Source organism: Cupriavidus consociatus, assembly GCF_017814975.1.
GTDB lineage: Bacteria > Pseudomonadota > Gammaproteobacteria > Burkholderiales > Burkholderiaceae > Cupriavidus > Cupriavidus consociatus.
Genome location: NZ_JAGIQA010000022.1, coordinates 1 through 57,430 on the forward strand (window position 1 = coordinate 1; position 57,430 = coordinate 57,430).

General features: G+C 58.9%; 49 protein-coding genes and 3 pseudogenes. 18 read left to right on the forward strand and 34 right to left on the reverse strand.

Translation table 11 applies throughout. The features are described from left to right. Nucleotides 1-188 precede the first annotated feature (188 nt). From J8I82_RS25865 to J8I82_RS25885, 5 genes are all read right to left on the reverse strand, one after another. Complete coding sequence (locus tag J8I82_RS25865; protein WP_209761697.1) at nucleotides 189-1,193, reverse strand: Bug family tripartite tricarboxylate transporter substrate binding protein; 1,005 nt, start codon at nucleotides 1,191-1,193, stop codon at nucleotides 189-191. 66 nt (nucleotides 1,194-1,259) lie between these two features. After that, on the reverse strand, nucleotides 1,260-2,276 hold the full coding sequence (locus J8I82_RS25870) for an Ldh family oxidoreductase (protein WP_209761698.1): 1,017 nt from the start codon (nucleotides 2,274-2,276) through the stop codon (nucleotides 1,260-1,262). Beyond that, on the reverse strand, nucleotides 2,273-3,208 hold the full coding sequence (locus J8I82_RS25875; RefSeq protein ID WP_209761797.1) for a hydroxyacid dehydrogenase: 936 nt from the start codon (nucleotides 3,206-3,208) through the stop codon (nucleotides 2,273-2,275). Before J8I82_RS25875 ends, J8I82_RS25870 begins: the two co-directional genes overlap by 4 nt. Further along, nucleotides 3,208-4,383: a UxaA family hydrolase gene (locus tag J8I82_RS25880; protein ID WP_209761699.1), complete on the reverse strand. Its 1,176-nt coding sequence runs from the start codon at nucleotides 4,381-4,383 to the stop codon at nucleotides 3,208-3,210. Before J8I82_RS25880 ends, J8I82_RS25875 begins: the two co-directional genes overlap by 1 nt. Before the next feature lie 49 nt (nucleotides 4,384-4,432). Continuing rightward, the gene (locus J8I82_RS25885) at nucleotides 4,433-4,714 is read right to left on the reverse strand and encodes a UxaA family hydrolase (RefSeq protein ID WP_209761700.1); all 282 of its coding nucleotides are present in this window, start codon (nucleotides 4,712-4,714) and stop codon (nucleotides 4,433-4,435) included. 415 nt (nucleotides 4,715-5,129) lie between these two features. Between J8I82_RS25885 and J8I82_RS25890 the strand changes: the two genes are divergently transcribed. The 8 genes and pseudogenes from J8I82_RS25890 to J8I82_RS25925 all read left to right on the forward strand — a co-directional run bounded on the left by J8I82_RS25890 (nucleotide 5,130) and on the right by J8I82_RS25925 (nucleotide 11,818). Then, nucleotides 5,130-5,909 (forward strand): SDR family NAD(P)-dependent oxidoreductase, encoded by a 780-nt coding sequence (locus J8I82_RS25890; RefSeq protein ID WP_209761701.1) that lies wholly within the window; start codon nucleotides 5,130-5,132, stop codon nucleotides 5,907-5,909. Nucleotides 5,910-6,080: 171 nt separating this feature from the next. After that, nucleotides 6,081-6,488: an OsmC family protein gene (locus tag J8I82_RS25895; protein WP_245180126.1), complete on the forward strand. Its 408-nt coding sequence runs from the start codon at nucleotides 6,081-6,083 to the stop codon at nucleotides 6,486-6,488. Nucleotides 6,489-6,619: 131 nt separating this feature from the next. Further along, nucleotides 6,620-7,237, forward strand: a complete 618-nt coding sequence (locus tag J8I82_RS25900; RefSeq protein WP_209761702.1) for a TetR/AcrR family transcriptional regulator — start codon at nucleotides 6,620-6,622, stop codon at nucleotides 7,235-7,237. A gap of 489 nt (nucleotides 7,238-7,726) precedes the next feature. Next, nucleotides 7,727-8,584, forward strand: coding sequence for a thiol:disulfide interchange protein DsbG (gene dsbG, locus J8I82_RS25905; RefSeq protein ID WP_209761703.1), 858 nt, complete (start codon nucleotides 7,727-7,729; stop codon nucleotides 8,582-8,584). Between the two features lie 459 nt (nucleotides 8,585-9,043). Then, nucleotides 9,044-10,371: pseudogene (gene soxC, locus J8I82_RS39665) on the forward strand (sulfite dehydrogenase). Beyond that, on the forward strand, nucleotides 10,358-10,939 hold the full coding sequence (locus J8I82_RS25915; RefSeq protein ID WP_209761704.1) for a c-type cytochrome: 582 nt from the start codon (nucleotides 10,358-10,360) through the stop codon (nucleotides 10,937-10,939). The pseudogene soxC and the gene J8I82_RS25915 overlap by 14 nt, the downstream one beginning before the upstream one ends. A gap of 45 nt (nucleotides 10,940-10,984) precedes the next feature. Next, a complete protein-coding gene (gene azu / locus J8I82_RS25920) occupies nucleotides 10,985-11,434 on the forward strand; it encodes an azurin (RefSeq protein ID WP_209761705.1) in 450 nt (149 codons plus the stop codon). A gap of 51 nt (nucleotides 11,435-11,485) precedes the next feature. Further along, nucleotides 11,486-11,818, forward strand: a complete 333-nt coding sequence (locus J8I82_RS25925) for a thioredoxin family protein (RefSeq protein WP_209761706.1) — start codon at nucleotides 11,486-11,488, stop codon at nucleotides 11,816-11,818. 40 nt (nucleotides 11,819-11,858) lie between these two features. On the opposite strand, the gene gorA is transcribed toward J8I82_RS25925, so the two are convergent. From gorA to J8I82_RS25940, 3 genes and pseudogenes are all read right to left on the reverse strand, one after another. Next, entirely contained in the window at nucleotides 11,859-13,208 is a 1,350-nt protein-coding gene (gene gorA / locus J8I82_RS25930) for a glutathione-disulfide reductase (protein WP_209761707.1), read from the reverse strand. Nucleotides 13,209-13,419: 211 nt separating this feature from the next. Next, nucleotides 13,420-14,357, reverse strand: a pseudogene (locus J8I82_RS25935) (alcohol dehydrogenase catalytic domain-containing protein). Between the two features lie 255 nt (nucleotides 14,358-14,612). Further along, nucleotides 14,613-14,894 carry a hypothetical protein gene (locus tag J8I82_RS25940; protein WP_209761798.1) on the reverse strand — a complete coding sequence of 94 codons (282 nt, stop codon included), beginning with the start codon at nucleotides 14,892-14,894 and terminating at the stop codon, nucleotides 14,613-14,615. An 842-nt stretch (nucleotides 14,895-15,736) separates the two neighbouring features. Here J8I82_RS25940 and J8I82_RS25945 point away from each other — a divergent pair. Then, nucleotides 15,737-16,420 (forward strand): GntR family transcriptional regulator, encoded by a 684-nt coding sequence (locus J8I82_RS25945; protein ID WP_209761708.1) that lies wholly within the window; start codon nucleotides 15,737-15,739, stop codon nucleotides 16,418-16,420. Nucleotides 16,421-16,532: 112 nt separating this feature from the next. Here the strand turns inward: J8I82_RS25945 and J8I82_RS25950 are convergent, their stop codons facing one another. After that, nucleotides 16,533-17,510: a tripartite tricarboxylate transporter substrate binding protein gene (locus tag J8I82_RS25950; RefSeq protein WP_209761709.1), complete on the reverse strand. Its 978-nt coding sequence runs from the start codon at nucleotides 17,508-17,510 to the stop codon at nucleotides 16,533-16,535. A 162-nt stretch (nucleotides 17,511-17,672) separates the two neighbouring features. On the opposite strand from J8I82_RS25950, the gene J8I82_RS25955 reads away from it, so the two are divergent. Further along, nucleotides 17,673-18,869 carry a mandelate racemase/muconate lactonizing enzyme family protein gene (locus J8I82_RS25955; protein ID WP_209761710.1) on the forward strand — a complete coding sequence of 399 codons (1,197 nt, stop codon included), beginning with the start codon at nucleotides 17,673-17,675 and terminating at the stop codon, nucleotides 18,867-18,869. A 12-nt stretch (nucleotides 18,870-18,881) separates the two neighbouring features. After that, nucleotides 18,882-19,865 (forward strand): D-2-hydroxyacid dehydrogenase, encoded by a 984-nt coding sequence (locus J8I82_RS25960; RefSeq protein WP_209761711.1) that lies wholly within the window; start codon nucleotides 18,882-18,884, stop codon nucleotides 19,863-19,865. A gap of 604 nt (nucleotides 19,866-20,469) precedes the next feature. Here the strand turns inward: J8I82_RS25960 and J8I82_RS25965 are convergent. From J8I82_RS25965 to J8I82_RS25975, 3 genes are all read right to left on the reverse strand, one after another. Continuing rightward, nucleotides 20,470-20,724 carry a heavy-metal-associated domain-containing protein gene (locus J8I82_RS25965; protein ID WP_209761712.1) on the reverse strand — a complete coding sequence of 85 codons (255 nt, stop codon included), beginning with the start codon at nucleotides 20,722-20,724 and terminating at the stop codon, nucleotides 20,470-20,472. Between the two features lie 67 nt (nucleotides 20,725-20,791). Beyond that, entirely contained in the window at nucleotides 20,792-21,211 is a 420-nt protein-coding gene (locus tag J8I82_RS25970) for a copper-binding protein (RefSeq protein ID WP_209761713.1), read from the reverse strand. A 78-nt stretch (nucleotides 21,212-21,289) separates the two neighbouring features. Then, nucleotides 21,290-21,487 carry a hypothetical protein gene (locus J8I82_RS25975; protein WP_209761714.1) on the reverse strand — a complete coding sequence of 66 codons (198 nt, stop codon included), beginning with the start codon at nucleotides 21,485-21,487 and terminating at the stop codon, nucleotides 21,290-21,292. 536 nt (nucleotides 21,488-22,023) lie between these two features. Here J8I82_RS25975 and J8I82_RS39670 point away from each other — a divergent pair. From J8I82_RS39670 to J8I82_RS25995, 4 genes and pseudogenes are all read left to right on the forward strand, one after another. Continuing rightward, nucleotides 22,024-22,416: a heavy-metal-associated domain-containing protein gene (locus J8I82_RS39670; protein ID WP_209761715.1), complete on the forward strand. Its 393-nt coding sequence runs from the start codon at nucleotides 22,024-22,026 to the stop codon at nucleotides 22,414-22,416. An 895-nt stretch (nucleotides 22,417-23,311) separates the two neighbouring features. Then, nucleotides 23,312-23,491: a DUF3311 domain-containing protein gene (locus J8I82_RS25985; RefSeq protein WP_209761716.1), complete on the forward strand. Its 180-nt coding sequence runs from the start codon at nucleotides 23,312-23,314 to the stop codon at nucleotides 23,489-23,491. Continuing rightward, nucleotides 23,491-24,996, forward strand: a complete 1,506-nt coding sequence (mctP, locus tag J8I82_RS25990; RefSeq protein ID WP_209761717.1) for a monocarboxylate uptake permease MctP — start codon at nucleotides 23,491-23,493, stop codon at nucleotides 24,994-24,996. Before J8I82_RS25985 ends, mctP begins: the two co-directional genes overlap by 1 nt. A gap of 192 nt (nucleotides 24,997-25,188) precedes the next feature. Beyond that, a pseudogene (locus J8I82_RS25995) lies at nucleotides 25,189-26,006 on the forward strand (IS110 family RNA-guided transposase); the annotation flags it as partial. A gap of 591 nt (nucleotides 26,007-26,597) precedes the next feature. Here the strand turns inward: J8I82_RS25995 and J8I82_RS26000 are convergent. The 3 genes from J8I82_RS26000 to J8I82_RS26010 are packed head-to-tail and all read right to left on the reverse strand — an operon-like array spanning nucleotide 26,598 to nucleotide 30,050. Next, nucleotides 26,598-27,566 (reverse strand): tripartite tricarboxylate transporter substrate binding protein, encoded by a 969-nt coding sequence (locus tag J8I82_RS26000; RefSeq protein WP_209761718.1) that lies wholly within the window; start codon nucleotides 27,564-27,566, stop codon nucleotides 26,598-26,600. Nucleotides 27,567-27,598: 32 nt separating this feature from the next. Further along, nucleotides 27,599-28,789, reverse strand: coding sequence for a mandelate racemase/muconate lactonizing enzyme family protein (locus J8I82_RS26005; RefSeq protein ID WP_209761719.1), 1,191 nt, complete (start codon nucleotides 28,787-28,789; stop codon nucleotides 27,599-27,601). Between the two features lie 31 nt (nucleotides 28,790-28,820). Then, nucleotides 28,821-30,050, reverse strand: coding sequence for an MFS transporter (locus J8I82_RS26010; protein ID WP_209761720.1), 1,230 nt, complete (start codon nucleotides 30,048-30,050; stop codon nucleotides 28,821-28,823). Between the two features lie 166 nt (nucleotides 30,051-30,216). Between J8I82_RS26010 and J8I82_RS26015 the strand changes: the two genes are divergently transcribed. Next, the gene (locus J8I82_RS26015) at nucleotides 30,217-31,053 is read left to right on the forward strand and encodes an AraC family transcriptional regulator (RefSeq protein WP_209761721.1); all 837 of its coding nucleotides are present in this window, start codon (nucleotides 30,217-30,219) and stop codon (nucleotides 31,051-31,053) included. Nucleotides 31,054-31,593: 540 nt separating this feature from the next. On the opposite strand, the gene J8I82_RS26020 is transcribed toward J8I82_RS26015, so the two are convergent. The 3 genes from J8I82_RS26020 to J8I82_RS26030 all read right to left on the reverse strand — a co-directional run bounded on the left by J8I82_RS26020 (nucleotide 31,594) and on the right by J8I82_RS26030 (nucleotide 34,931). After that, complete coding sequence (locus J8I82_RS26020; RefSeq protein ID WP_209761722.1) at nucleotides 31,594-32,346, reverse strand: TSUP family transporter; 753 nt, start codon at nucleotides 32,344-32,346, stop codon at nucleotides 31,594-31,596. A 306-nt stretch (nucleotides 32,347-32,652) separates the two neighbouring features. After that, the gene (locus J8I82_RS26025) at nucleotides 32,653-33,852 is read right to left on the reverse strand and encodes a mandelate racemase/muconate lactonizing enzyme family protein (protein WP_209761723.1); all 1,200 of its coding nucleotides are present in this window, start codon (nucleotides 33,850-33,852) and stop codon (nucleotides 32,653-32,655) included. 107 nt (nucleotides 33,853-33,959) lie between these two features. Next, nucleotides 33,960-34,931, reverse strand: a complete 972-nt coding sequence (locus J8I82_RS26030) for a Bug family tripartite tricarboxylate transporter substrate binding protein (protein WP_209761724.1) — start codon at nucleotides 34,929-34,931, stop codon at nucleotides 33,960-33,962. Between the two features lie 298 nt (nucleotides 34,932-35,229). Here J8I82_RS26030 and J8I82_RS26035 point away from each other — a divergent pair, with 298 nt between their 5' ends. Beyond that, nucleotides 35,230-35,520, forward strand: coding sequence for an antibiotic biosynthesis monooxygenase family protein (locus J8I82_RS26035; RefSeq protein ID WP_209761725.1), 291 nt, complete (start codon nucleotides 35,230-35,232; stop codon nucleotides 35,518-35,520). A 104-nt stretch (nucleotides 35,521-35,624) separates the two neighbouring features. Here the strand turns inward: J8I82_RS26035 and J8I82_RS26040 are convergent, their stop codons facing one another. The 16 genes from J8I82_RS26040 to J8I82_RS26110 all read right to left on the reverse strand — a co-directional run bounded on the left by J8I82_RS26040 (nucleotide 35,625) and on the right by J8I82_RS26110 (nucleotide 55,705). After that, entirely contained in the window at nucleotides 35,625-36,506 is an 882-nt protein-coding gene (locus J8I82_RS26040; protein WP_209761726.1) for a LysR family transcriptional regulator, read from the reverse strand. A gap of 289 nt (nucleotides 36,507-36,795) precedes the next feature. After that, nucleotides 36,796-37,815: a Bug family tripartite tricarboxylate transporter substrate binding protein gene (locus tag J8I82_RS26045; protein ID WP_209761727.1), complete on the reverse strand. Its 1,020-nt coding sequence runs from the start codon at nucleotides 37,813-37,815 to the stop codon at nucleotides 36,796-36,798. 101 nt (nucleotides 37,816-37,916) lie between these two features. Then, the gene (locus J8I82_RS26050; protein WP_209761728.1) at nucleotides 37,917-38,840 is read right to left on the reverse strand and encodes a hydroxyacid dehydrogenase; all 924 of its coding nucleotides are present in this window, start codon (nucleotides 38,838-38,840) and stop codon (nucleotides 37,917-37,919) included. A gap of 433 nt (nucleotides 38,841-39,273) precedes the next feature. Next, complete coding sequence (locus J8I82_RS26055) at nucleotides 39,274-40,515, reverse strand: MFS transporter (RefSeq protein ID WP_209761729.1); 1,242 nt, start codon at nucleotides 40,513-40,515, stop codon at nucleotides 39,274-39,276. A 157-nt stretch (nucleotides 40,516-40,672) separates the two neighbouring features. Continuing rightward, on the reverse strand, nucleotides 40,673-41,995 hold the full coding sequence (locus tag J8I82_RS26060; RefSeq protein ID WP_209761730.1) for a tetratricopeptide repeat protein: 1,323 nt from the start codon (nucleotides 41,993-41,995) through the stop codon (nucleotides 40,673-40,675). Between the two features lie 244 nt (nucleotides 41,996-42,239). Beyond that, entirely contained in the window at nucleotides 42,240-43,382 is a 1,143-nt protein-coding gene (locus tag J8I82_RS26065) for a flavin monoamine oxidase family protein (RefSeq protein WP_209761731.1), read from the reverse strand. A 2-nt stretch (nucleotides 43,383-43,384) separates the two neighbouring features. Continuing rightward, nucleotides 43,385-44,053 carry a cupin domain-containing protein gene (locus J8I82_RS26070; RefSeq protein WP_209761732.1) on the reverse strand — a complete coding sequence of 223 codons (669 nt, stop codon included), beginning with the start codon at nucleotides 44,051-44,053 and terminating at the stop codon, nucleotides 43,385-43,387. A gap of 58 nt (nucleotides 44,054-44,111) precedes the next feature. Further along, on the reverse strand, nucleotides 44,112-45,305 hold the full coding sequence (locus J8I82_RS26075) for an MFS transporter (RefSeq protein ID WP_209761733.1): 1,194 nt from the start codon (nucleotides 45,303-45,305) through the stop codon (nucleotides 44,112-44,114). A gap of 491 nt (nucleotides 45,306-45,796) precedes the next feature. After that, on the reverse strand, nucleotides 45,797-45,931 hold the full coding sequence (locus J8I82_RS39135) for a hypothetical protein (RefSeq protein ID WP_280908199.1): 135 nt from the start codon (nucleotides 45,929-45,931) through the stop codon (nucleotides 45,797-45,799). Between the two features lie 87 nt (nucleotides 45,932-46,018). Further along, a complete protein-coding gene (locus J8I82_RS26080) occupies nucleotides 46,019-48,316 on the reverse strand; it encodes a molybdopterin guanine dinucleotide-containing S/N-oxide reductase (RefSeq protein ID WP_209761799.1) in 2,298 nt (765 codons plus the stop codon). Nucleotides 48,317-48,724: 408 nt separating this feature from the next. Continuing rightward, nucleotides 48,725-49,918, reverse strand: coding sequence for a mandelate racemase/muconate lactonizing enzyme family protein (locus J8I82_RS26085; RefSeq protein ID WP_209761734.1), 1,194 nt, complete (start codon nucleotides 49,916-49,918; stop codon nucleotides 48,725-48,727). Between the two features lie 172 nt (nucleotides 49,919-50,090). Beyond that, nucleotides 50,091-50,834, reverse strand: a complete 744-nt coding sequence (locus tag J8I82_RS26090; RefSeq protein ID WP_280908201.1) for an amino acid ABC transporter ATP-binding protein — start codon at nucleotides 50,832-50,834, stop codon at nucleotides 50,091-50,093. Nucleotides 50,835-50,839: 5 nt separating this feature from the next. Beyond that, on the reverse strand, nucleotides 50,840-51,955 hold the full coding sequence (locus tag J8I82_RS26095; RefSeq protein ID WP_209761735.1) for an amino acid ABC transporter permease: 1,116 nt from the start codon (nucleotides 51,953-51,955) through the stop codon (nucleotides 50,840-50,842). Nucleotide 51,956: 1 nt separating this feature from the next. Continuing rightward, entirely contained in the window at nucleotides 51,957-53,132 is a 1,176-nt protein-coding gene (locus J8I82_RS26100) for an amino acid ABC transporter permease (protein ID WP_284183159.1), read from the reverse strand. A gap of 32 nt (nucleotides 53,133-53,164) precedes the next feature. Next, nucleotides 53,165-54,190: an amino acid ABC transporter substrate-binding protein gene (locus J8I82_RS26105; protein ID WP_209761736.1), complete on the reverse strand. Its 1,026-nt coding sequence runs from the start codon at nucleotides 54,188-54,190 to the stop codon at nucleotides 53,165-53,167. A 555-nt stretch (nucleotides 54,191-54,745) separates the two neighbouring features. Further along, nucleotides 54,746-55,705, reverse strand: a complete 960-nt coding sequence (locus J8I82_RS26110; RefSeq protein ID WP_209761737.1) for a LysR family transcriptional regulator — start codon at nucleotides 55,703-55,705, stop codon at nucleotides 54,746-54,748. A gap of 230 nt (nucleotides 55,706-55,935) precedes the next feature. Here J8I82_RS26110 and J8I82_RS26115 point away from each other — a divergent pair, with 230 nt between their 5' ends. Continuing rightward, nucleotides 55,936-57,120, forward strand: coding sequence for a MalY/PatB family protein (locus J8I82_RS26115; protein ID WP_209761738.1), 1,185 nt, complete (start codon nucleotides 55,936-55,938; stop codon nucleotides 57,118-57,120). Nucleotides 57,121-57,430 lie beyond the last annotated feature (310 nt).

Sequence of the window (57,430 nt, forward strand, 5' to 3'; positions counted from 1 at the left end):
CTTGGCGGCCTCGGCTCATCCCGCCATGATATCCGAGGCGATTAATTATTCAACCTATTTACGGGATGTTGTACTAGGAATCGGAGTGCATCGCGGCTTCCGGTCGTCGAGCCAATTACCGCTCGCAATGACAGAGAGGGTTCACGCATGGCACTCGCGGCTGCGTGTTGCCCGCCCCAGAGCATGAATTACTCGACCCGAATCTGCTTCTCGTCGATCAGCCGTGACCATCGCGTGACCTCGGCCTTGAAGTACTCGGCAAAGGGTGCGCTCGATGGCGGCGTCGGGGTGAAGCCTGCCGCGACGATGCGCTCCCGCATCTCGTTGGTTTGCAGCGTCCGAGCGAGGGAGGCCGCAACCTTGTCGACGATGGGCCGGGGCGTAGCGGCCGGCATCATCAGGCCGGTCCAGTTCTCCACGATCAGGTCCGGGAATCCCGCTTCGACGACCGTCGGCACGTCCGGAAGCAGCGGATTTCGCTCGCGCGTTGTCACGGCCAACGCACGCAGCTTTCCGCCCTTGACATAGGCCAGGGATTCGGGAAGGTTGGAGAAAACCACGTCGATCTGCCCGCCAATGAGGTCGGTCATCGACGGTGTACCGCCCTTGTAGGGGACATGCGTCAGGCTGGCCCCTGTCTGGCTTTCGAACAGGGCAAGGGTCAGATGCGGGGCGGTGCCATTGCCACTGGAGCCCGCACTCAGCTTGCCCCGGCGCGCAGCCTGAGCCAACTCCTTCATTGATCGGATTGGGGAGTTGGCGGGCACCACCACAGTCATCGGCGATGACGCAATGCGTGCGACCGGCACGAGGTCCTTCTGCAGGTTAAAGGGCAGCTTCGGGAACAGCGTAACGTTCGAGGCATGAGTCAGCGTAACGGCCAGCCACGTGTAGCCATCGGCCGGGGCCTTGGCCACCAGGTCGCCGCCAATGTTTGCGTTGCCCCCAGGCCTGTTGTCGACGACGATGGGCTTCTTCCATTCCTTCGCAAGCTGCTGGCCGACCAGTCTGGCCAGGTTGTCCGTCAGTCCGCCTGCGGCGAACGGCACCACGTAGCGAATGGCCTTGCTGGGAAAATCGGCGGCATTTTGCGGAGCAGGTTGCGCGCCCGCGGATACGGGCAATACGCCAGACAGCGCGAATGACCAGACGGTCATATGCCTGAGCATGGTCCGGACAAAGGGTCGATGCATGGTGTGTCTCCTGTAAGTCTTCGCCGGCCCGTACTTTGCGGGCCGGCTGTTCGTAGTGCGGTGGGTTTAGCGGTCGACCACCTCCCCGGCTAGAGCCCGCAGTTCCGCCAGCAGGGCATCCGGCACATCGATGCCCTTCGCCTCTGCCTCCTCATGGGCCGCATTGCGCCGCTCTCCCGGCAGCCGCGTACCCTCGTCGGCGAGCATCGCCGCGAGCAGCGCTTCCACGCGTTCGCCGTACGTATCGGTTCCGGCAAAGGCCCCCGGATCCAGCACTAGGAACAGTTGCCCAAGACGTGGACGATTGCCGGTATCCTCGAAGAACGAATCCGCCTCGGCTCCGAACTGTGCGCCGGTGAGCGTCGTGACCAACATCTCCACCATCAAGGCCAGCATGGCACCTTTGACGCCGCCGGCCGGCAGCATCGAGCCTCGCAGCGCTGCCTTGGCATCCGTCGTCGGCTGACCGGCCTCATCCAGCGCCCAACCCAGTGGGATCGGTTTATCCTGCTTTGCGGCGATCATGATCTTCCCGCGCGCCACCTCCGATAGCGACAAGTCGATCACCACCGGCGCCGCGCCGCGGCGCGGGAACACGGCCGCGATCGGATTGGTGCCGAAGAGCGGCTTGCGTCCGCCCCAGGCCGGCATCGCCGCAGGCGAGTTCCCCATCGCAACACCCACCATTCCGGCGCGCGCCACCACATCTAGGGACAGTGCGGCAGCGCCGAAGTGGTGGCTGTTCGTCACCAGCCCCACGCCCACGCCGACCTCCTTGGCCCGCCGCATCGCCTCGGCAATGGCCAGGTCGCACGCCGGGAACGCAAAGCCGCATGCGGCGTCAACTAGCACCGTCCCGGCGCGCTGGGCACGCACGACGGGCGTCGCCTGCCCATCGACACGGTCCTCGCGCATATGCCCGATATACATGGGCACGCGCGACACACCATGCGAGGGCAACCCCTGCGCATCGGCGCGCACCAGCGCCGACGCCGTAGCGTCCGCCTGCAGCGCGCTGGCACCCGCCCGCCGCAACGCGTCGTTGGCGAGCTTCTGGAGTTGTTCCAAAGACATTCTGGTCATGCCTGCTCCTCCAGCGCCTGCCGCACCTGCCGGGCGATCAGCATAGAGACGCGAGCGTTGGCCTCGCGGGTTACGCCACCGATATGCGGCGTCAGCAACAGGTTGGGCACCCCTGCCAGCGGCGAACCGGCCGACAGCGGCTCCGCTTCGAAGACATCGAGCGCGGCACCCGCAAGGTGGCCGGCACGCAGGGCATCAGCCAGGGCGCTTTCGTCGACCACCCCGCCGCGCGCGGTATTGATCAGCACCGCGCCGGACTTCATCGCCGCAAGGCGACCCACCTCGATGAGGTGACGCGTGGCTGCCACGAGTGGCACGTGCAAGCTCACCGCATCGGATTGCTCCAGCAACGTTTCGAGCGAGACACACGTGGCGCCCGTGCTCGCCCAGACCGGATCGTCGGGCGACAGCATCGGATCGTAAGCCACCACCTGCATACCGAAGGCCTGTGCAAGTGCCGCCGTCTGCCTGCCAATATCGCCGTAGCCGATTAGGCCCAACGTCTTGCCAAGCGCTTCCCGCCCCTCCGACAGTCGCGCACGCGGCCACGCTCCCGCGGCGACCTGCTCACTGGCGAGATAGGCGCCGCGCAACAGCATCGCAGCCGTGGTTACCACATACTCGGCCACCGAGCGCGCATTTGCGCCTACCGCCGGTATGACCTGGATGCCTCGTTCGCGGCAAGCCCCGACGTCGATGTTGTCCAGCCCCACGCCAAGCCGGCCCACCACGCGCAGTGCGGGTGACCGCTCAAGCAGCGCTGCGTCGACCTGGGTGCGGTTGCGCACGATCAGCGCATCGGCCTCGGGCAGCGCGTCCAGCAATGCGGGGCGTTGGTCCACCCAGCCCGGCTCGTAGCGCACGTCGAAGCCGGGCGTGAGCGCCTGCACCGCGGCTGGGTCCATGAACTCACTGATGCAGATGCGCTTCATCATGCGGACTCGTGGATGCGGGTCAGTACGAACTCACGGTGGCCCAGTGCCTCCGCAGCCGTCCAGCGACCGTTGACCGTGGCGAGCATGCACTCCAGCAGCTTGTCGCCGGTCTGGTCCAGCGTCTGTTCGCGTTGCAGCAGGCCCGAACAGTCGACGTCCATGTGCTCGCTCATGAGACGGACCGTACGCGGGTTCGCGCAGAGCTTGATCACCGGGACGATCGGGTTGCCGATCACGTTGCCCTGGCCGGTCGGGAAGAAGTGCACGACGTAGCCCGCGGCGGCGCACAGCGTGACCATTTCCGCCGCAGCCGACGAAGAATCCATGAACCACAGGCCCGGGTGGGTCGGTTCCTCGGCCTTGTCCAGCACACCATCAACCGTGCACTTCTTGCCGATCTTCTGGATATTGCCCAGCGCCTTCTCTTCGATGGTGGTGAGACCGCCAGCGATATTGCCCTTGGTCGGCTGCGACTCTGACAGGTCCGAAGTCTTCCAGCGGTCGATCATGCCCTGGTAGCGCTCGAACATCGCCATGAACTGGTGGCGCACGTCGTCGTTCGCGCAGCGCGCGGCCACGATATGTTCGCCGCCCGTCAGTTCGGAGGTCTCGCCGAAGACCAGCGTGGTGCCAAGCGGATGCAGCTTGTCGAACGCATTGCCGACCGTCGGATTGGCCCCGCAGCCGGACGTGGTATCGGACTCGCCACACTTGGTCGACACCCACAGGTCGCTGATCGGGCATTCGACACGATGCAGCGCCGTCGCGTACTGCACGAACTCCTTCGCTGCCTTGGAGGCACGCATGATGGTGTCATGGTCACCGTGCCCCTCGATGCCGAAGCCGACCACCGGCTTGCCGGTCTTCGCGATGCCATCGACGACGCGCTTGGTCCAGCCGTCCTCGATACCGATCACCACCACCGCAGCGACGTTGGGATTGCTGCCGGCCCCAATCAGCGTGCGGAAGTGCAGGTCGAGGTCCGGACCAAACTGCAGGCGACCGTACGGGTGCGGGATCGCCATCGTGCCTTTGATGGCAACCGCGACGGCTTCGGCAGCGGCGTTGGACAGGTCGTCCAGCGGCAGGATAACGACATGGTTGCGCACACCCACGCGACCATTGTCGCGGCGGTAGCCCCAGAAGGTGGTGTTTTGATCAATGACGGACATAGCGTTGGCCTCTGAATATGGTGGGGAAGATCAGGTGAATGACGGCGGCTTACCAGCGCTTGGTCTTGATGTTGTGGACGTGGGCATGCTCCCCCGCCTTGATCGGCGCAATCACCTTGCCAATATCGATGCCGTACTTGTAGACGGTCTCGTTGACCGCCATGTCCCGCAGCGCCACCTTATGCCCGATGGGAATCGGCTGCAGCGCAGTCACCGAGATGGTGCGGTCCTCGTCCATGATCCAGGCGTTGAGCTGAGTGCCAGCCTCAATTCCCTCCACCACCGCCACCGCTACGGTGTCCTTGGCGTCGTGCAGTACTACGTGAATCATCGTTTGTCTCCTCGCTGTAGGGTCATCGGTAGACCAAGCAAATTGTTCGTGTCAACCATATCATATATATGAGTTGGTTGAATTTACGAAAGCAACGCCAAGTTCGTTCGAGGAGGCATTCCACACGGCCCGACTCTCCTGCCTTGGCCGGCACGACACTCGTCAAAGGTCCAAGCGGATAAAGACCTTAGAAATAGATAAACAATTTCTGCCCACTTGCGCTCAGCCACTCGTGAGGTAGAATGCCGACCTACCGATAGGTTTGTTTTAACAACAAACCAGTAGGGTCAGTCTTCCGAACACGCCTTCGTAATGTGATCCAAGACTGGTTTTTTACATGGTAGCGGCTTTGTCTGCCGCTTTCTTTTTGAGTCAATACCCTACCTATTAGTAGGTTTGTAATCAGGAGATTGAGATGAGCAACGCATTCGAAGGAAAGAAGCTTCTTGTGGTCGGCGGCACCAGCGGTATGGGACTGGAGGCAGGCCGCATGGTTCTCGAACAAGGCGGCAAGGCCGTTGTTGTGGGCCACCGTGCCGACAAGGCCGAGGAGGCCCGTCAAGCCTTGGCCGCGCTAGGTGAGGTTCAGGCCCTGACCGCCGACCTGAGCAGCGACGCTGGCGTGCAGGCTTTGATCCAGCGGCTGGACGCCGAGCATAAGGACATCGACCTGCTGGTCAACGCCGCGGGCGTATTTCTTCCAAAGTCGTTCCTCGAGCACACGCCCGCCGACTATGACATGTACCTGAACCTGAACCGCGCCACCTTCTTCGTCACGCAAAAGGTCGCCCAAAACATGGTTGCTGCTGGCCGCAAGGGCGCCATCGTGAATATCGGTTCGATGTGGGCCAAGCAAGCCATTCAGGCTACCCCCTCCTCTGCCTACTCCATGGCAAAGGCAGGCCTGCACTCCCTGACCCAGCACTTGGCGATGGAACTGGCCCAATACGGCATCCGCGTCAATGCGGTCTCACCGGCCGTTGTCCAGACGCCGATCTATGAAGGCTTCATCCCGAAGGACCAAGTGCACAGTGCGCTCCAAGGCTTCAACAGCTTCCATCCGATTGGTCGTGTCGGCACGCCGCGCGATGTAGCCGAGGCCATCACTTTCCTGCTTTCGGACAAGGCTGGTTGGGTCACCGGCGCAGTGTGGGATGTAGATGGCGGTGTGATGGCGGGTCGCAACCAAGCCTAACTTTCAACAGGACGATGCGATGAGCACCAAGCAAACCATAAACGGCGTCGACGTGGCCGCAATAGAGGCCATTGCGGCCGCGGTGGGCGCAGATGCCTCCCAAGCCGATGCCGGTTTCGCAGTTCACACTAAGTGGCTGGGGGCACGCGTAGCCGCGGCCAGACCCAAGCCATGAGCCTGGGCGGCAAAACCATTGAGCGCGGTTTCTCGATTGAAGCAGACGAGCCGCCGGGGTTGCTTGGCGGCGACCACGCCGCAAATCCACAGGAGCTGCTTCTGGCAGCGCTGAACGCCTGCATGACCGTGGGCTACGTGGCCAATGCGGCGGCTCGCGGCATCACGCTGGATAGCCTTCAGATCTGCAGCCGTGGTCGCCTGGATCTGCGTGGCTTCCTCGACCTCGATGCCGCCGTGCCCCCCTCATACGAGACGGTGGAAGTGGAGGTACTCGTGCGCTCCAGGGCTGACCCCGCCGCCCTGCATGAACTGCACGCTCATGTGCTCAAGACATCGCCCAATTTCAACAATTTCGCTCGCCCTATCGTCATGAAAGCAACACTGCACACGCAGAGCGCCTGATAGGAAAGAGACCTTGTCCACCATAACCGAGGACGCAGACGGGCGGGACCGACCATGGGCCTGGCCCCTCTGCTTAATGACATGAATCTCTACGGTAGAATCCTACCAACAGGTTGGTATCCAAGTAAATCATGAAGCACTTTGCCGAGCTAACTCCCGCCGCCGAACGCATCGTCGATAGCGCCGAAGCGCTGCTGCAACACGTGGGATTTAACGGCTTTTCGTATGAGGACATTGCTCGGCAGGTGGGCATCAAGAAGCCCAGCGTGCACCATCATTTCCCCACCAAGATTGAGTTGGTACTCGTCGTGACGCAACGCTACACGCATCGTTTCCGCGAGCAACTCCTCCATATCGAAGGTGTGCACCCGCATGCGGTTGAACGACTCAAAGCCTATGCTCAACTCTTTGCCGCCACGTTCGCCCAAGACCGCCGGATTTGCATTTGTGGCATGTTAGGTGCTGAGTCCGATGGACTTCCCGAGGAAGTTCGCGCTCAGGTGCGCCGCTTCTTCCGCGTCAACTTGGATTGGCTTGAAACAGTGATTGCCGAAGGCCAGGCGAGTGGCGAACTGATCGAAACGCCGCCGGCCGCCAGTCTCGCCGCGTTGTGGCTGTCTGCGTTGGAAGGGGCAATGTTGGTAGGCCGCGGCTGGACGGAGGCCCACGGCCCTGCCGCGGTAGCTCAAGCGCTATTGCAGAGCTGGACGGAGCCGCCAACTTTCAAGTCCCGCAGTTCGCTCCACTGACGACAGAAGTTTCGGCACCAGCGGCATTCCTGCCCTGCCCGCTACAGTGATGTTATCCGGCCAACTAGCTGGCGCCCAGTCTCAAGGATAGCCCGACCAACGGGGTCCGCGAACCTTGACACTGCTCGACGCGGTAATTGACGCGGTCAACAAGCATCTTCAGTATTCGCTGCGCCCTCGATCTGCGGCGTTCCTAGATCCGGCTCCGCTGCGACGTGCGCGAATCGCAAGCATCCGCTCTCCCCTTACGCCGACAGCATATCCGCTCCCAGGCAGCGCCACAGCCGCGCTGCGGAGCACTCGTGCGTGTCTCACGAATATTGATTGATACGCCGACTGCACGAAGTTTTTCTATGGGTTCTGAATAGCAAAACTTCCTTGCTTCTATTTCTGTTCAATTCATCATGATCGCCTGATGCGGAGCCGTCGCGGCCAACATGGAACGGCGACCCTCCCTCCCTTTGCCTCCGATACAACAACAGTGCGTTTATGTCGAATACGAACGTGAGATCAGGCACTTTGGCCCGTGTAGCGCAGATTTCTATTGCAGCCGTGGCTTTGGCAATATGTCTCCCACCGGCCTACAGCGCCGCCGCTGGGCGATCCGACTATCCCGAGGCTATAGAAGCTGCGCTCAAGAGCGGCGTGAAGGTCATCAAGACCTTTCCGGCAGTATCCGGTCTGACCGGATGGGCGCTGGAAAAGGACGGCCAGCAATCCATTGTCTACACAACGAGCGACAACCAGACATTGCTGGTCGGCAATTTGGTTGGAGAAGGTGGCGAGAATATTTCTGCTCGCTACGAGCAGCAATTTCTTCCCAAACCTGACTTCTCCAGCACCTTCGCCGAAGTCGAGAAATCCTCATATGTCGTAGAGGGTACGGTCAAGGCCCCGAAGCGGATCCTCTATGTATTCACAGATGCGGAATGCCCGTACTGCCACCTCGCATGGAAGGCGCTGCAGCCCTATGAAGCGGCAGGTCTCCAGGTTCGCTGGGTATTGGTTGCTGTGATCAAGCCGTCAAGCTTGCCGAAGGCGATAGAGATTCTAGCGGCCGACGACAGGACAGGTACGTTCCGCGCGCTCGAGCAAAGTCAAGGGAAGCCGTGGAGACCGTCTCACGGTATCGACGACCGGACGCGGCAGTCGATCGTCGCCAACCTTCAAAGGAACCAGGCCCTTATGGAGCGCTTGCAGTTTGGCGGCACGCCGGGCTTCGTGTGGAAGGACGAGAAAGGTGAAATCAGACGTCAACCCGGACTTCCGCGCCTGGCTGAACTGCCGTCCATCACGGGTCTGCCAAAACAGCAACACAATGACCCAGAGCTGACGCGCCTGCAATAGCAGAAAGCAACGGGGACTTTTTCGAGCGTTGGCCCAACACACCTCGGGCCAAAACTTACACGGCAGCTTCCCCTTAGAAGCAGATACGAAAGCCGGCCATTGGCGTCGTCGGCGAATGTCGCTGCGCAGGCTATCCGTTGAGCCGACCCCGGGCACAACCGCCCCTGGTCCGCCGACGCTGAGGGTTACGTCACAGCACGATGTTCGGACTCGGCAAGCGGCGGACCGTACACCGCCATATATGACGCGATTCAGCGCAAGAAGGCCCGGCCGTCCTTTTACCGTTCGCTCTTATTAAACCATAAAGTTTTTCTATTCAACCGCATACAAAATCTTTCTTGGGCTGAAAGGCTGCAAGGCCTCAGACTATTGATTAGCGCTCGCGATTATCTATCCAGGGACCGGCGCCGAAACTACCGTCTTGAAAGACCGGCGGTGGATTGACGAAAAGGAGGGACAATGGCAACACAAGACGACCAATCTAAGCCACTCCGTGGCGACGTGGGAAATGGTGAAAACAGCCGTCGTAGATTTCTGACAAAGGGCACTGTCGTTGCAACCTCGCTAGCGACGATGGGGTTAGCCGAACGGGCGTTGGCACAAACGACCGCAGCCAGCGAAGCGGCTGTCGCCTCGCCAAAATCTAAGAACCTTCCGCCTAACGTACCGGAATGGGAGAAGGCGCTTGGCTCGCCCACCGCCTCGCCGTATGGCACACCGTCGAAGTTCGAAGCCGATGTGATCCGGAAACTGTACCCCGGCTTGACCGAACCCATGTCGGCCTTCAGCACCAGTCCGTTGCAGGACCTCGACGGCATTATCACGCCCAACGGCTTGTTCTATGAAAGGCACCATGCAGGTGTGCCCCAGATCGATCCAGCCCAGCATCGATTGATGATTCACGGCCTGGTGAAACGGCCACTGATCTTCCAAGTCGACGAACTTAGGCAGCTTCCTTCCGAATCCCACATCTATTTCCTTGAGTGCTCGGGAAATCCGAACTTCCGCCCCCCCTACGGAAAAACTGCAGCCGACGTCGCGGGACTGGTTAGCTGTGCGGAATGGACGGGTGTTCCCCTGAAGGCACTGCTCAAGCAGGCAGGCGTAGAAACGGCGGCCAAATGGGTTATTGCTGAAGGCGCGGACGGCGCTTCGATGACTCGGAGCATCCCCCTCCAGAAGTGCCTGGATGACGTGCTGGTGGTCTACAGCCAGAACGGTGAACGGCTTCGCCCTGAGCAGGGTTACCCGCTACGGCTCATTGTCCCCGGCTTCGAAGGAAACATGAACGTAAAGTGGCTGCGCCGCCTTCACGTTACGGACAAGCCAGTCCACTCGCGGGAGGAGACAGGCAGGTACACCGATCTGATGCCCGACGGCCGTTCACGCGAGTTCACGTTCATGAGGAATGCAAATCGCTCATTACTAGCCCTTCCGGCACACAGCGCCTCACCCCCAAAGGCATGCACGAAATTCGGGGCATCGCCTGGAGCGGCCGTGGAAAGATCAAAGCGGTGGACATTTCGATCGACGGCGGCGATACGTGGCGGCCCGCCACGCTCCAGCAGCCGGTGCTCAACAAGGCTCTGACAGCATTTCGCGCACCCTTCGAGTGGCATGGTGAAGAGCGGGTCATCATGAGTCGAGCCGTCGACGAGACGGGCTATGTGCAACCAACCTTCGAGCAATTGGTTGCGGTGCGCGGACGAAACTCGCAGTACCACAACAATGGGATCCAACCATGGCGAATCGACACGAGCGGGGAGGTCACCAATGCGCGCAAGTAGATACTATGTAACCGTGGCCTGCCTAAGTGCCGCCTTTGCCCTGCCCCCGGCGTATGCGGAGCTCGGCCGCACGGCTACGCCAGAAGAGATTTCCGGGTGGAACATTGATATTTCCCCCTCTGGCATCGGCCTGCCTAAAACCCACGGGACCGTAGCCGAGGGCGAGAAGATCTATCAGAACGCCTGCATGTCGTGCCATGGCGTCAATCTCGAAGGAGGACTGGGCCCGGCACTGGTCGGCGGCAAGGATACTCTTGCTTCGAGTAAGCCCTTGAAGACCGTGGGCAGCTATTGGCCATACGCCACGACGCTGTTCGACTACATTCGTCGCGCGATGCCGTTTCAGGCGCCGCAAACGCTATCTAACGAGGACGTTTATAGCGTGACCGGCTTCATCCTCCACAAGAATGGATTGATGCCGGCAACTGCGACGGTCGATGGCACAACACTGACCAATTTGTCGATGCCCAACCGTAACTCGTTCTATGTCGACGACCGGCCGGATGTGAAGAACGAGCGTTGCATGAAAAACTGTCTGAGGACGACTGCGTCGAAAGCCACGAAGTAGCACCCTGCAGTTCTTACAACTCGCTAACTCTCTATAGGCAAACGGATGCGTATTGCAAACGCCCTGGTCATTGTTGCTTTCGCCGCCCTCACGGGACAGGCGCACGCCGCAGAATGTTCCACATCAATATCCGGCAGCGATCAAATGCAGTTCGACAAAAAGGAACTTGTCATTCCGAAGGGTTGCTCATCGTACTCGGTGACGTTGACGCACACTGGAAAGTTGGCCCGCAATGTGATGGGTCACAATTGGGTGCTTTCCTCAAGTGCGGATATGCAGGGAATCGTCACCGACGGAATGGCGGCGGGTCCTGACAAGGACTACCTCAAACCCGGCGACCAACGGATTCTTGGTGCTACCAAGCTGATTGGAGGAGGACAAAGCGATGCGGTCAAGTTGGACACGACCAGATTAAAGGCCGGTCAGGACTACAGCTACTATTGCACGTTCCCCGGTCATTCCTCACTGATGAAGGGCAAGCTCACAGTTCAGTGAGGACAGAGGGCATCGGGCACTCGCCAGATGCCCTTTGCGCATCCAACGTCAATGGCCGCTAAGCTCATCGCACTGACCGTCGACAATCTTCCACGCCTGGTCACACCGAGCCAAGGCGCTCTCGTCGTCATGTTCTCCGCGTCCTGGTGTCTGCCGTGCAGGAAGATGACACCTGTCTTCCTGCAACTTGTCGATGCCTTACCCGATCTGGCCCTTTACGGCGCCGTGGATATGGCCGTGTCGCCGACCATCGCTCAGCGCTGCGGTATCCGCGCAGTGCCGTCCATTGAGGTCTTTCGAAAAGATGTGCTTGCGACAGTCATTGCTGGCCAGGTTTCCCTGGATGACCTCAAAGCTCGCGTGCTCCAAGCCATCGCAAACTAGCCTTCACGCATGCCATCGACCTGGGCGGATCCATTCTCCGCTATCTCATGGTCACAAATTCCTCCGCTGCCGTCGGATGAATCGCTACCGTGTTGTCAAAGTCCTGCTTAGTAGCGCCCATCTTCAGCGCCACCGCAAAGCCTTGCAGCATTTCGTCCATCCCCAATCCAATGCCGTGGATGCCGACGATCGCTTCGTCGGGACCCGCGCACACGAGCTTGAAACGGGCGGGTTGCGGGCGGTGCGTCACTGCCGAGTACATGGGCGTGAATCCGGATTTGTACACCTTTACGGCAGCGTCGCCAAAATGCGCTCTCGCTTCCGGTTCGGTCATGCCTACCGTGCCGATGGGGGGGTGGCTGAACACCACGGTGGGGATGTACCTGTAGCTGAGATGCTCATCGGGCTTGCCATTGAATAGGCGCTCCGACAGGCGTCGTCCGGCGCCCACTGCCACGGGCGTCAGCTCCACCAGTCCGGTGATGTCACCCACCGCATAGATACCACGCACGCTTGTGTTCTGATACCTGTCGACCGCCACATAACCGCTGTCATCCACGACAACGCCTGCCGCCTGCAAGCCTAGATCCGCCGTGTAAGGCTCGCGGCCTATCGCCCAGACAATGCAGTCCACCGTGTGGCTTTCGCCATTCTCAAGTCGGAGCATCAGACTGCCATCCGCATTCTTCTGTACGGATTCCGCAACGGCGTGAGTATGCAGAGCGGGTCCCTCCGCTTTCATCACCTCCACCAAGGTCTCACTCAGCAGGGGATCCAGATGGCGCAGCGGCGCGTGCTTGCGCACAAAGAGGTGCGTTTCGGAACCCAATGCGTTGAGCACCCCAGCGATTTCAACCGCGATATAGCCTCCCCCGACCACGGCCGTGCGCCTGGGCATTTCGGGCAAGGCGAAGAATCCATCCGAATCGATCCCAAACTCTGCTCCTGGGATGTTCGGACGAGCGGGACGGCATCCAACGGCAATGAGGATGTGGTCGGCCGTGAGCCGCTCATGACCGACCTCAATGGTCCTCGCGTCCACGAATCGGCCGTAACCGCCGATGACGTCGACCTGGTTTCTATCCAGTCCCGTCTCGTAGGAGGTATGGATGCGCTGAATATAGGCGCTCCGATTCCTTACCAGAGCGGCCCAGTCAAAGTGGTTCACCATGGCATCAAACCCATAGTCGGGTCCATAGTGACGGATGGCCTCTGCAATCTGGGCGGCATGCCACATGATCTTTTTAGGAACGCAGCCGACGTTGACGCAGGTGCCGCCAATCTGCTCCGCCTCAATCAGCGCGCATTTTTTTCCGTGCATGGCCGCCCGGTTCACAGAGGCGATGCCACCGCTGCCCCCTCCAATTACGATGTAGTCGTAGTGCTTCATTGTTGATTGCCATCCCTCTCAAGATTCGGCATTTCCGTCGTCCGGCCGACAATGTGCCTAACGCCGGCCATTCAATCGCGGCCCGCCGCGCCTGACTGTTATCGCTTCACCCGGCATGGGAATGCCGAGGTACGCACGTAGGACCGCCAAGACCACACCACAGGTTGTGGCGCTCATGGCAGAACCCGTTGTCAGTACTGTCTCTTCATGGTCAAAACCTTACGAAAAACTTCACATCACCAGACTTCATCCTGCGATACGCATCGTTGGCCTTCTCCAACGGCAAAGTCTCGATCATCGACCTCACGCCGGCAAGGACACTGAAGCCCAGCGTCTTCTCGTTCTCGTACGGCGAGCCCGTGATCGCCCCAAGCACGCGTCGCTCCCCGACAACCAGATGACCCGTCGAAAGCGGCAACCGTTCTTTCCCGGCCCCTAGCAGAAGCAGGCGTCCCCGGGGAGCCAAACCGTCCATGATCTTTGACACGGCGTCGGCTTGCCCAATCTCGCTTCAGCATGGCAGCGGCATCCTCTTGGTTTGCGTCAATGTAGATGTGCGCACCCAGTGCACTACCCCTCCCGACCGCAACGACGTTGAACCCCATGCGGCGCGCGTACTGCAACGCCATGTGTCAAGGCCGCCGACGCCCAGGATCACCACGATATCGCCAGCTTGGGCGCCGCACTTCTTGAGCGCATTGAAGGTCACGATACCGGCGCACAGTATCGGCGCCGCTTCTTCGGCGTTGAGTTCGTCCGGGATTGACACCAGTCCGGTGCTGCTGGCCAGAATCATCTCGGCATAGCCGCCGTCATACGTAGCACCAACAAACGGTTGATTCTGGCAAAGCTGGAAGTTGCCCTGGCGGCATTGCGTACATTTGCTGCAGTAGCCGCCAAGACGGCCTACACCGACGCGTGTCCCACCTTCCATGTCGAGGCAGTACCGGTGCCTAGAGCGACGATGCGGCCAACGACCTCATGGACCGGTACGCGCGGTGGGCGCACGCTCGGATCGGCTCCTTCGATATCGCTGGCATCCGCGCCGCAGACGCCGCAGGCCTCGACCTCAATCAACGCTTCCCCGACACCCGGCGTCGGCGCCGATCTTTGCACTAACTCAAGAGTGCCGGCTTGGGTAATTTGCATCGCACTTTCATGATCATCACTCTAAATTCGTGGAAGGCATTACGAAGAAATTGCAGCAAAGGCAGATGGCCACGCCGCGATAAGACGCAGTATGGCCAGTTTTCCAGTTGAGTCAGTCGTGCAGCGCTCACCCCAGCTTTACATTAGCCACCGTCAAAGACTATCCTTGCTACGCGTATGTAACGCGACAGTCCGGCTGGATCGATCTGACCGAGGCAAAAGATGCACAGAGCGCGCCGTAGACCCCTGCGACCATCAGACGACCTGATAGATCCTTACTTCCGGAGCCGCGTCCAGTAGCGGCTTCAAGGCATCGACCACGTCAGCGTTGAACAGATCGCTCTCCAGGTAGCCGTGTGCGTTCTGTTCCGTGTCGAAGCCGTGCAGGACCTGAACATCCTCATCGCGAACCAACAGTTCCTTGGATTTGGCGCCAGCGATCGTGTTGAGGAACGGTGCCTTGTAGCGTTCGTATACGCCAATGGCAGCCGGACGGTTGGCAACTGCGATCTTCAGGGTAATTTGCAGATATACCATCATTCTCTCCGAGATATAAAGACTCAAAATACGACAGCGAGTGAAGCGCAAAAGGAGGACGTTGGTCAGCGTATTCATAGCGCCATCAAACCGAACCCGTGGGCTTTACCTAAGAGAAAAGCGATTGAAATGAAAAATAACGTTCCACGCTCGTTTTCGCCCTTAACCTATAGACACCAAGGATGCAATCCACCAGCTTCACTGGAGGTCGTATGGAGTATTATTGGGGCCAATGGAGCGTGCAGCAAATGTGATAATCTTTAGTACATATAAAGAGAATCTTTGCCGCAGCCCCCGCGCGCGGTGGAACTGCATCGCCTATGAAAGCCGCGCAGAAGATCACTTGACGTCCAGACGAGGTAGTGTTGGACATGGCGTCGGAACCTCTGCGCGGCATCGGATCTCACGACTTACTGCCGCTACCACTCTGCACCTCAGGTGCAGAGATCGTGGCAGCCGGCTTTCGGTGAGCGGGCCCGATCAGTGCGTTACGTCCAGAAACCGACCGCTCTTCGACGCCCATAAGCCCACCCACCGCCCCTGCGAGGCGACTGCATATCCCGGCCCATGCTCAACCGCCACACCCCGGGGAGACTTGACGAGATCTATCACACGAAGTACGCCAACCGGCAAACTGGCACCCCTCCTCTGCCAGCAAGCAAAAGTTGCTTGAGCCAGTTTGGGCACCGCTTTCCTAAATCTAGGCAAACCTACGCACTGACCCAGGCGCGCGGTAATCACCCCGGGGCAGAACTTCGCCAAGACACCTCACCAATCACGTACGAGGCATGAACAGGACGCGCAAATCCGTGTTGCTCGGACCTTACTATATAATGTGAGGTATGCAACCCGCCGCCTCCCCACTCAACCACTTCTCACGGCGCTCCACTGCTGAGAGCGCCGCTGATTACATTCGGCAGGCCATTATTTGTGGCGATCTGCCTATGGGGGCATCGCTTTCAGAAGCGGCTATTGCCGAAAAGTTGAACATCAGTCGCACACCCGTGCGTGAGGCCATCAGGCAGCTCGCCATGGAAGGGCTAGTTCAGTTACGACCCTTTGCGGGAGCGAGCGTCTTTCGTGTCAACAGAGCGGAACTACGGCATCTGGCAGCATTTAGGGAGATGTTGGAAGTCACTGCCATTGCGGAGGCCATACGCCTACATAAAGATCCCTTAGTGGCAGCGTTAGATGGCGTCGTAGCTCAAATGCGAGACGCTGTCGAAAGCGAAGCCGCGCACCGTTTTCTGATGCTCGATTCGGAATTTCACGAAACGATCCTGAAGTTCGCTGACAACCCCTTGCTTTGTGAAGCGTATCAGCTCGTTGCCTCCAGATTCAAGGCTCTTCGCACTTTCATAGCCAGCGATCCCGGGAAGCTCACACGCAGTCTTGCGAGCCACGCAGAGCTGGTTACGCTAATAGCAAGCGGGGACTTGGCACTTGCGCAAGCTGCATTGGTCGCGCATATGCGAAATTGGGAAAAGAACTTTGCCGCGGATTCTGCGCTGCACCTTGGAGATTAACTTTTCAAGGCGCAATGCTATTCGCGGTTTAACTGTCGCCGCAGCTATTAGACTGTATTGAGGCCCGATGACTGCGACGACTACGAGGCACGCTGCGTGATGGGGCGATTGGTTACTTGAGGTCTGCTCGCAGCAGGCCTAGTCGCACAAGCAGGAGCTTGTCCTCTTTCTGAGCGCGCGCAAGATCCTGGGTCCACTCTTTGGATCCCATATAAGCAGGAACCATCAGGACATCGTCCATCACACGCTGAACCTCAGGGTCAGCCAATGCGGCGCGGAACGCATCATGCAGCTTTGCTGCAATCTTGGGGTCCATTCCCTTTGGGCCAGCGATTCCAATAGGTGATTGAACGACCAATGGATAGCCTAGCTCTTTCAATGTAGGTACGTCAGGCCAACGGGGAGAGCGCTTTTCCGTGAATATCGCAAGCAGCCGCGCCTTTCCACTTTCAATCAAAGGCCTGAAGCCGGAACCATCGACCTGTAGGTCCGTCTGGCCGCCGAGTAGTGCGATGGTGCTTTCCGGAGTGCTCTTGAACGGCACGTGCAGCAGGTTAATACCAGCGAGCCCCGTGATCTGCTCCATACCGAGGTGGGGGTTACTATAAAGGCCCGGCGACGCGTAAGTGACCTTGCCTGGGTTCTTCTTTGCGTATTCGACGACATCGCCCCATGACTTATATGGGGACTGTGCGGTCGTCAGCACGCCAAAAGTAATCCCCATCAAGCGGACGATGTACGTAAAGTCCTTCTCCGGATCATACGCTGTCTTCTGAATGAGAGGCATGCGGAACTGGGCGGTCCCGATCTGCGCGATGGTGTATCCGTCCGGCTTTGCTGTCGCGGCCATCGACGCAGGGCCCAGCGTCCCCGCGACCCCTGGCCTATTGTCGATCAAGATTGGCTGCCCAAGCCTCTTACTAGCGCCCTGCGCAACTGCACGCATCGCTGCATCAATGGGGCCGCCAGCCTGCCACGGAACGATGAACGTAATCGGTCTGCTCGGATACTCATCGGCATGACCCAGCGTCGGGGCAAGGAACAGGGCTGCAACCACGGTCAAAGCACGAAATTCACCATAACGCTTCATGGAGTGTCTCCTGGGATGGTCCGTGAAACATCGCGCTGTTACATTCGGTACGCAATGGACAATGCACTATACACTGCACACAATGCTCGGTACACTTCTTATAGCGCGCGCAATGTGTTCGGCACGACCCCGGCATCCTTGACGGGACAAAGGAGCAAGCCCATGAAAGTCACTGAAATCGAGGTGTTGGATACGGATTTGTCAGGCCGCGATGGCATGCAGTCGTGGCGCATCGTGTTGGCCAGAGTCCATACGGATGAGGGAATCACCGGGCTTGGCGAAGCCGCAATGGCTTATGGCACCGGAGCTCCCGCTGTTGGCCCCATGATCCTTTCGCTCGGCGAGCGGTTTGTGCTGGGCGCTGATCCCTTCCATACGGACTCGATCTGGGAAACCATGCTGCGGCGCTCGTTGTGGGCCGAAGCTGGGGGCTCGGTTATTTTTGCAGCGATGAGTGCCATCGAAACCGCTCTGTGGGATATCAAAGGCCGCGCGCTGGGACAGCCCGTCCATCGGCTACTTGGCAGTGCGACACCCGCTCCGCTGCGCTGCTATGCCAGCCAGCTCGACCTAGGTTGGGGCGAGAACGGTAGAAGTCTGGGATCTGCAGAGCAGTACCTGGACGTCGCGACCCGAGTACGAGCCGCGGGATACGACTGTGTGAAGGTCAATCCGATCAAATCCGACGAGGAAGGCAAACGGGCGACAGGGCGTCACGGCCTGTTCACGCCGAAGCAACGCGACTTCATCCGCAAACGCATGGAAGCGGTTCGCGAAGGACTTGGATCCGGCGCTGACATCATTGTTGAACTCAATTCCATGACGTCCACGGCTGCCGCACTTCAGGTCGCCGAACTGGTCCAGGATCTAGGTGTCATCTTCATCGAGGAGCCGACGCATCCGACCAGTGATCACGCGCATCTGAAAATGTCGCGCCGGTCGCCAGTTCCACTCGCGACCGGCGAGCGCCTTTACACGCGCTGGGGCTTCCTGCCCTACCTTGAGGCCGGTGCTGTCGACATGATTCAGCCGGACGTTTGCATTACGGGTGGGATCGGCGAGGCCTATCGCATTGCTCATCTAGCGCATACCTTTGATGTTGGCGTACAGGCGCACGTGTGCGGATCTCCACTTGCCACAGCCATTGCCCTGCAATTTGAGGCGTCGATTCCGAACTTTGTCATCCACGAACACCACGCAATGGCGCTTCGTCCAGCGAACCGCGAATTGTTCGAGGAAGAATTGCAACCCACTGCAGGCAAGTTCGAAGTTCCTACGAAGCCGGGCTTCGGAATGACATTGCGCCGCGAAGCCGAAGCTGCCATGAGCAAGGTCAGCGTCAAGCTGAGCGACAAATAAGGAGAGTTGGAGATGAAATTCGTGTTCTATGGCGCCTTCGGTCGAGACGTCGTTGGCCCGGCCATTGCTGCCGCCCCGGGCGTCGTGCTGCAGTACGCCGATACAGCGGAAACGCTGGCTGAGTACCTAGCCGATGCCGATGCATTTGTCACGGTCGGACCAGCCTATACCCCCGCGGTGGCCAACGCGGTGGCGTCCGCAAGCAAACTTCAGTGGATCCAAACCCTTTCAGCGGGATTCGAGACGCTAGAACGCCTGGGTGTGCCGGCACATATCACCGTAACCAATGCCGGTGACTCGTGGTCAATTGCCGTGGCCGAGCATGCCATGGCCTTGCTGCTGGCCCTGGCAAAGCAAATTCCCGATGCCGTGCGACAACAAGGCAGCCACGCGTGGGACCGACGTGTGATGCCGAGAATGTCGAACCTCCAGGGGCGGACGATGGTGATCGCCGGCTTCGGCTCCATCGGCCAAGCCGTTGCCCAACGAGCCAAAGCATTCGGTATGCGCATTGTTGCGGTGACGCGTAACATTAAGCCCTCCGACCTAGCCGATGCAGTATTTCCCCCTGAAGAACTGCACGAGGCCTTACAACAAGCCGATGCCTTGGTGATCGCCGTTCCGGGGCAAGCTGACACGGTGCGTATGTTCAATCAAGCGGTCTTCCTGGCCTGCAAGAAGGGCTGTGTGGTGATTAACGTTTCACGCGGCAATGTGGTGGAGCAGAAGGCACTGGCGGATGCACTTAAGTCTGGGCACTTGGGAGGCGCAGGCTTGGACGTAACCGAGATCGAACCGCTTCCCGAAGCCGATGCCTTCTGGGACATGCCGAACCTTCTCATTACCCCGCACGTCGCTGGAGGTGGCGAACTGGTGAAGGAGAAGCTCGCCGCGCTCATTATTGACAACATCAACCGGAAGAAGCGCGGGGACAACTTGCGCTTCGTGGTGATGCGCGGAAGAGGAATAGACGGAGGCCGGGACTCCAGCGCGTGACCAAAGCTAAAGCTTGCCGCATTCTTTGAATACTGGCGCACGACAACAAGATGTGCTCGACCGATTGCGAAAGGAGTGAACAGCCATTGACACAATATCATTCGAGCCGGATCAATTGGACGGAGGCGCTGAAAAACTAGGATGGCTCAGTATCTTCAGCGCAACCCGTGTACTCCAGATGAAGGCAATTGCCACGTCCTGAACTGGAGGGATGCCGCTGGTCATGGACCGTTGGAAGCTTAAAGCGGGGCACTCCAGATTGCCACCAGGTTCATCGCTGATAGGCTTTGTCCGCGTCGTGTATTCATGTTCTGCAGCATCCTACAGCACTGTCCGGGTTGGCGTTCGCTGCAAGAGCCAGGCTCTATACCCGGCAGCAGTGCTATTCGGGTTGACAGGGCTCAGCGCTGGAGGCTGTTATGGTCCAGGCCTGCAGTTGCTTGTGGCCAACTCTGCATCTCGGCAACGCGGAATGGCCACGGGCGCATTGTGCCGCCAGTTCTTTAGCAGTGCGGACGGCCGTAAGGCGCGTCTTGTCGCACAATCAGTAGGTCTGGGAGGCTGGGTGATCAATGCGAACGTGCTGCACCCAAAGCGAAGGAATTCAGTGCTTGCTGTCGCAACACGATTTAGCCTCAGCAGACGCTTTGACCATGCCATGCTCTACCCGCACGGCGTGTAGCCAGCTCGTACTGACATCCTGAAGCACCTTCGGATCGGCATCGGTCGACTCGATCATGATCAGTTGCCTGGCTTGATCGATGGTGAAGTCGGCGTTGTCGTCCACGAACTTCAGAGCTCTGGTAATCGTGCTGACGCAGTGGCCGCAGGTGATGCCTTTCACTTCAAAGGTAATCATTAAATTTCTGCTATTGGTTTGGTGATGAGACGCTGAAACTGTCACCAGCCTTCCCATCGCTGGAATGTCAAGGGGTACCTGGCGAGTTCAGGTATGCAGCACGCCTGCCTCTCTTATCCGACACTATGCGGTCAGTGGACAGGTTGGATCTCCGTGACAACGAACTTGCGGCCAGGTTTTTAGCGCGAAAGCGCACCTTGTCACCAGCCTCCGCATTTTCGAGCAACGCTTCGTTGCGGACCTGATAGATCATGGTCATACTCGGCATGTCGAGGCTCTTGATCGCGCCGTGCTTGATCGTGAGCTTGCCTGCGACCTTGTCAACCTTGCGGATCTCGCCATCAATGAGATCAGAATTGGTTGGCACGGTGGCGTCTTGCCCTACGGACACACCAGCGGGCTGGGCATTGACGACGCCAGACCAAGTCACGAAAGACAGACTCAGCCCGGCGCTGAGCGTCATGGCATAGATAACTTTGAGTTTCATTTGGAACTCCTTATGCAAAGGGCAGGGGTTTAGCACGCGAAAGGCAAGCCGCAGCCTCGACAACAGCCGTGCTAAGGATCAGGCGCCATCCGTAAAGCTGTCGAACGATTTGGCAGTGTTGCTGCCATCGCCGAACGGATCACGCGCACCCGTTGCATGAGCGCCATCCGTGAAGGAATCGCGCGGCGAGATCACGCCGGCATTGGCCATGCCGGACACACCGCTGAGGGTTGCTGCAGCCAGGGCGACAAGCATCATCTTCTTGAACATGTTCATACGCATCGTGCTTCTCCTTTTCAATAGCTGGCTCCAAGAGCCTGCCAACACAGTGTTGAATTTGAGGTAAACCGCTCGGTGCAGGTTTCATCGGCATGCAACCAAGAGTCAACTACCATTTGTCGACCTCGGTTTGAGGTGTCAGTGAGACCACTTTCGGTCTTCCCACCGTGGGAGGGTCAAGCTTCTTTTTGGGTCCGCCCGATAAAATTCCTACCGGAATTCCCTTGACCTTCCAACGATGGTAAGGAACACGCTGTTTCCGTATCGGACAACCAACGGGACAGAGCCCCTCATGAACACCCTCCTCGCACCACCGCACCGCTGGAGTTCAAGCTCCCATTGAAGGCATGAGGTGCGCGAGCTGTGTCTCACTCACGCGTAGAGAAGGCTGCCCGGCGTCGAAAGCACCGCAGTGTACCTTGCGACCGAGGAAGCGACCGTCAAGGTGTCTGCCGGCGTCGAGTGCTTGCCGAGGCTGTCCGCAAGGCGGCTATGACATTCGCTCGTAGCAGATCGAGGTTGCGATCGAAGGGATGACTTGTGCCTCTTGCGTAGGCCGCGTAGAAAAGGCACTCTTGTCGGCCCCAGGCGTATCGGCCGCAGCAGTGAACCTCGCGACGGAAAAGGCCACCGTCACGGCGCTTACCGTGTGTCGTTCGCAACGGTGGCGGCGGCCATCGACCAGGCGGGAGATGTCGCCAAGCCGGTCGAGACCAGATCCGCATCGCCGGGCCCGAACGGGCTTCCGCCAATGGTGGCCAGTGTTTGTCAGCACCTTGCTGACGCTACTACTCCTACTACCGATGCTGTTGCAGGTGTTCGGCATTCACTGGATGCCGCCGGGTATTGCTTTTGCCGGATCATGCGCCTGGATACCCTCCTTGAGGCTATTCACGAGAGATGACACCGAGACCTTGGGCGGATAGTCCCTTTGGCGGCTTTGCGCATGCTGAGTCCTATCATTGCCGGCGCTTCGCTGGCCTTTAGCAGCGTGAGCGTGGTCATCAATGCCTTGCTGTTGCGCCGCTGGCATGGCGCGGCTACCGCCGGAAACGGCCCCGACCGATCGTCTCAAAGAGCTTGATATGAACACAAACTGCGTCCGCCTGAGGCACCTTTGAAGATGACCCGGCACTATGAAAGCTTCGGACTATTGCCTCAGCGGGCAGCACAAGCAGATGCTCACTCCAACAACTAGATACGCAGGCGAATCCGGAAAGTTCGTTGCAACAAACTATTTATTTCAGCAATGTAAATTTAATATTTCTTGCTAGCTAAGGAATGTCAGCCCAAAATATAAAGGCAACCTTGAAATTTTGTCCGTAATAAGAACAGTGGACCGACTCGCACGGTTCTTGGAACGGCGACATCTCAGCGCTCGATTGCGGGACCGCGTGGAGGTTGACTTCAGGTATTAACTTTGGCGTCGCTAACTATGTTGTGGGGTGATGCTGCTGCATTCATGATGGCGCCCAGGGACCGCCTCAACGGACTAGAGTTCTTAATGCTAGCCAGAGTGATTCATGAAGCCGCAAGGAATTTGCGTACCGCCCAAAGAGAAGCCCACTGGCAAACTCTGTAAGTGGTGGTTGGAATTTCTTGTTGCAAACGGAATGCATGCGTTTACGACGCAGTACTAAGCGGTGCCGCGGACTGGACTCAGGTACGGATCATTTTCCGTTGGCTACCCAATTATGGTGCGCCACAGCAACGACAAGACGCAGGCTACAACTCCAAAACGCATACCTGGACCACGCTATGCGTGACACCTCGCTGGTCGATCGAAAGCGACCGAAATCCTTGAAAACATCAGGAGCACCCATGAAGCATCTGCTCGCGCTGCCATTCATCGGCCTGTTGAGCGTCCCGCTCTACAACCAAGAAACGCCGTCACTGTTCGGCTTTCCCTTCTTCTACTGGTACCAATTTCTATGGGTGCCGATCACATCGGCGCTGATCTGGTTCGTCTTCAAGAAGGGCCAGGCCAAGGGAGAAGAATAATGGATGGGGGAATCAACTGGACGGCACTTGGCGTCTTTATCTTCTTCTTCGCGCTGGTCACTGTGCTGGGCTTCATCGCCTCGCGCTGGCAGCGCGGAGAGTCCGACAACGGTGCACATATTGACGAATGGGGCCTGGGCGGCCGCAACTTCGGAACGTGGATCACCTGGTTCCTTGTCGGCGGCGATTTCTACACTGCCTACACCGTGATTGCCGTTCCGGCACTCGTGTATGCGGTGGGTGCTTATGGTTTCTTTGCGCTGCCATACACAATCCTGGTGTACCCGATCGTGTTTTTGATCATGCCCAAACTTTGGAAGGTGGCGCATCGCGAAGGCCACGTGACGGCCGCCGACGTTGTCTACGGCCGCTACGGCTCGCGAACGTTGGAGTTTGCCGTGGCACTCACCGGCGTGGTGGCAACGATGCCGTATATCGCACTGCAGCTCATCGGCATGGAGGTCGTCATCAAGGCGCTGGGTCTGACGGGCGAATTGCCACTGGCCGCGGCTTTTGCGATATTGGCGTTGTATACATACTCAGCGGGCCTTCGCGCACCCGCACTCATCGCTTTCGTTAAAGACATCATGATTTACATCGTGGTGTTGGTGGCTGTGGTGCTCGTGCCGGCCAAGCTGGGCGGATACGGCGCCGTGTTTGCACATGCGCATGATGCATTTGCGGCGAAGGGAGGTGCCACGGGCTTCACGCTCAAGCCTGCCCAGTTTCTGCCGTTCGCCACGTTGGCCCTCGGCTCGGCGCTGGCGGCGTTCATGTATCCGCACACGCTTACGGGAATCTTCGCTGCACGTAGTGCTGACACTATTCGCAAGAACGCGGTATTCCTGCCCGCCTATACGGTGCTCTTGGGCCTGATCGCGCTGCTGGGCTTTATGGCCTACGCGGCAGGCATCTCGGTCAAGAGTAATAACGACGTAGTGCCGGCGCTGTTTAACACATTGTTTCCGAGTTGGTTCACAGGATTTGCGTTTGCTGCCATCGCCATCGGTGCGCTGGTGCCTGCAGCGGTCATGTCGATCGGTGCAGCTAATCTATTCACGCGCAACTTCTGGAAGCCCTATGTGGCACCGGATATCACCGCAGCTGGTCAGGAGAAGGTCGCCAAAGTTATCTCGCTAGCAGTCAAGTTTGGTGCACTGATCTTCATCCTGTTCCTGCCGACCAAGTTCGCGTTGGATTTGCAACTGCTGGGCGGCCTCTGGATTCTGCAGACCTTCCCGTCTGTGGTGTTCGGACTATTCTCAAACCGCCTCCGCGCGCCGGCATTGTTGGCCGGCTGGTTGATCGGGCTCGCCGTAGGCAGTTGGTGGGCCATCTCCGATGGCCTAAAGCCGGTGCATACGCTGCACCTTGGTGCTGCCAACATCACGCTGTACACGGGTCTTCTGGCGCTCGTTCTGAACGTGGCCGTGGCGACGGTGGTGCAGCTCGTTCTGGGCAAGCGCGGTGACCCGACCCCTAGGCTGCGCAACACGGTTGGCTGACCCCAACCACAAGAGGGCCGGAGCCGCGAAGTACCGCCTCAGTTTTTGACGTCCCTGCCTAAAGGCACCTAAAGGCAGGGATTCCCACAGCTGGCGATGCACGTCCGCATCGGAGAATGTTCAGCGCAGCATTGGCACTCGCAGTCCTGCGATACGTTTCGGCCGCGTCGGGCTGTCATGCTAACCGCACGCCTTTACCGGCAGCTTGCAGGGAAGGGGTTCGAATGCATCGTATGCGCCGTCGCTAATCCCGAAGAAACCCGCGAGCGCGTCAAGACCGATCGGCGCGATGCGGTCAAGCTGGTGCGTTCGTTGCGTGCAGGGGATCTGCCGGGGGTGTACGTGCCCAGCGTCGAGGACAAAGCATTCCTGGGTCTGTCACGCGCCTGGGTCAACGCCAAAGACGATCTGGGGCGCGCCCCCAACGACAGAAGGCCTTTCTGCTTTCACATGGGGTCCGCTACGCCGGCAGAGCCGATTGGGTGTCTTCGTATTCGATAGCGCGTGGCAGACAACTTGCCTTTTACGAATATCGACGTGCTATGGAGCACCGTATTGCGCAATGCAGCCGTCTCGAAAGCAGCCCTGCGCGAGGCGGCGGAACTGGCGCCTCTACACGGCCGTACTGGCCTTGCAGGCCATGCGCGGGGTGCAATTCACCACCGCCGTGGGCATGCTCGCGGAACTGGGTGATCTCTCGAAATTCGCACATCGGCGCCAGTTGATGACCTGGCTCGGTGTGACGCCCACGGAACACTCGTCCGGCGAAAAACGGCACCAAGGCAGCATCACCAAGACCGGCAATAGCTACGCAATGGAAGCTACTGATCGAGGCCGCCTAGAGTTACTGGCATCCGGCGCGTTTGAGCCCCGAGACCTAGCGCCGTCGAGAAGGCATCCCAAAGGCCATCATCGACCGCGGCTTGGACGCCCAGTTACGACTATGCCGGCGCTATCGCAAGCTCGCAGGGCGCAGCAAGAATCCCAACATCACCGCGCTTACGCTCAGTTCGCGCGCCACTGCGACCTGATCCCGTCTTGACGACAGCGCCGCGTTACTCCTTGAGATAGGCGTTGGGGTCGTGGCCGTTTCAACTTGGCTGATTATGCCGCCCGCCGAACTGGAAGCCCTTTCATAAGCGCCAGAACTGGCTCTTCTGTGACACCGTAGCTGGCGCGAACGCCAGCTCGAATCGGTACTTGTCTATGCCGAATGGTGCAAGGCTGCCGGTCGCCCATACGACGCACCTACCCGACGGCAGCTGGGTTGCCTCGATCACTGCTCGGCATACGACGCCGGCTTGTAGTAGCTAGCAGAGTTTTTTTGGTTGGCGATCGCGGCTCCTGACGCGTGACCAGGCCTGGCGGTGCCAGTCCGCGATCGGTGACCAAAAAATCTCTGCTCTATTGCGGCGCTATGACCGAGCCACAGGGCTATCACAAAGCAATCGCAGCCCGCCAGTCGTCTCGAAGAGCGTCTGCCACATCGCTGGCAACTCACGGCACTCTGTACTCCCCGCACCTCACCACACCCGCCGATGCGCATGGCATCTCGGTCCGCATCGGCGGGGTACAGCTTTGCGATTCGCCTCCTTCCCCCGCTACTTGAGATCCGCCCGCAGGATACCCAACCGATCCAGGACTTTCCGTTCATCGTTGCGGCTGCGAATGAGGTACTTGCGATACTCGTCCGGCCCCATGTAGTTGGGGAAGATCTCAAATTCCGACATCACGCGCTGTACTGCCGGGTCGTCGAGCGCGGCACGGAAGGCGTCATTCAGCTTTGTCACCACCATAGGATCCATCCCCTTCGGGCCGGCAATCCCCGAAGCCCCGTCGATGACCAGCGGGTACCCAAGCTCCTTGAGGGTTGGTACATCGGGCCATCGCTTCGCTCGCTTCTCCGTCCAGACGACGAGCAGCCTGGCCTTGCCGCTGTCGACGTTCGCCTTCCACCCTGCCGCATCGACCTGCAGTTGCGTCACGCCGCCTAAAAGCGCGGCACTGCTGTCCGGCGTGCTTTTGTAGGGCACGTGCAACAGGTCGATACCGGCCAGCGCAAGGACCTGCTCCATCCCGAGGTGCACAGTGCCGTTCTGTCCTGGCGAGCCATAGGAAATCTTGCCGGGGTTCTTCTTCGCGGCCGCCACCACATCGGCCCACGACTTGTAGGGCGTTTGCGCGCCCGCAGCGATACCCATCGTAAATCCAACCAGATTCGCGATGTAAGTGAAGTCCTTTTCTGGATCCCAGCTCGTCTTCTGGATGAGAGGCATGCGGAAGAGCCCCACACCGGACTGGCCAATCGTGTAACCGTCGGGCTTTGCGGTCGCGGCCATGGCGGCCAGACCCAGAGTGCCAATGGCGCCCGGCCGATTGTCGATTATGATGGGCTGGCCCAGCTTCTTGCTTGCCGCCTGCGCCAAGGCACGCATCAAGACATCACTGGATCCACCTGCCTGCCACGGCACGATCATGGTGATCGGCCTACTCGGATAGTTATCGGCATGGCCGCTCAACGGCGCTGCGCACAGCGCGATGAGAGACAGAAATCGTATTCCAATCTTCATGAGTGGTCTCCCCACCTATGGACTTTGATGGCTTACTTCAGAACTACTTCCGCTTTTTCCATGCGCTTCTCGGCGTCTTTCGAAAGCGTCATGCCGAAGCCGGGCGCCGTGGGAACAGTGATGCGCCCGTCGACCGGCTGCAGGTCCTCCTCGAATAGCTCCTTGTTGAACGATTTTAGGCAAAAGGAGTGGTGCTCATGGATTTCGAAATTGGGGATTGCCGCTTCAAACTGAAGCGCAATGGCCGTGGCCAAAGGCGAGCCACAGATGTGCGCCTGAACCCCCACATCGAACGCGTGAGCGAGATGCGCGATTTTCATGCCTTCGGAAATGCCGCCAACCAGGCCCATGTCGGGCTGGATCATGTCGATCGATCCCGCCTGGAGATAAGGAAGGAAGCCCCACCTCGTATAGAGTCGCTCGCCGGTCGCCATCTTGATGGGGGCGCGCTGGGAAACCCTCACATGAGCATCGGGGCTGTTGTAATGAGTCGCCTCCTCGACGTAGAGGATGTCGAGATCGGTAAGCAGCTCGGACAGCTGGACGGCACCCACGGCCGAGGTAATTCCGTTCAACTCGATAATGATGTCCGCATCTGGGCCGATGCCCTCGCGAACGGCCTCCATGCGTGCGCGGGCCAACTTGCGTTCCGCAGGCCCAAAGCCACCACGCTTACGTGTTTTCTGTCCCTTCGGCGGGATGCAGATGGGGCAAACCTTGACACAGTCGTAGCCCTGGGAGCGCGCCATTTGCGCTGCTTCAAGATAGGCAGCTGGGTCATCGAGCGTCCTATGCTCCTCCTCCCAACCGAAGTGCAGCTGACTTGCATAGCAGCGTAGCGGTTCTGCTGGCGTCTCCGCGCCCAACAAGCGGTGGACCGGAAGCCCTGCCACCTTGCCCTTAATGTCCCAAAGGGCGGCGTCGATCGCACTCATCGCACCGAACACCACCGGGCCGCCTCCCTGCGCCCAAAACGAACGGCGCAGCATTGTTTCCCAGATAGTTTCGGTATCGTGGGGGTCTTTGCCGAGCACGAAGCGCTTGGCAAGATCGCGGATCATCGGGCCTGCGGCGACGGCGCCAGCGCCAAAAGTCATTCCGACTTCGCCCATACCGGTGATCCCCTCGTCGGTGTAGACGCGGGCAAAAACGGGCCGCCAGGTCGTCGTGGCCTTCACGCCGTCAAGTTCGATTTCCAGCGTTTCGACTTTGGTGATTTTCATTTCGATCTTGTCTCCATAAAGTTTGAAGTAACTACATATTCACCGCCTCACCGCTCAGCTTCGAGCGGCGAGTCGAGGCCAACATCAGTGCACCGATGGCCAGCAGGAGCGGTACAAAGGACAACCAGAGGACGGTCTTCCATCCGTACGCAGTCAGTAGACTCCCGGATAGGAAAGAGCCAAGAGCCATTGCGCCGAATACGACGAAGTCATTGAACGACTGAACGCGCGCCTTTTCCTCAGTGCGGTGGCACTCCAGCACCATGGCCGTCGCCCCGATAAAGCCGAAGTTCCAGCCAACCCCCAGCAAGACGAGGGTGAGCCAGAAATAAGCCACGTCTACCCCGGTCAATCCGACCGCTGCCGAGACGCTTGTCAGAACCAAGCCCGTCGTGGCAACGCGGGGCGCACCGAAGCGCGTCACGAGACGGCCGGTGAAGAAGCCTGGCGCAAACATCGCCATCACATGCCACTGAATGCCGAGATTCGACGATTCCTGCGACAGGCCGCACAGCTGCATGGCTAGCGGTGCCGCAGTCATTAGGAAATTCATGACCAGATATGAGACAACCCCGCAAATGACAGCAGCGATGAACCAAGGCTGACGGGCGATCACACGGATTGCGCGACCGCTGCTGGAACTGTCAGCCGTTGATGGTGGAAGGCGAATACCCGTCAGGAGCACCGCCGACATCGCAGCCACTGCTGCCTGTGCGAGATAGGTCGCCGCGAACGAATGAGGAGCCCATAGATTCATCGTGTGGGTGACAAGTTGTGGGCCGATCACCCCTGCGAAGACCCCGCCTGCCATGACAAAGGACAACGCCCGTGGACGTCGTTCAGGCGGAACGCAGTCCGCGGCAGCGAAGCGGAAAGAAAGCACTACAGCGGCATAGGCTCCGCCGAAGAGCATGGCGGCACAGAACATCCAGAACGAGCCGCGCAAGACAGCCAATGCCGCAAGCACGCCCACAAGAATGCCGCATCCTGTTCCAACCATAAATGCCATGCGACGGCCATGGCGTTGAGCGACCAAGCCCACGGGTAGCGTGGCGATGGCCATTCCCACCACGAAGATCGAAATTGGCAGGGTCGCCAACGCCGGTGTGGGCGTGAGCATGTGTCCGACGATTGCACCCGTCGAGTAGACCACTGCTCCGTTCGCCCCCCCAAGCGCCTGAGCAATCGTCAAGCGCGCGAGATTGCCGCGCGCGGTGTCATAAATAGCAGATTCGAGCTTACCGGCATCAATTTCTGGCATTCGAATTCACAAAGGTATGAGAGGATCGATCCGGGCGCCAAGACTTGGTCGCCGGACAGCAATGGCTTTGTATGGGATTCGATGCTATCTTGAGGTAATTCGCTTTAGACGTGTATCGATAGTACGACAATCGATATAGAGTAAATGCCAACATGAAGGTGAACGCATGAAATGGCACTCGATCACCGCACCATCCGGACTTCGACCTCCCCAGCCGCTTACGATACGGGCGCAATCCATTCCGGCGCGTCACTACTTTCCGGAGCATTCACACATGTGGAACCAGTTGGTCTACGCCGTCTCCGGAGTGCTTACGGTGCATACGGACGGTGAGTCCTTTGTCCTCACGCCCTACGAGGCACTATGGTTGCCGACCGGAAAGTCACATCGTGTCGGCTCGCTTCTCGGTGCCGAGCTCCGCAGCCTCTGGATCGCGGACGAATCCGGAGCAGATCTCCCGCAAACGCCAACAGTTTTCATGATGTCCCCACTGCTGCAGGCATTGATTGTTGAGGCCGCCGCGATCGATGAGCAGCATGACAGGGATGGCTATAACGCCCGCGTGTCCGGCTTGATCCTTGATCAACTCGCGCGGGTCCAAGCGCTGCCGAGCGCCCTGCCATGGCCGCGCAGCGCACCCCTGACCTCACTTTGTGAGTCACTCTATCTGAAGCCGTGCGACAGTCGCGGTCCAGAGGAATGGGGACGGCAGCTGCATGTCTCTGCCCGCACCCTCGCCCGCCGCTTCAACGCGGAAACGGGCATGAGTCTGCGCTCATGGCGGCGGCGCCTACGCCTTTTCAGGTCTATTGAGCTTCTCGGCGGAGGCCTTGGGGTAACCCAAGTCGCCATGCAGCTTTGCTACGCCTCGGCCTCCGCTTTCGTGTATGCGTTCCGCACCGAAATGGGCTGTACTCCGCAAACTTATATGCGCGGACGGGGCGTGCCTGGCGCGGGTGGAATCAACATATTGGCGTCGCAGAAGACCCCGGACAGTCGGTAAGCATGACTCACCATAACGTCCCTCTGTCGCTAATCCAACATCGCAGCACATTCTGGCTGCGACGAGACGGCCACCTTGTCCGGCGTGCACTATCCTTTGGTCGGAAAGTCACCGATCTCACTTACATGCCGGCATACGTGGTTCGACGAGCTGCCTGCCCTGTGATGTCCGCATCAACGTGTACTTTTCACATGCGTGAATCTTCGACAAGACGAATAACCGGCACACCAAGAAGGCGAACGTTACCGTCGCCCACCTAGTGTCGGTCTTTGCAGCCTATCTGCACGGCTTGCAAAGCCGCCTGGGGCAAGTGGTTGGCCCATCGAACTCGCTCGAACAGCCGAACAGCGTGGATGAAACGCCCTGGAATCGAGCTAACTCTCCTCGACCCTCAGTTGAGCGATAAGCGCAAAAAAGGAGGATGCGCGGTGCGCGCGCATCCTCCGCCAGCGACAGCAAAAATTGCTGAAGCGCCAGGCAAGCGCATGCCCCCACACGCTATGCAAACTTCACGACGCGACGAGCCGGCCAGCGCCTGCTCTATATCAGAATCCCAATGCCCACAAACACCAACAGGACGCATACGATATGCTTCAACGTCTCCTTCGATATGGGAGGCTGACGATTCGCCGCAAGCACGGTTACTGCCAAGGCGACTGGAAGCGCCTCTGCTGCGAGTTGCATGGCCAACACGCTTATCTGTCCAGAGATCCCCATCACTAGAAGGCGCAACACAGCGCCCACGCCAAAACTGAATATCAGCGATTCCTGGATAACCTCTACGGACCATGGCTGCCGATAGACGGCATACACTAATGGGGGACTCGCTGTGGCAAACATGCCGCCGAGCACGCCCGACAGCGCTCCCACGAATGCAAAGGTCTTGGCGCCTGATGGAACTGGATACGGCTTCGCAGCCTTCCAAAGGAGGATCGCACAACCGATTACGCAGATTCCCAGTAAGGTGCGTAATGTCTGGAATGCGTGGGTTGCGAGAAAAGTGAGCAAAGCCATGCCGATAAGAGAACCTCCAAAACTGGCCGCGACGGCTGGCTTGATCGCGGGTTGAATCCTCAGCGGACGCCTCTTGTACAAGAATAAAGCCGCGTTCACTATGATGATGATCGTTACCGCATTGACCGCATCTGGCAACGGTACGATATTTGTCAGTGCGACCAGACCCAGAAGCACCAATGCAAGCGCGAAGCCGGTAAGATTGGATGCAAATACAGATATCGCGACAAATAGCACGAACAGAAGGTGTGCGTGAATGTTCGAAGCGCCAGCAATCATCTCGCCTCCAAGCCCCTGAGCACACCAGTCGCGACTTCCTTGTTCAGACGCATTTCAATTTCACCTGTAACGTGACCCACTCCGCCCAGGACTGGTATCCCGACCAGCAGCCCCCGCCTTCCCCGGCGATGTCCGCGAACAGTCATGGCGTCGGCACCAAAAAATGGCTCCAGGAGTTGGCCACGGTGCTTCACAAACTCCGGGTGATAGTGAACGACGCGCCTGGCCTGCAGGCCTGCGAGAGAGGTCGGGAGGTTGTTTTTGGGAATGGCAATATGCATTGCAAAACTATTCGAATCAGAGAGATCAAGAACGCTTGTATTGAAGGAGTCCACCCGTGACCTTAGGGGGGCGTGCGCGAAGCGCTTCTTCAATCGGTTCGGTACCCCAACCCGGCCGGTCCGGGATGATCAGGAAGCCGGCCTTGTATTCCGGAGAGTGCGTGTACAGCTCGCTTTCCCACGGGAGCCGGTCAATGTCCGCTTCCATGATGTGCAAATTGGGCACGACAGCCGCAAAGTGCGCGTTCATCATTGTGCACAAGTCGCCATAGAAGTTGTGGGGAGCCACATTGATTTCGTGCGCTTCCGCCAAGGCGGCAATCTTCGTTGCTTGCCAAACGCCGTTCCATACTGCATCGATGATGGCAACGTCCATGGCCTGGTGCTCGAAGTACGGCAAAAAGCTGCGCATTCCGATCAGAGTTTCACATGAGCTAATCGGATGCGGACTGTGGCGTCGGACATCGGCCAGTGATCTTGGATTCGCCATGTCGATCTCCACCCAGAACAGATCAAGATCGGCCAGTTCCTTAAGTACCCTGATGAGGCCTTCCGGTTTCGCATTGAAATTGAAGTCGATCAGCAATCCCATGTCGGGCCCAGCCCCCTCGCGCAATGCTTCGAGATGGGTTCGAATATTCCGAATAAGGCGCTTATCTACCGTCAGCTCAGGCAGGAAGGGGATCGCAAAGCCCGCGCGCCACGCGTAGGGCTCATCTTCGTCGTGAATAAACAGGTTCGTCTTGAGCGCAGTGAAGCCCCGCTCTCTTGCCTCCGCGGCCGTCGCACGCACGCCGTCTAGGTCCTTCACGGCCGGACCGTAGAACTTGGGATGGTTGATTCGCCAGGTCGGGCAATGCGACCAGTAGACACGGGCCTTGTCGCGGACCTTGCCCCCGAGAAGTTCGTAGCATGGCACGCCAAGCGCCTTCGCCTTAGCGTCCAGCAATGCGTTCTCCAGACATCCAATCGCCTGGCCGATGACGCTGCCAGGCGCTGGACGCGTCAGGCTGTTGGCCAATTGGACGAACCGCTCGTGCGCATTGACGTCCTGGCCAATTAGCCGATGCTTGAGTTGCTCGATGACTGCGGTGACCCCTGGTGATCCAAAGCCTTCGTCATACTCGCTCCAGCCGACGATACCATTGTCAGTTGACAGCTTCAGGAAGTAGTAGTTTCGCCAACCGGCGTCGCAGACGATCGTTTCGACAGCATCAACTTTCATTCGGGTCTCCTTGCCTTTCCTTTTTGATCATTTCTCTAACTTTTTAAGACCATATCGCTTCGTAAAGACGATGCTGCTCTAGTTGATTCATGAACTTTTCATAAAAATCAGTCCAGTTGTATGTTCATAGGTTTTATAATTTTCTCCCAGTTCTTAAGTTCAGATGAAACAAACATCGAGAATTCCGCCGGAGAATTCCCGACCGGCGTTGCTCCGAGCACGTTCAAAGCGTCTCTCATCGCTGGACTCCTGACTGCGGTGGCGACTGCGGCCCCCATTTTCTGCACCACCTCCTTCGGAGTACCTACCGGTGCAAAAATTCCATACCATGACACCATCGCAAACCCAGGAACCGAATCGGACAGCGGCGGAAGATCAGGCGCCAAGGGCGACTTCTGAGGCGACGTAACAGCCAATCCCCTGACACGCTTGTCTTTGATATACGGCAATGCTTCGTTGATGGCGACAAAACTGGTTTGACCACCGATCACATCAATGATTGCCGGAATGCCACCGCGATATGGGACCATCGAAATCTTCAGACCAAGCTGTCGACTCAGCATTTCACAGACGAGATGAGAGCTTGTACCGGCCCCACTGGTACCGCACGTAACCTGCCCTGGACGAGTCCTGATGTCATCCAGCAAGTCCTTCATACTTTTGTACTTGGAGTTGCTTCCGACCGCAACGTAGTTCGGAATATTGACGAGCTGCGTGACGGGCGCCAGATCCCTCCTCAAATCAATCAATTTGTTGCTGTAGAAGAATTCATTCAATATGTTTGCGAAGGAACCTAGCAGAAACGTATGGCCGTCTGGTCTCGCTCTGGCCACGTATTGAGAACCCAGCATCCCGCCTGCGCCTGGTCTGTTCTCGACGATTACCGGCTGCCCCAAAGAGTTTGCTAGTGCAGCGCCGACCTGGCGTGCTAGAGCATCAGCATTACCTCCTGCCGGAAATGGCGCGACCAGCGTTATCGGCTTCTCTGGCCATGCTGCATGCACGATTGAACTCGAAAGTACTGCGGTCGCAACCGCCAAGCCGATTACCAGTCGGCGTATGCTGTACTTTTCTTTCATTGCTGTCTCCTCTTTGTTAGGGCCTTCTGTATTGTCGAAATAATCTCGAATGAGGCTTAGCCAGAATGGTAGGGAGCCAATTCAAAGGCGAGAAGCAAAAAATTCAGTCGCTGAGCATCGGAGTCTCTGACGCTCGTAGATGACGAGTTATGCACCGTATTTGAGCCGCGACGCATGGCGTTCTCTTGAGCTATTCTCAGAAAGAAATCAACGACATCGGATCTCCGTATCGTGCTAATGTTTCAGAGTGCCATCGACACATGTTGCGGCCCATACTTGCCAACCAGACACAATCATCATGATCAAGGAAATCGCACAAATCACCATCAAACCTGGCACGGAACAGGAGTTCGAACAGGGCGTGAACCAGGCTAAACCACTGTTCCTTCGCTCACGCGGCTGCCATGGCGTGCAACTCTTCCGCTCGGTCGAGTCGTCGGAACAATACACGCTGGTAGTTGAGTGGGAGACGTTGGAAGACCACATGGTCCACTTCCGCGAATCCTCGGAGTTCCAGCAGTGGCGCGCCCTCGTGGGTGGCTCCCTGGCCGCCCCCCCCAAGGTGCATCATGTGTCGAAGGTTCTGTAAGCGCCTTTGATGGCGGCCGAGGATTGGGCTCTTCGATGTGTGCGTCACGTTTGGAGCGACGGCGCATTCGTCGGAGAATTTCGGCGTCGTCTCACTGCCGTTGACTAGCGGCAGGGGAAGCAGCGGGCTCCGAACTCGCGGAAGTAGGCGAGCAGCACCTCAGTGACCTTGCTATCATTGTTACCCGCGCGTACAGCGAGACATACCTTTCGATGGACGCCCGGAAGCTCAACAAACCTTAGTCCGCCAAAATCCCAGTCGCGGCCGTGCAGCATCGGCAGGATGCTGACGCCGATTCCGTGCCGGACCACGGAAAGTACGGCGTCGTGCGAATCCAGCTCCATCGCCGGTCGCACAACAATACGGTGGCTATCCAGGAACGCCTCAATCTGCCTGCCTACCCAGCTTCCGCGTTCAAAAGCGATGTAAGGGCTTGACTCGAGTACATGCGCAATGCCGCCGAACGGTTTGGTTGCACATTGAACGAGTGCCAGCGGCTCAGCGTATAGATCATGGAGACGCAAGCTGGTCGGGGCGTACGTCGGGGGACAGGTGACGATGGCGGCATCAAGCAAGCCTGCCTCGACTTGCGAAACCAGTTCAGGAGACTTGTCTGCAGTAATTCGAGTCTCGAGGTCTGGGTATTCCGCACTCAGCCGCTTCAACACATCCGGCAGGCTGCCCGTGAGCGTACTCGTGATAACCCCTAGTGAAAGCTTACCTCGAAGCGAATGTGATGCATTGAGCGATGTCATCCTAGCCTGAAGGTCCAACATCTGCTGCGCGAGTGGTACTAATCGATATCCATTCACGTTCAGCGAGATCGAACGACCAGTCCGGACAAACAACTCGAGAGCCAGTTCGTCTTCCAGGTTCTTGAGTTGAACGCTCACTGCCGCCGGTGAAAGATGCACTGCATCGGCCGCCGCGGCAATGGTTCCATATTGGTGAAGCGCCAGGAAAGCGCGTAAAGAACGGCTTTGCATCAAGTGTTCTCATGGCCTCGGCACGGCGACAACTGCAAGACTGTCGAGGAGTGGGGATCGGCTCTACGGACCAACGCGGATGATATGCCGGCTACTTCGGCGGCCTGACGGTAGCGACCAACCCGACTGTCGAACAGTCTTGCCTCGCACTCCGCATCATGGCGCTTACCCTTCAACGCGGTATGCAGCCCACCTCCCTCGCCCGGCCGAATTGCCGTAGTCGCGTGCATGCCTGCGCACGACCTGGCTCTTTCGAAGACCGAAAGCCTCCAGTGTGACTTTTGAACGGTCACTCCGGAGTAATGCCCGCCGACTCAATCACAGCACGCCAACGCTTGACCTCGCTGTTCCAGAACATGGCGAAATCACGTGGGCCGCGCGCGTCGACCCGGAAGCCCAGTTCGCGCGCCTTGTTAGCGACTTCTGGCGTCGCCATGATGCTCACGAGTTCTCCGCCCAGTCGCTGAACAACCGCGTCTGGCGTGCCACCTGGCACCATAACGGCAGTCCACTGCTCAACGTTGAGTTTTGGCATGCCGGCCTCGGCGGTTGTCGGCACGTCCGGCACTTGCGGATTGCGCTGGCCACTCGCGATGGCAATAGCACGCAGCTTTCCCGATTTCACAAACGGGAGCGACTCGGGAAAGTTGCTAAAGATCACGTCAAGCTGCCCCCCCATCAGGTCGGTTAGCGATGGTGAACCTCCCTTATAGGGAACGTGCAGAATCTTTGTACCGTTCAGTTGATTGAACAATGCCAGCGACATATGCGACGGCGTCCCGACGCCGCTTGACCCCGCGTTGAGCGACTTGGCCTTCGCTGCAGCGACCAGGTCCGCGAGCGAGCGAATCTTGCTATTGGTCGGCACGACGACCAGTATCGGGGTCCCCGCCAGCAAGGCAACGGGCTTGAGGTCCTTGTCGAAGTTCAGCTTCGACTTGCCGCGGAACAGCGTCGCGTTAACTGAGTGCGTCATATTCACTGCGAGCAGCGTGTTTCCATCGGCAGCCGCTCTGGCAGCCGATTCCGCCCCAAGCATTGCATTGGCACCAGGCTTGTTGTCAACGATGACGTTGACTTTCCAGCGCTCGCCTAGCTGCTGTGCGACAAGCCGCGCCATCACGTCTGTCAGCCCTGCGGGCGGAAAGGGAACAACGTATCGCAGTACGGCACCGGCCTTCGGGTAGTCGGTGGTCTGAGCCCATGCGGGCTGCACCGCTGAAACGGCGAGCCCGCAGGCCAGTGCGAGTACGGCTCTCCTCGTAATCGACCACTGTCCAGATGAAATGGGATGCTGCTTCGGGTTCATGCCTTGGTCTCCTGAGATGAGGGCCGCTTCGTTCATGACGTCAGCCCCTCTTTGCAATATCACTAAATCTGCTGCTGCCTTGGCGCGGGTCAGGATAGCTTTCAGGCAAGAACTTCCAGTACCTTTGCTGCAACCATACTGCTCACGCGTTCGTTCGATTCCGTCGTAAGCCCTGCGATGTGAGGCGTGAGGATGAGGTTGGGACAACCATCGAAATGCGGTGCGGCTTGCAGCGGCTCCTCTGCAAAGACGTCGAGCGCTGCACCACCGAGTTGGCCGTTTCGAAGTGCGACCGAGACCGCGTGTTCGTCCACGATGCCGCCGCGCGCCGTATTCACCAGCACCGCGCCCTTCTTCATTGTCGCGATGCGGCGTTCGTCGATGAAGTTGCGCGTGGATTCTACCAGCGGTATATGCAAACTCACCACGTCGGCCTGCGCCAACAGTCCGTCAAGTGTCGACGGTGTGACGCCGAGTTCCGAGAAGGCCGCGTCGCTGTCGGTCAGGGCGGGGTCGAAAGCAATCACTTGCATGCCCAGCGCCTTGGCGAGTTTTGCGCTCAACTGACCAATCGACCCGTAGCCGACCAGTCCAAGGGTCTTTCCGGCGAGTTCCCGCCCTTGCGACAAAGCGCTTCGTGGCCATCGCCCGGCAGCGACCTCTCCGCTGGAGGCATAGGCGCCGCGAAGCAACAACATCGCCGTCGCAATCACGTACTCCGCCACGCTGTGAGCATTGGCCCCCGTGGCAGGGATCACGCGTATTTCACGCGTCTGGCACGCGTCCACATCGATGTTATCCAGCCCGACGCCGAGTCGACCCACCACCTTGCAGCGCGTAAGCGCCGCAAGCAGTTCACCACGCACTTGCGTGCGATTACGCACGATGATCGCGTCGCACTTCGGCGCCTCCTGCAGCAGGCGCGGCAGGTCATCGACAAGTTGCGGGTCATAGGTTACCTCGTGGCTGTCTCGGAGCCCCTGGACTGCAGGCGCGTCCATGAATTCAGTGACGAGGATCTTCATTGTCTTCTCCTGTGGCTTTTCTAGGTTCGTGTGGTCGACGCTCCCCTTTCTTCAGAGCGGTCCGGCCGTCGATCGAGATATCTCGGCGGGGTGTCGCGCTATGCACGATGAAATCACCGCGAGCACATAGTCATTCCCGTGTCCTCACCGCAACAGTGAAACCGCTCTGACGATGGGCGCTCGCACTACTTCGACGTCGACTTGAGCTAGATTCTTTGCCGAATTTCTTCCGCAGACAAACGAGATAAAGTGTCTTACCTTGAAAGATAAACTTTATCGGTGCAGTCGAACCATCGCCTGCTCTCAGAACGGTTCGATGGTCGAACTTCTTGTCGCTCCTTCGAAAGCGACGCTCGGCCTTCGGAGTATTAGCCATGACAGCCAACGGCCTTGCCTCGAACTCGACGGCAGCGCTTCACGTTGACGCAGCCGCTTAACGCGGCAAACCTGCACCTCGTGACGCCGACGCAAAGCCCATCAGCCCGAGTACCGGACCAGGTATCAAGAGCCACGTCGCATCGAGTCCGATGTGCCCGAGCAGAGCGGTTGTTGCTGCGATCGACACGACAGTGATTGCGAAACCGATGGAGTTCTGGATAGCAAGCGCACTTCCCACCAGGTCGCGCGGGCAGGCCTTTGCGGCCAGGGCCGAAAATTGGGGGGAATCGGCGACGACCGAGCCTCCCCAAAGAATCAGCAGAACCACGATAGCGTCGGCCGGAAGGTGGCGCCAGCCGATCGCAAACGTCAACGCACACAGTCCGGACATGGCCAGCGCGCCAACGGCGACCTTCGCGCTTCCGATATACCGCGACAACGTACCGCCGATTACGGATCCTAGCGCGCCAACGCCGATCACGCAAAATGAGAGGCCGGATATCCCAAGGGACGGGAATCGCGTCATGAGCGAGGTCTGGGCGACGAGCAGCGGCACGGCGGTCCAGAACGTGTAAAGCTCCCACATATGTCCGAAATACCCGAGCGTTGCTGCCCGGAACGGACGCATCCGGAACGCGCCGAGGACAGACGGCGACGGTTTCGCCGCTGTGACGGATGGGGTTCTGGTGATTGCATGCGGCCCGTCTCCCAGTGCTGCGATCAGAACCGCGCCGATGAGTGCGAGCACTGACGAGGCAGTGATAATCCACTGCCAGGGAAAGCCCGCCCCCATTACGCGCATCGCGTGCGGTAGTGCGGTTCCGAGCGTTAGCATCGCAACGAGCTGCGCCAGTGCCTGACCGGTTCGCTCCGGCGCCCAGCCGACAATCAACTTCATTCCCATCGGGTAGATGCCTGCCAGGCACACACCGACCCCGAATCGGAAAATTGCACCGCTGACGAGTCCCGTCGACAACCATGCAAAGCCAACGTTGAACAAAGCGCCAAGGATTGCGCTACAGACGAAAATCTTGCTGGCGCGGAAGCGGTCAGCTCCCCCACTCAACGAGATCGCCAATGTGCCAAGAATGAATCCAAGTTGCACTGCATTCGTCAGCCAGCCAATATCGGCAGCACTGGCGTGCCAGGTGCGCATCAGATCGGCCGCCGTGCTGTTAGCACTGAACCACAATGCTGTGCCAAAGAGCTGTGCGATGGCGATTGTGGCCACCGGCCCAGGGACGTTGACGAGCAGCCTCCGAAGTCCGGTTTGGTTCACTGTTGCGCTTGTATTCATCTGGTTTGCTGGCGCGCTCGGCGGATGTGCGCCGATAGGTCGGATGCGGCTCCAGGTGCAGGGACTGGCTTAGAGTCCGCCCCGGAGCCCTGCTTTCCCGATTTGGGATTACTTCGAGCGTGGCTGGCAGCAGGCGGCGACGCCTTGCCAAGCTGCCTCACACGGTGGCGATTTGATTCAACCAGTGGGAGTCACGCGGTGACGGACGACGATGAAGTCTTTCATCAAGCAGTGCGCGAGCCTTGCCAGCCTCGCCGCAGCGCAACAGTGAAACAAGAAGCGTGTCTTCCACAATCTCTCGTTGAGCGCCACTGCCACCGATCCGCACAGCTTCATGTGCGACGGGTTCAAGAATCGCCGCGCACTGGACATAATCCTCTTCGGCAAAGGCGAGAGTTGCCCGACAAATTGCAGGTACGACCGGGCCCGCCGGCAGGTTGCCTGCGTCGACTAGCGTGGCAAGCGCATCAACCCGCTGGTCAAGTGCGGCTTTGTCTCCCGTTGCGGCTGCAATAATAGCCATGTGGACATCCGCAAATGGGAAGCCCGCCTGCTTGAAATATCCTGACGCGTACTTGGCGGCGTCCTCCCATAGACCTTCGGGCACGACATGGCCGTATGCCTGCATACGCCATAGGAACGACGATGTGTCGCTCACGACATTGATGGGTACCCCGGTCGCAACCGGAGGCGCGACATTCTCGTTGTAAAGGGCGAGCGCCCGGTCGGTATTCCCGCGTTCCAGCGCGATGAGCGCCGCGTGCCACGCGATGTGGTTATGGAGGACGCCGCTTCGGTCGTATTCCGGCAGCCAGCCATTGATGACCGCTTCCGCATCATCTCCGGCACCGGCCTCATACAAGACGTGCGCGACCGCATGCACCGCGTTCACGTTATGCCGACGCAATTCAAGCGCACGCTCGGTCAGCGAGCGCCCGAGCTTAATATTTCCGTTTTCGCCATGGGACCAACCTCGATATGTCATGAACCACCAATCATCGACCTCGAAGTGTTTTGCGTTGCGCTCGCAAAGATCCACTCGCGCCTGATCGTGGTCCGCCATTCCGGAGAACGCCAGCAGGCCGAACGCGCCGAGTAGCAGCGACATGATGACGATGTCGCGCGGCCATTTGTCGGTGTGTGCCAGTGCTCCGGCACGCGCCTTAGCAGCGTCGCCGTTGATGACAAAAGCAAGAACCTCCACGTGGCTCCTCTCTCGTTCAGTCCCACGGCGTGCTACGAGTTCCTGCGCCATTGCGATCTTCACGCGAGCTTCGGCGAGTTCTGCACGGATCGCATGGAAGCGCGCACGCGCGGCATAAGCGAGAGCAAAGTCCGGGTCTGCAGCGATCGCCTCGTCTAGCATCTGCGCGGTACCAGGCCACAACGATAGAAGCAAATCGACCCCCGCACGATAGCGTTCGGCGGCAAGATCAGAGCTGGTCGAGAGAGGAAGGCTATAGCGGTCGAAGCGTGACATGAGACGAGTTACTCCAGTGGAATTTGTTAAGCTTACGAGGCGTGCCGATCGGCAATTTCCCATGCGCCGGAAAACGCTGGATCTCGATCATTAAGGCAAATTCGTGCTCCGACGAATGGGCAAAGAGGTCTGTAACATACACCAATTGGGGCTGCATTAACGCCGGAGACAATCACAACAGCCCCCGGGGGTGAAGGTCGCCGAGCCGCTCGATGTGCGTGCGTCATTCGCTCCGAGGCCGTATTCATTGTGAGATCCGCCCTCTTTCGGCATATGCGGGTAACGCCTGTAGACCTAGATCCACAGCCTCGACGGCGCCGGCAACGTAGCCGGAAAACCGCGGCGACCACTCGCTAGCGATACCCGTCAGGCGGCCGCTCCACGGGCCAGATGTGGCCGTAGCGACCGGAATCTCCCCGTGGTGACCCGTGCTATGCAGGTCGGCACCTGTGGCGGTGTAACGATCCTGTGCCCAGTCCTTGATGATGTCGAGCCGAGGTGTCGCCGCTTGCGTCCCAAACAGTCGCTTGAGTTGCGCCCGGCAATGCGCACGAAGCACGTCCTCCGGCACGCGCTTTCGCACCTCCGCCGGCAACCCGAAGAACCCGAACAACGCCGCGCTACCATCTGGCATGGACGCATCGTGGATTTCACCGAGCGGTCCATACGCGCTCCGGCCCTCACCCGACAAACCGTCCTCGCGCCAGAACGGTACGTCGAATATGGCGACGTACTTGGCGTGAGGTGCCATCCATGTTGCCGTATTGCGCCACTGCCGGGCCACCATCTGCGGCAGCGATGGCGTGAACTCAATCATGCTTTCTGCGAGGCGCGGCGGAACTGCCAGCAGCACCCGCTCGACGCGCCAAGTCGTTGCACCGCCTGCAGCGTCCAAGCTCTGCAACTCGACATGATCGTCCACGCGATGAATTTTCTCCACCCTCTGACCGGTCAAGACGCGTGTCACATCCAGGCGGCGGTGTAGCGCATCAATCATCGCGCTCATTCCCCCCACCAGGCGCATTGCTGCTGGCGAATTTACGTATCCACGCATCCGTTCCGGCGGCGCACCGGACGAGCGCTCGACCATCATGTCGCCCACTTCGTGCTGCGCGAAGGACGCCAAGTCCAAGTCCCGAACAAGGCGATCTAGCTGCGGCTGTAGCGCGGGCCAAAACCAGGTCGGCCCCAAGTCAAAGCGATCAATATCCGGCAGGCCGCTCGAGACGCTCGGAGTCGGATGCCCCAACGTGGAAGCTATGCGTCCCCCGAGCGTATCGCGGGCCTCAAGTACCACGTAGTCCTTGATGCCCTTTTCCTCCAGCAGGAAAGCGGCATAGAGACCGCTCAATCCTCCCCCCACAATTGCGATGTGCGCCGTCTGCATGCCTATGCCACTAACGTTGCGTTGGTCAGGTGCCCGGTCTTGAGATAGAACGTGGCGCCTTGCGCGCCGGCAGCGAGCTCGGAATATCGCCCAGCCGGCAATCGAATCCAGCCCCCGCGCTCGCAATGCAGCTCGCCTGCCACGACACTACCTGACAGCAGTAGCAACTCAGCGCTGTCCACGGGCTCGGCGAATACAATTTCGCCCGGTGACAAGCGTTGCAAGCTGACATGCTCGGTGTCGCTTGAGAACAATGGACATACTTCACGGCTACCCTGCCGATGCCACAAGCCAGGATCACGTGTGTCGATACGCACGCGACCACTTTCTTCGGGTGGCATCTGCCAGAGCTTGACGAAGATAATGGCGCCATTGTCGCTGGAAGGCTGGTGGGACGACCCCGGCGGGTTCCGCATGTACCAACCAGCCGGATAGTGTTCACCGCCCTCGGAGAAGGTGCCCGAGAGAACTAGAATCTCTTCCCCGCCCGGATGTAGGTGACGCGGGAAATTCGAAGCCGGCGCATATCGCACAATGCTCGTTGCACGCCCTGTCTCTTCTCCCAGTCGGTCGAGCATCACACGCTCGACACCGTTCTGTGGAGACGAGACCCACTGGTATTGATGGGGCGCGACAATAACGCTCCTCGAAAAATCCGCGTTAACATGCATAGGTTTCCTTCTTAAGTCCGACATGGCTGATTGGCGTTTGTTCGCCAGTCCGCGCCGGTCAAGCCGGGCTTACCCGCTTGTTCCTGGACCATTGCAGCCACAGCACGCCTACGATCGCAAGAATGATTGGGGGCAACATGAGGCCCGATACAACAGACCAGCCCAACGTAGTTAGCAGCCCCCCCGACAGGAAGGAGCCAATGACCATTGCACCGAACACGACAAAATCATTGACCGACTGGACGCGCGGCCCTTCCTCTGGGGAATGGGAGCTCAGTACCAATGCGGACGCACCCAGGAATCCGAAATTCCAGCCCAAGCCGAGAAGCACCAATGCGACCCAGAAGTGGTTGACCGTCATGCCGCTCATGCCGGTGATGGCAGCAAGCCCGATCAAGGCCAATCCTGCCAACGTGACATTGGGCGCGCCGAAGCGCGAGATCAGACGGCCGGTAAAGAAGCTCGGTGCATACATGGCGACGACATGCATCTCAATGCCATAGTTGGAGGCTACGCGTGGCAATCCACACAGCTCCATGGCAAGCGGCGCGGACGTCATCATGAAGTTCATCATCATGTAGCTCACAACACCACAGAGCATCGCCACCATGAACCGAGGTTGCCGAATGACTTCACCAATTGGACGTCCGACGTTTCGGCGCGAAGGCTTCGGCTGGTGCTCGAACTTCACCCCCATCAGCACGATGGCAGAGAGCGCTGCCACCCCCGCTGATGCCAGGTAGGTCACCACGTAAGTATGCGCGGGCCAAGCGTTCATCGTGCCGGTAACCAACTGTGGCCCAAGCACACCGGCAAAGACGCCACCCGCCATGACCGTCGACAACGCCCGGGGACGCTCTTTCGGGCTCACGCACTCAGCGGCCGCGAAGCGAAACGTCAGCACTACCGCCGCATACGCACCACCGAACAGCATGGCAAAGCAAAACAATGCAAAGGACTGGATGACGAGGGCCAGTGCGGCAAGGAGGCCAACGATGACGCCGCAGAGATTGCCGAACAGGACCGTCACGCGCCGGCCGTAGCGCCGCGTCAGCGCGCCGACCGGCAGCGTCGCCAGGGCCATGCCGACCACAAAGACTGAGATAGGCAAGGTCGCCAGCGCAGGGCGTGACGCCAACATGTTTCCGATGATGGCGCCCGTGGCATACACGACGGTCGAGTTGGCGCCGGACAGCGCCTGCGCGGTCGCGAGACGCAGAATGTGACTATTGATTTTCCGAGAGCTTGACATCAGAGGATGGATTGCACAAATCAATCGAGGGCAAAGTGTGACCAACGCCCGGCGAGAGCCGCCTCCGGGCGCCTGGTCACCTTAGACAAGATGCCAATCATGACGGCGCCATAGCAATATGGCTGAATGGAGGCGCCTTCGGGCAGAAGATGACGCATCCCATTTGGGGTTACCGGATATTCTTATTGGTTTCTCCACCGGCGGCAACCGAGATAAAGTTTCGCCTCCGGAAAGAAAAGCTTTCTCGAAATGCTAAAACCGGTGTCTGCCGCCATAGCCGGCTCGCGCGGCGCGCCCCAAGGCAACCCGATTTCAGCCGGACATGCGCATACTGCAGCCTAGATGCACACACAAAACTCACGCGGGACGATGAGCAAAGCAAGGCCGAGACCAGTCGTAGCCACCTCGCCTGCCTCATCGCGGTAGTGCAACAGACAGAACATGCCCATCGCCTCGTTGAGACGACGGACATGTTCCGTTGCGGCCGCAGCTTACTCGGCCAGCGCGGCGTTGCGCCGCGTTACTCGGCCCATCTGGGTAATGGCCGGGTTGACCTGCTCGATGCCACGGCTTTGCTCATCCGAGGCAGTGGCCATCACGCCCATCATGTTAATCAGGCGCTTCACTACGCCGACGATCTCGGCCTAGGCATGAAGCGTGTAGAATCGGATACCAGCCTTCCTACCCATGTATGGCGCGCAGCCGAGGATGCTTCACTCGATCACGGCGGAACGGGGTGGTTCAAAGACAGAGACCGCCCGCACGGCTCCGTCGAACCGCTCCGCCTGCACGATGGTCAACTGCCCTGAGCATCCTTGAGTCAGGCGCGAAGTTCCAATATCGCGCGTCATCACGTTGGGGTTGCCATGTACGCACAGGGTCTTGCCGGACGCCTCCTCCATGGGATCGTACCAAGCCCCAGTGGGCAATTGCACCACCCCCGGATGCATCTGCTCCGTCAGCCGCGCCGCGGCAATGCAGGCGCCACGCGAGTTGAATAGGCGGACCAGATCGCCTTCTCGGATACCGCGGTCAGCGGCCGTTGCCGGGTGCATCGAGCATACTTCCCGGCCCTTCAACTTCGTCGACTGACTGTGTCCACCGAAGTCCAGTTGACTGTGCAATCGAGAGGCAGGTTGATTGGAAATTAGGTGCAGTGGAAAGTCTTTGGTCGGCCTTTCGGTCGGCTCGACCCATGCAGGATGGCCGGGGCAATCGTCGTAGCCGAAGCTCTCGATGACCGGGGAACTGACTTGGATCTTTCCGCTGGGAGTGGCAAGCGGATTCGCCTGAGGATCATTCCGAAAGGCGCGCATCATGCCGCCGTCGTCATCGGCCTGAGGAAGGACTAGCTCCCCCTGCCGCCAGAAGGTGTCGAAATCCGGCGCTTCATGCCCAATCTCCGCCAATGCCTCCCTCGTCTTGGCATACAGGTGTTGCAGCCACTCGCGCGAAGAACGACCCTCACTAAACTCATCGAGCACACCAAGGCGCTGTGCAAGCCCGCAGAAGATCTCGTAGTCGTCCCGCGCTTCCCCATACGGCTCCGCAATTCGGTGCATCGCCAGCATCAATGGGTCCGTCGGCGCACTACCGATGTCTTCGCGTTCCAGAGTCATCGTTGCTGGCAGGACAATGTCGGCATGACGAGCCGTGGCCGTCCAGGCGTGGTCATGGACAACAAAGGTATCCAGCGTGGAAATCGCGCGCGTTAGCCGCGGCAGGTCCTGGTGATGATGAAAGGGATTGCCGCCTGCCCAGTATGCCATCCGGACGTGCGGATAGACCAAACGTTGGCCATTGTAGTCAAAGGATTGTCCAGGGTTGAGCAGCATGTCCGCAATGCGGGCCACCGGAATGAACTCCTTGACGCCATTCGTCCCTTGCGACAGCGACGGCGACGGAACAGCGTTGTTGCGACGCCCATAGTGAGCGAGTGTCCCTAGTGCATAGCTATAACCACCACCTGGAAGTCCGATTTGGCCCAGCATGGCCGCGAGCACGGCTCCCATCCAGACCGGCTGTTCACCGCGCTCGGCGCGCTGCAGGGAATGCGACACAGTGATAAGCACACGCCGCCCCGGCAAAGATCTAGCAAGTGACTGGATCTCTTCTGCCGAAACCCCGCAAATGCTGGCCGCCCATTCCGCATTCTTCTTCACGCCATCGTTGTGCCCTGACAGGTAGGTCTCAAATTCTTCCCAGCCGCTGCAGTATTGCGCGAGGAATGCTCGGTCATGCGAGCCATCACTGACCAGCGTATGCGCGATGCCAAGCATGAGGGCGATATCGGTTCCCGGTATGACCGGCATCCAGTCGGCCGCAGCTTCCTCAGGCAAATCCGAACTCAGCGGAGAGATGCAGACGAAGCGACAGCCTCGTCCGGCAGCCTCGCGCATTGCTCCACGCTCAACGTGTCGACTGACACCGCCGCCGGCGACACGAGAATTCTTCAGCGCCATTCCTCCGAACGCCAGCACGACGTCTGTGCGCTGCGCGATCTGGTCCCATGTCACGTTACGGCGTACTGCTTTTTCGTACGACCCGAGGACGTGTGGAATCAACACCTCTGCACAGCCCCCGCTGTATGTATTGACCGAACGAACGTAACCACCCATGGCAACGTTCAGGAAGCGGTGAATCTGGCTCTGAACGTGGTGGAACCGGCCAGCGCTGGACCAACCGTAGGATCCACCATAGATGGTGCTCGGACCGTACGCCTCACCCAGTCGCCTTAGCTCGCCTGCAAGCAGGTCCAGGGCCTTGTCCCAACTGACCTGAACGTACTCATCGCCGCCGCGCAAGATGTCCGCGCCCGGCCCCCTTTCGAGCCAGCTGCGGCGAATCGCCGGTGCAGCAATCCGCGCCGGGTGGCGCAACGCGTCCGGGAAGTTATCGATGAGCGGATTGGGATCGGGGTCGCCGGGATGCGGCGTGACGACCAACCGCCCGTCCTGCATGCCGGCGTGGAACGCGCCCCAGTGGGCACTGTGAGTTCGGAGCTGCTGCATCACGTTGATTCTCCGTGGTATTGCGAGGCGCCAGGCTTCGATCAGCGGGGCGCCCAAAGACATTGAAATTGCACGGTTCCGGACCACACCGAAGCGCGTGCCGGATCGACGGCCGGCCTTGCCATCGTTCACGCGTCTCGACATTGTCCACATAGAAGGCGGTCAACCCGCTAGTTGACGCAACCTTTCGCGACTTGCCGGAACCTTCGGGACCTATCTCGCTTGCTTGTGTCGACCACCGCAACATTCTCCGGAGGCCGTGTGGCCGACTCGCCCTGAGGAAGCTGTTTGGTCAGCTTCGCTTCCCTGATGGGCCCCCGTCGGCGTTACCCTGCGGGAGTCAGCGGCACCAGTGCGAATGCGCCGTCTCCCCTTGGGACCGGTCACCGCGACGGCGACCGATGCCCTTCACTTCGCCAGCTTCACGCTGGACTTGACCATGCGTTGTTCTGCGTCGCTACGCAGCGTCATGCCGAAGCCGGGTCGAGTTGGCACGGCAAACTTGCCATTCACAGGCTGCAGGTCCTCCTCGAACAGCTCCCTGTTTGCATGGCGCAGCGTGTAAGCATGGTTCTCGTGAATGTCGAAGTTCGGAATCCCTGCCTCGAACTGCAGCGCGATGGCAGTGGCCAAGGGCGAACCGCAGACATGCGCTTGCACCCCGACGTCGTAGGCGTGTGCAAGATGCGCCACGCGATGCGCCTCGCTGATACCGCCCACTAGGCAAACATCAGGTTGAATCATGTCGATTGCACCGGCCTCCAAGTACGGCAGAAAGCCCCAACGGGTATAGAGGCGCTCGCCAATGGCAAGTGGAATTGGCGACTTTCTGGCGGTCTTCAGGTGCGCGTGATCACTGTTGTTGTGCGTCGGCTCCTCGATGAAGAGGATACCCAGATCCTGAACGAGCTCGGCGATCTGCAGTGCACCAGCCGTGGAAGTCAAAGCATTGAGTTCCAGGATGATGTCGGCATCAGGGCCCAGCCCTTCCCGGACGGCCTCCATCCGCTGCCGGAACAGTTTGCGCTGTGCCGGCGTGAGGATGCCACGCAGTCCTGTCGCGTACTTGCCCTCACGATCCATCATGATAGGATTCACCTTGACGCAATCGTAGCCATCCTCCCGTGCCTGGACTGCCGCCTCGGTGTATTGCTCCGGCTCGCCGAGCCAGCGCCCGTTCTCGCCCCAGCCCAGGTGAAGTTGGCTCGCATAACAACGCAGAGGCGCGGGCGTGGCGCGACCCAGCAGTTGGTGCACGGGCTGGCCGAGCGCCCTGCCCTTGATGTCCCACAGCGCCGAATCAATGGCACTCATCGCAGCGTAGACGATCGGACCACCACCATCCGCCCAGACAGAGCGGCGAAGGAGGCTTTCCCACACCGTATCAGTGTGGAACGGATCCGCACCGAGGACAAATCTCTCTCCCAGCGTCAAGATCATCGGCCCAGCGGCGGGAGCACCGGTGCCATATGTCACCCCCGCTTCTCCCAATCCGCTGATGCCTTCGTCCGTATGCACGCGGGCGAGCACAACCCGCCACGATGCCATGCCGTCGCGACCTGAAAGGTCGGCTTCAAGTACCTCGATTTCCGTGATCTTCATGTACTACCTCTTCAATGGCTCTTGCAATGGCGTGCATACCTAATGTACGGAGTACATGCATCGCAAGCTGCGGAATACTTCCGGGTGTCAATTGAAAGCGACTCCACGAGTCTCACTCGCGGCATCAAACCAGAGCGATGCACCGGTTAGTCGGACACGCCGCTGCGTGCCGTCAGTGGCCCAGGATTTTCGAAAGAAAGTCTCGGCTTCGTTCGTTGCGGGGGTTGTTAAAGAACTCGCTTGGTGAATTCTGTTCGACGATCTGTCCTTGATCCATAAAGATCACGCGGTCCGCAACGGCCTTGGCGAATCCCATCTCGTGCGTAACGCAAATCATGGTGATGCCTTGGTGCGCGAGTTGGATCATCACGTCGAGGACCTCCTTGATCATCTCCGGATCAAGCGCCGAAGTCGGTTCATCGAAGAGCATGATCTTGGGTTTCAGGCAGAGGGCGCGCGCGATGGCCACGCGTTGCTGCTGCCCACCGGACAGTTGTAGCGGGTACTTGTGGGCTTGCTCAGCAATACGCACACGCTGTAACTGCTGCATTGCACGTTCTTCGGCTTCCTTTTTCCCCATCTTTCCCACCCACATCGGAGCCAAAGTCAGGTTCTCCAACACAGTCAGATGCGGGAACAGGTTGAATTGCTGGAACACCATGCCGACCTGGCATCGCACCTGCTCAATGGCCTTCGTGTCGTCGGTCAATTCGATGTTGTCTACGCGTATCGTTCCCGCCTGGTGTTCTTCGAGGCGATTGATGCACCGGATGAGCGTGCTCTTTCCTGATCCAGAGGGTCCACAGACGACGATCCGCTCGCCGCTCCGCACCTGGAGGTCGATGTCACGCAGTACGTGGTAGTTGTTGCCATACCACTTGTTGACCTTCTCGAAACTGATCATGGAATCGTTCATGGCAATCAGCGCACCTTGCTGCGCGTGGCGTGCTTCTCCACCCGCAGGCTGTAGCGGGACATCGAGAAGCAAAAAATGAAGTAGAGGAACGCGATAAACAGGTAGCCTTCGATCTTGTACGGGCGCCAGTTCACATCCGAGTTCAGCGCAAGGCTCAGGGATCCCGTCAACTCGTACAGCGAGACAATCGTCACCAGGGAGGTGTCCTTGAAGATGCCGATGAAGATGTTCACGATGCTCGGAACGACCATCGCCAGCGCCTGCGGGAGGACGATCTTGCGTTGTGTCTGCCAGTAAGTGAGGCCGAGAGTTTGTGCCGCTTCGACTTGCCCTTTAGGCACCGCCTGCAAGCCGGCACGGACTACTTCCGCGAGGTAGGCGGCAGAGAACAGCGTGATCCCGGCCAACACCCGCACCAGTACGTCCGGAGAAGTGCCTGGTGGCAGGAACAGCGGGAACATAAACGAAGCCATGAAGAGCACCGAAATCAACGGCACACCACGGATCAGCTCCACGTAGATAACGCAGACCGACCGGATGGCCGGCAGCTTCGAACGACGTCCCAGCGCGACCACGACGGCCAGCGGGCAAGCCAGAATGATGCCGAAGCTCGCCAGCAGGATGGTGAGCGGCAGCCCGCCCCACAAGTCCGTCGTCACGTGGGATAGGCCCAAGACGTTGCCGCGCATCAGGATGAAGAACAACGGAATGACCACGACCCACAGGGCGACCAACCAGCGCTTCCAGAATGCACGGATCCCGCTGAGCACCAGCATGCCGACCAACAGCACAGTGGCGATAAGGGGGCGCCATTGCTCGTCGAACGGATAGCGGCCAAATACGATGAAGCGGAACTTCTCCGTCACCACGCCCCAGCACGCCCCGGTGCCACGCAATGCATGGCACTGCTCGGCGTCAGCCGCGAAGACCGCACGGAGCAAGCCCCAATCCAGCAAGGCAGCCCCGGCGCGGACCAGAAAGGCCAGCGCGATGAGGGTTGCGAGGCCGTTCCAGACACTACTGAAAAGGTTCAGTCGAACCCATGCCATCAGACCCTCGGTCTTAATCGGCGCGGGACGTGGGTCGATCGGACAAAACTCGTCGGAAACAGTGATAGACATCTCAACGCTCCTGGAGGGCGACGCGGCCGTTGTACCAATTCATGAAAGCGGCAGTTGCCAGGGAGAGGACCAAGTACACCATCATGACGACCAAGATGCACTCCACAGCCCGTCCCGTCTGGTTCAGCGACGTCGTGGCAATTGAAACGATGTCGGGATAGCCGACGACTACGGCCAGAGAGGAGTTCTTCGTCAGAGCCAAGAAGGTGCTGGTCATCGGCGGGATGATCACTCGCATGGCCTGCGGCATCATCACGAGCCGGATGGCTTGACCCCGCGAAAGCCCCAAGCTCGAGGCGGCTTCGATCTGCCCGTGAGCGACCGACTTGAGGCCGGAACGCACAACTTCAGACACAAAGGCCGCTGTGTAGAGAACCAGCCCCATGAGCACAGCCAGGAACTCCGGGCTCACCACCGCACCACCTTCCATCGCGAAGCCCTGCTTCGTGGGAACACTCCATGCAGAAGGGGCTCCGCCCGCCAGCCATCCGATCAGCGCTGCCACGATGACGATAAGTGCCGGCACCCAAAACATGCTTCGCAACCTGCCTGTGGCTTCAAAGGCCTGACGCGCTCGTCGTCGATACCACCAGACGACGATGAGCCCGAGCAGCGCGGCACCACCCGCGATCGCATGTCCGGGCGCCCAATCGGGAATCGGAAAAGCCAGGCCGCCTTTGCTGAGCCATGCGCCCCCCCCAAAGGAGATGGCATCCCGAGCGCCCGGCAGCAGCTCCGTAATCAGCAGGTACCACGTGAGAAGCTGCAACAGAAGTGGTATGTTCCGAAACACCTCGACGTACCCGTAGGAGAAGCCACGCAGAAGCGCATTCTGCGATAGCCTGCCTAGCGCAAGCAACGTCCCGAGTACCGTGGCCGCAACGATGCCGATGACCGCCACGCGCAGCGTGTTCAGAATCCCGACAAGGAACGCCTCCCAGTATGGGTCGAGAGCATCGTACGGAATGATGGATTCGCTGATGTCGAACCCCGCTGGCTGGTCCAAGAACCCCCAGCCGCTCTGGATACCGCGCGCGGCCATGTTAGCCAACGTGTTGTGCGCGAGGTACCAGATACCCGCCACGCAGAGCGAGAGAAGCAGGACTTGGTAGAACAGGCCCCGCATCGCCTGTGAACGCCACCAATGGCGTCGATTGAGTTGAGCTGCACCTGTCACCGCGCCTTCTCCTCTCTTGCTTTCGCTTGTACTTAGCGGATCGGGGGCGCGAACATGATGCCCCCCTTGTTCCACAAGTTATTAAGGCCACGCGGCACGTTCAGGGGCGTTTTTGCGCCCAGATTTCGTTCGTAGATCTCGCCATAATTGCCCACTGCCTTGATCGCCTTGGCCATCCAGTCCCTATTCAACCCGAGCAGCTTACCGGTGTCCTCGGTCTTGCCAAGGATTCGCAGGACCACGGGGCTATCGCTCTGAGCGAGCATCTTGTCGACGTTTGCTTGCGTAATGCCGTACTCTTCAGCTTCGATCAAGCCGAAGTTGACCCACCTGACGATCGATGCCCACTCGTCATCACCTCGACGGACCGCCGCAGAAATCGGCTCCTTGGAAATCAACTGTGGGAGGATTACGTGGTCAGCGGGATTCTTGGCCTCTACCTTGCGGATCGCCGCCAGGTTCGTGGCGTCCGACGTAAAGGCATCGCATCGGCCGGAAAAATAGGCGCCGGACACGGCCTCAGCCTTCTCGAACACCACAGGCTTGATCTTCAGCCCGTGAGCGCGCGAAAAGTCCGTGAGATTCTTCTCGGTCGTGGTGCCGCTACTGGTGCAGACGGTCGCACCTTTCAGTTGTTGGGGGCTGGTGATTCCACTTTTTGCGGGAACCATGAAACCCTGTCCGTCGTAGTAGTTCACACCCGTGAACTGCACGCCCAGCGATGCGTCGCGCGACAGCGTCCAGGTGGTTTCGCGCGACAGGATATCGACCTCGCCGGACTGCAATGCGGTGAATCGCTGCTCAGTGGTCAGAGGGACCCATCGGACCTTCTTCGGGTCGCCGAGAACCGCTGCTGCAACAGCGCGGCAAAGATCGACATCCAAGCCACTCCAGTTGCCCTGGCTGTCGGCAGCCGACATGCCGACCGTATTGCCGACCCCGCAACTAAGTTGACCGCGCTGTTTGACCGCATCCAGCGTCTTGCCCGCGTGAGCCGGGGAAGCCAGGAGCGCGGACGCCGTGGTGATCAACGCAAGGCCACAAATCTTTTTCAACATAATGTCTCATCCTCGATTAGGTGAAGCAACTGAAGGCCTTCGACGTGCCTTTTATTTTATTTTATGTATCTGCCAAATAACCAAATGATCGCAATCAAAACAATGACGTTTGCTCGTAATCACCGCTTGAAAGCTTTGACTCTATTTCTGAATAGATCCTGGAAAATCATTTCTTCGCCCATTGGCAAGGGCAACTCTTTTATGGTTATGGGTACTTCCACCATTCCTTGTAGCTGAAGCGTCACGCGACAACAGTGGGACTTCACGCTTCAGCTCGACTCCGGGAGTTGGTCGGACTGCCCGTCGCTATCGGAGCGAACCGAGCAGTAAGCCGGAGTATCCCCGCCTACGATTTTCAACACAATTGACTTTTCCGCGCCTCAGTCAAGAGTTTTTTTCACAAATCCTACTCGGACCCAACGGCGAGCTTCCGGCCGGTGATCCGCAAAGCAGCCACTCAGTGATGCAACAACACGAAGGCGCTCACGGGTCCGGCGCGCTTCATGCGACGAGAGCCTACATCCCCGTCTGCTCAATAGCGTTCCGGCGGCACGTTTATGCCATCTCATCGCAGAATCGCGGAAGGTCAACGGCCTCACGTAACGCCCGATCCCATGGAGGCATCCGTCCAATGTCGTCGACGACGAAGTCAATGAAGCTTCGTACCAGCGCATTTGCGTACTTCGATCGGTAGTACATGGCATACAACGTATGAGCAATGGCCGAGCGATACTGGGGAACGACGATCATAAGTGCGCCTTGAATGATGTCGGAGGAAACCAAGTAGGTCGGCAAACAGGCGACGCCCTGTCCATGGATGGCGGCTTCACGCAAAGCCATGCTTGAGTTGGATTCCAACGCCGTCTTGATGGCGATCTGCTTGGTGTCCCTTTCCCCAAGGAAGGACCATGCACCATTCAAGGTCATCGCCGGGTAAACCAGGCATCTATGCTGCACGAGGTCCGCCGGTTCATGGATTGACTCATGCGCATCGAGATAGCCTGGCGCTGCACAGTAGACCCAATGGATCGTTGCCAGCTTTCGAGCCGCGTAGCCGCAATCCGTCCTGCTGGTGATTCGTACCGCCAAGTCATAATTCTCCTCAGCGAGGTTCGACAGCCTGTCATCCAATGCAATGGACGCACTCACTTTCGGTTGGTCATCCAAGTAGCGTCCAACTATTGGAGTAAGCTGCTTCGACCCGAACGCCATTGAGCAGGTGATCCGAAGGTTTCCTTCCGGATTCCTTATTTGTCGGGCCGCGTCCATTGTGGTCTCGAGATCGGACAAGATGTCGTTCGCGCGCTGGACGATGATTCGACCGCTATCTGTCAGTGTCAGACTTCGCGTAGTACGCTTGACAAGAAGGACTCCGAGGCGCTCCTCCAGTTGGGCCAGGCTTTTACTGACGGCAGAAGGCGATAAGTTCAGCTCTTTCGCAGCAGCAGACAAGCTACCGAGTTCGGCGATTCGAAGAAACACGTTGATCTGCGTCAAGGATGCAAAATTCTTCATAACTATCGGTCTATTTCAAAAGCCAGCATTACAAAACTAATGGTAAAAACAGAAAGCCTCCCGAACGCCACAGCACAAACAAGAAGCGGGACGAATCTCCGACGATAGAACCACTCAGCAATTCATCTGTGAAACTTCTTCATAGGTGTTTGTAGATATCAGCGCTTATGTCGACTTGCAAAAATTGGCAGAATCCATGTTCCAGCCATCCTTCCCTGCCCAATTGAACAATGTTTGACTTCGATGAAATCATTGACAGGCGCAATACCAACTCCGCCAAGTGGGTAGCCGGTAAGCTACGTCTCACCCCGGAGCAGGCCGCAGCCGATCCGCTGCCGATGTGGCTTGCCGACATGGACTTCCGGGTTGCTGAGCCAATTGCTAACGCGTTGCATCGCGAGATCGAAATGGGCGCGCTCGGATACGGCGCTACGCCGGACGCCTATCTCGAAGCGGTCGTCGACTGGCAAGCGCGACGCTTTGGATGGCACGCAAAGCCAGAATGGATTACGCGGTCCCCGGGAGTCATCAGCGCGCTCAATATGGTCATCCAGGCGTTCACGCAACCCGGTGATCATGTGCTGATCCAGACGCCTGTGTATATTCATTTCCATCACGATGTGATCATCAACGGCCGGCGCGTCGCAAGAGCGCCGCTCAGTCTCGACGAGACTGGCAAGTACCGCTTTGACCCTGAGGTCTTTGAATCAGCCATTGTTCCGGGCACTAAGTTGTTCATCCTTTGCAATCCGCATAACCCCACGGGCAATGTGTGGACACGAGATGAACTGATGGCGATGGCATCGATATGCGAGCGCCACGGCATTCTGGTCGTGTCCGACGAAGTCCATCAGGACCTGGTATTCGGAGATGGGCAACGGCACATCCCTTTTGCAAAGCTGGATCACGCTGCGGCCGAGAATTCGATCGTCTGCACTGCACCGAGCAAGACATTCAATATCGCGGGCCTGCAGTGCGCAAACATCTTCATTCCCAATGCTCGACTGCGTCAGGTTTATCAAGCGCAGTGTGAAAAGAACGGCGTGTCGAATTCGAACACCATGGGAACCGCCGCCGCCGAGGCCGCATACCGGCACGGAGAATCGTGGGTCGATGCCATGCTGGCCTATGTGCGCGACAATCACCGACACTTCGCAGCGCAGGTTGATAAGCTCGGCCTGCCGGTGAAAGTCACGCCAACGAATGCGCTGTATCTCGCATGGATCGACTTCCGCAAACTCGACATGTGCCCGCCGGATCTGCACGATTTTCTGCTCCGCAGCGGACGCCTTTGGCTCGACTACGGACCAAAATTCGGGACCGAAGGCGAGGGATTCATGCGCATCAATTTGGCTTGCCCGCGCAGTGTTGTGGACGAAGGCTTGCGCCGGCTCGCAAATGTACTGCTGCGCTGAAGGCGGTATTCCCGCCCCTGCTTCCTGCACTTGATTCGGTCCGTGCGATCCGCAGGCCGTACGGATCGTCAGCCTATCGGCGGGTCTTCCGCACACGGACTCACGCTCACGTCACTACCGAGGAAACACAATAAAATCTATCGCGCTTTAAGGCCACGACCCCTCGCTTGTCTCATTCGCTACGTCTTGATTTTTATTGTAGTTTTAACGCATTGATTTCTCGCGAGGTATTTTCTATCCTAGCAAGAAAGAAAATCTTTTCCTATTGAGTGCGAGGCTTTGTGCGCTGGGTTCCAGGCTCCGTGGATAT

Excerpts from the sequence above, each read along its gene's own strand:
- J8I82_RS26025 (WP_209761723.1), bottom strand. The coding sequence starts at position 33,852 with ATGAAAGTTGATGCTGTCGAAACGATCGTCTGCGACGCCGGTTGGCGA.
- dsbG (WP_209761703.1), top strand. The coding sequence starts at position 7,727 with ATGTCGAATACGAACGTGAGATCAGGCACTTTGGCCCGTGTAGCGCAG.
- J8I82_RS25865 (WP_209761697.1), bottom strand. The coding sequence starts at position 1,193 with ATGCATCGACCCTTTGTCCGGACCATGCTCAGGCATATGACCGTCTGG.
- J8I82_RS26090 (WP_280908201.1), bottom strand. The coding sequence starts at position 50,834 with ATGAACGATTCCATGATCAGTTTCGAGAAGGTCAACAAGTGGTATGGC.
- J8I82_RS25900 (WP_209761702.1), top strand. The coding sequence starts at position 6,620 with ATGAAGCACTTTGCCGAGCTAACTCCCGCCGCCGAACGCATCGTCGAT.
- J8I82_RS26065 (WP_209761731.1), bottom strand. The coding sequence starts at position 43,382 with ATGCAGACGGCGCACATCGCAATTGTGGGGGGAGGATTGAGCGGTCTC.
- J8I82_RS25925 (WP_209761706.1), top strand. The coding sequence starts at position 11,486 with ATGGCCGCTAAGCTCATCGCACTGACCGTCGACAATCTTCCACGCCTG.
- J8I82_RS25975 (WP_209761714.1), bottom strand. The coding sequence starts at position 21,487 with ATGAACATGTTCAAGAAGATGATGCTTGTCGCCCTGGCTGCAGCAACC.
- J8I82_RS25880 (WP_209761699.1), bottom strand. The coding sequence starts at position 4,383 with ATGTCCGTCATTGATCAAAACACCACCTTCTGGGGCTACCGCCGCGAC.
- J8I82_RS26040 (WP_209761726.1), bottom strand. The coding sequence starts at position 36,506 with ATGCAAAGCCGTTCTTTACGCGCTTTCCTGGCGCTTCACCAATATGGA.
- J8I82_RS25970 (WP_209761713.1), bottom strand. The coding sequence starts at position 21,211 with ATGAAACTCAAAGTTATCTATGCCATGACGCTCAGCGCCGGGCTGAGT.
- J8I82_RS26105 (WP_209761736.1), bottom strand. The coding sequence starts at position 54,190 with ATGTTGAAAAAGATTTGTGGCCTTGCGTTGATCACCACGGCGTCCGCG.
- J8I82_RS26030 (WP_209761724.1), bottom strand. The coding sequence starts at position 34,931 with ATGAAAGAAAAGTACAGCATACGCCGACTGGTAATCGGCTTGGCGGTT.
- J8I82_RS26070 (WP_209761732.1), bottom strand. The coding sequence starts at position 44,053 with ATGCATGTTAACGCGGATTTTTCGAGGAGCGTTATTGTCGCGCCCCAT.
- gorA (WP_209761707.1), bottom strand. The coding sequence starts at position 13,208 with ATGAAGCACTACGACTACATCGTAATTGGAGGGGGCAGCGGTGGCATC.
- J8I82_RS39670 (WP_209761715.1), top strand. The coding sequence starts at position 22,024 with ATGACTTGTGCCTCTTGCGTAGGCCGCGTAGAAAAGGCACTCTTGTCG.
- J8I82_RS26015 (WP_209761721.1), top strand. The coding sequence starts at position 30,217 with ATGAAATGGCACTCGATCACCGCACCATCCGGACTTCGACCTCCCCAG.
- J8I82_RS26055 (WP_209761729.1), bottom strand. The coding sequence starts at position 40,515 with ATGAATACAAGCGCAACAGTGAACCAAACCGGACTTCGGAGGCTGCTC.
- J8I82_RS26000 (WP_209761718.1), bottom strand. The coding sequence starts at position 27,566 with ATGAAGATTGGAATACGATTTCTGTCTCTCATCGCGCTGTGCGCAGCG.
- azu (WP_209761705.1), top strand. The coding sequence starts at position 10,985 with ATGCGTATTGCAAACGCCCTGGTCATTGTTGCTTTCGCCGCCCTCACG.
- J8I82_RS26110 (WP_209761737.1), bottom strand. The coding sequence starts at position 55,705 with ATGAAGAATTTTGCATCCTTGACGCAGATCAACGTGTTTCTTCGAATC.
- J8I82_RS25965 (WP_209761712.1), bottom strand. The coding sequence starts at position 20,724 with ATGATTACCTTTGAAGTGAAAGGCATCACCTGCGGCCACTGCGTCAGC.
- J8I82_RS26035 (WP_209761725.1), top strand. The coding sequence starts at position 35,230 with ATGATCAAGGAAATCGCACAAATCACCATCAAACCTGGCACGGAACAG.
- J8I82_RS25915 (WP_209761704.1), top strand. The coding sequence starts at position 10,358 with ATGCGCGCAAGTAGATACTATGTAACCGTGGCCTGCCTAAGTGCCGCC.
- J8I82_RS26095 (WP_209761735.1), bottom strand. The coding sequence starts at position 51,955 with ATGTCTATCACTGTTTCCGACGAGTTTTGTCCGATCGACCCACGTCCC.
- J8I82_RS25885 (WP_209761700.1), bottom strand. The coding sequence starts at position 4,714 with ATGATTCACGTAGTACTGCACGACGCCAAGGACACCGTAGCGGTGGCG.
- J8I82_RS25945 (WP_209761708.1), top strand. The coding sequence starts at position 15,737 with ATGCAACCCGCCGCCTCCCCACTCAACCACTTCTCACGGCGCTCCACT.
- J8I82_RS25875 (WP_209761797.1), bottom strand. The coding sequence starts at position 3,208 with ATGAAGCGCATCTGCATCAGTGAGTTCATGGACCCAGCCGCGGTGCAG.
- J8I82_RS26020 (WP_209761722.1), bottom strand. The coding sequence starts at position 32,346 with ATGATTGCTGGCGCTTCGAACATTCACGCACACCTTCTGTTCGTGCTA.
- J8I82_RS26115 (WP_209761738.1), top strand. The coding sequence starts at position 55,936 with ATGTTTGACTTCGATGAAATCATTGACAGGCGCAATACCAACTCCGCC.
- J8I82_RS25985 (WP_209761716.1), top strand. The coding sequence starts at position 23,312 with ATGAAGCATCTGCTCGCGCTGCCATTCATCGGCCTGTTGAGCGTCCCG.
- J8I82_RS25955 (WP_209761710.1), top strand. The coding sequence starts at position 17,673 with ATGAAAGTCACTGAAATCGAGGTGTTGGATACGGATTTGTCAGGCCGC.
- J8I82_RS25870 (WP_209761698.1), bottom strand. The coding sequence starts at position 2,276 with ATGACCAGAATGTCTTTGGAACAACTCCAGAAGCTCGCCAACGACGCG.
- J8I82_RS26005 (WP_209761719.1), bottom strand. The coding sequence starts at position 28,789 with ATGAAAATCACCAAAGTCGAAACGCTGGAAATCGAACTTGACGGCGTG.
- J8I82_RS25895 (WP_245180126.1), top strand. The coding sequence starts at position 6,081 with ATGAGCCTGGGCGGCAAAACCATTGAGCGCGGTTTCTCGATTGAAGCA.
- J8I82_RS25960 (WP_209761711.1), top strand. The coding sequence starts at position 18,882 with ATGAAATTCGTGTTCTATGGCGCCTTCGGTCGAGACGTCGTTGGCCCG.
- J8I82_RS25950 (WP_209761709.1), bottom strand. The coding sequence starts at position 17,510 with ATGAAGCGTTATGGTGAATTTCGTGCTTTGACCGTGGTTGCAGCCCTG.
- mctP (WP_209761717.1), top strand. The coding sequence starts at position 23,491 with ATGGATGGGGGAATCAACTGGACGGCACTTGGCGTCTTTATCTTCTTC.
- J8I82_RS26050 (WP_209761728.1), bottom strand. The coding sequence starts at position 38,840 with ATGAAGATCCTCGTCACTGAATTCATGGACGCGCCTGCAGTCCAGGGG.
- J8I82_RS26075 (WP_209761733.1), bottom strand. The coding sequence starts at position 45,305 with ATGTCAAGCTCTCGGAAAATCAATAGTCACATTCTGCGTCTCGCGACC.
- J8I82_RS25940 (WP_209761798.1), bottom strand. The coding sequence starts at position 14,894 with ATGGTATATCTGCAAATTACCCTGAAGATCGCAGTTGCCAACCGTCCG.
- J8I82_RS26010 (WP_209761720.1), bottom strand. The coding sequence starts at position 30,050 with ATGCCAGAAATTGATGCCGGTAAGCTCGAATCTGCTATTTATGACACC.
- J8I82_RS26080 (WP_209761799.1), bottom strand. The coding sequence starts at position 48,316 with ATGCAGCAGCTCCGAACTCACAGTGCCCACTGGGGCGCGTTCCACGCC.
- J8I82_RS26045 (WP_209761727.1), bottom strand. The coding sequence starts at position 37,815 with ATGAACCCGAAGCAGCATCCCATTTCATCTGGACAGTGGTCGATTACG.
- J8I82_RS26085 (WP_209761734.1), bottom strand. The coding sequence starts at position 49,918 with ATGAAGATCACGGAAATCGAGGTACTTGAAGCCGACCTTTCAGGTCGC.
- J8I82_RS25890 (WP_209761701.1), top strand. The coding sequence starts at position 5,130 with ATGAGCAACGCATTCGAAGGAAAGAAGCTTCTTGTGGTCGGCGGCACC.
- J8I82_RS26060 (WP_209761730.1), bottom strand. The coding sequence starts at position 41,995 with ATGTCACGCTTCGACCGCTATAGCCTTCCTCTCTCGACCAGCTCTGAT.